The organism is Glycomyces arizonensis DSM 44726, from assembly GCF_000482705.1.
Classification (GTDB): Bacteria; Actinomycetota; Actinomycetes; order Mycobacteriales; family Micromonosporaceae; genus Glycomyces; species Glycomyces arizonensis.
Window position 1 is genome coordinate 111,044 of record NZ_KI519474.1, and the last position, 56,328, is coordinate 167,371.

Here is a 56,328-nt window from a genome sequence, read left to right on the forward strand (position 1 = left end):
TGCTACGTCGAGGGCGACGTCGACTTCATCTTCGGCCGCGGCACGGCGGTGTTCGACAACTGCACCATCCGCTCGCTCGACCGCGGATCGGACTCCAACAACGGCTACGTGACCGCGGCCAGCACCGAGATCACCAACCCGTACGGGTACCTGTTCACCGGCTGCGACTTCGTCAGCGACGCGCCCGACGGCTCGGTCTACCTCGGCCGCCCCTGGCCCGCGGGCGGATCCGAGACGGCCCGCGGTCAAGTCCTGGTGCGCGAGTCGAACCTCGGAGCGCACATCCGCGACGACCCGTGGACCGACATGTCCGGCCTGGACTGGCACGACGCGCGCCTGCGCGAGTACGCCAACTCCGGCCCCGGCTCCGGCGTGAACGACGACCGGCCGCAGATGAGCTCCTCGGAGGCCTCGAACTACGAGGCGTCCGACTACCTCAGCGGCTCCGACGGCTGGAACCCGATGTAAGTCGCGCAGGGCGGGCGGCCCCGCCGCCCGCCCTGCGCCGGTCCTCGGGAGGAGGACCTGTCAGGACTCGCGGTCGTTCGCGTAGTTCTCCAGGTACTCCAACTGCTTCGGGTCCAGGCTCGGGCGGACCCGCTCGATCGCCCGCTCCACGTGCGCGGCGGTCACCACCGTGGCCTCCAGCGACTCGCGCATCGCCGTCAGCGCCGCCTCCCGCACCAGGGCCGCGCAGTCGGCCGCCGAATACAGCCACAGCTCGTCGGCGATCGCGTCGAGGTCCACATCGGGTGCGAACGGCACGTTCTTCGCGTTGGCCCGCAGGATGTCGGCGCGGCCGCTCGCGTCCGGCGGCGGCACGTACACCAGGCGCTCCAAGCGCCCCGGCCGCAGCAGCGCCGGGTCGATCATGTCCGGCCGGTTCGTCGCGCCCACCACCACGACGTCCCGCAGCGCCTCGGCACCGTCCAGTTCGGTCAGCAGCGCCGCGACCACCCGGTCGGCCGTGCCGCCGTCGGTGCCGCCGCCGCGCACCGGCGCCAAGGCGTCCAGCTCGTCGAAGAACATCAGCGTCGGGCTCGCCTGCCGTGCCCGGCGGAACAGCTCCCGCACGTTCTTCTCCGACTCGCCGACCCACTTGTTCAAAAGTTCGGAGCCCTTGACGCTCAACACGTTCGCGTGGCCCTCACCGGCGACGGCCCGCACGATGTAGGTCTTGCCGCACCCGGGAGGACCATAGAGGAGAATGCCGCGGGGCGCCTCGATGCCCAGGCGCGTGAACGCGTCCGGGTAGGTCAACGGCCACAGCACCGTCTCGGTCAGCGTCTGCTTCAGCTCCTCCATGCCGCCGACGTCGTCGAGCGTGAGCCCGCCGAGCTCCACCGAGTCACCGGCGAGGCTGGTGGGCCGCACCGATTCGAGGGCGCCGTCGAAGTCCTCGGGCTGGAGGGCGGTCGCGCCGCCGTCCTTGGCGCGCAGAGCGGCCCGGACGCCGGCCTCGCGGACCATGACGGCGAGGTCGGCGGCGACGTAGCCGGGGGTGCGCTGGGCGACCGCTTCGAGTCTGACGGCTTCGGCGACGCGCATGCCGCGCGTGAAGTAGGCGAGGAGTTCGCGGCGGGCGTCCGTGTCGGGCATGGGGACGACGACCTCGTGTTCGAGGCGGGAGCGGACGGCCGTGTCGACGTCCTCGACGCGCGCGGTCGTGCAGACGACGGCGTGCTCGCTCGCGTCGTCGAGGACGTCGCCGACGAGACGGGAGAACATGGTGCCGAGCGGGGTGCGGCGCGCGGCGGGAGCGAGGTGCTCGACGCCGGTGACGAGGAGGACCCCGGGGTCGTCGAGGTCGGCGAAGGCGGCGCGGAGCCGGTCGGCGGCGGCGTTCGCTTCGAGCGCGGCCAGGTCGGACCCGGAGACCTCGGAGACGCGGGCGCCGACGGCGTCGGCGACGGAGCGGACGACGGTGGCCTTTCCGGCGCCCGCGGGGCCGGAGACGAGGACGCCGAGGGCCATGTCGGTGCCGACGACGGTGAGGACCTCGCGGTGGTTGAAGCCGAGGTCGAGGAGTTCCTTGAGCTCTTCGGCGGGAATGCGGGCGCCCGAGAGCTCGTCGAGCGGGATCGGCGCGATGCCGGGCCGGGGCTCGGGGCGTCGCCCGTCGCGCAGGGGCGCGGGCGCATCGGTGCGGGTCTCGGCGCGCGGCCGGGACGCGGTGGCGGCGGGGTAGGAGCGGGGCATGCGCGACTCGGCGTCGCGGGCGGGCGGAAGGGGCTCGCCGGGGAGGTCGGCGAGGCCGCTGGCAGCGGACTCCCATTCGACGCGCGTGTCGGCGGTGATCATGGCGCCTCGGGCGGGGCTGGATTCGACCACGTTGAGCACCATGGTGGTCCAGCCCATGCCGAGGGTGTTGTTGAGGGTGCGGCGGGCCGCGGCGACGGTGTCGCGGCGGGCGTCGCCGAGTTCGATCGGCAGGAGCGAGACGTCGTCGCCTTCGCCGACGACCTTGGACAGGAGCGCGAGGCGGAGCGTGTCGGGGTCGACCACGGCCGCCGCGGAGGCGGGCCCGGACAGGACCACGCGGTCGGCGGCTTCGAGGTCGATCGGGGCGAGCCGGACGGGGTCGCCGTCGCGGGCGCCGACATTGCCGAGGGTGAGGTCGTCGGCGTAGAGGGCGCGGCGGGACGCGTACCGGTCGGCGGTGAGGACGATCGCGGCCGTCGAGCGCCGCCCGGTGATCGACACCGCGTCGCCCGGGCGCAGTCCCAGGGCGGTCAGCACCTCGGCGTGGAGGCGGACGATGCCGCGGCGGGCGTCGAGCGCGGCGCCCGCCCGCGCGGCGGTCAGCGTGAGAGAGCCAGAGTCGGTCACACGGACCAGCCTATTACGGGCCCGCTGCACGCATCTACGGCTCGCAGGCTGCGCTATTCGCCCGCCGGAGCCAGGTCCATGCGGTAGACCGTCTTGCCGTCCTCCTTGAGCACGGCGGTCGTCGCGCCCTCGGCGGCGAAGTCGCGCCACCGCTCGCCCAGCCACGACTCGGCGTCGCCCTGGCTGCCCAGGTCGCTGTCGGGAGTGTCGAGGGCGTTGCCGTCGGCGTCTTCGATCTGCCAGGTCCAAGTCATGGGGCAACCGTACCGTAAGCGGTCCGACACGTCGGCCGCCTTCTGGCGTTTGCCCGCAATGTGATCGGCGCCTACCAGTCGAAGCGGTCGTGGACCGGGACGGTGGCCGGGGTGCGCTGCACCGGCGGCCGGAAGTGCTCGCGCGGGCGGCGGCGGCGCAGGACCGCGCCGAGCGCGAGCAGGACCCACAGCGGCAGGAGCGCGAGCCACATCCACGCCGGGGAGACCGGGATGAGCGGGACGATCCACACGCCGCGGTCGACGGCGTCGACGATGGCGAGCCCACCGATGAGCACCGTGAACGCCCCGAAGACGCCGAGCCCGGACGAGAACCAGGAGCGCCCGGCGAGGATCCAGCCGAAGCCCCACAGGCCGATCGCGAGCGCCTCGTACTCGCTGCGGCCCGACCACGAGGCGAGCACGAGCAGCAGCGCGCCCGAGCAGGTCGCGATGGCGGAGAACGTCATGGACATCGGCGGCGGCGGTTCGGGCGAGCGCGCGGCCCCGAACCATCCGGCGCCGGTGAGGAACAGCAGGGCCGCGGCGAAGGCGACGGCGGCCTGCACCTCCAGCCGGTCGGTGAACGTCGCGCCGAACCAGTCGCACCCGGCCGGGACGGCGCCGGTGATCGGCCCGGTCTCGCAGTACCAGACCTTGAACGCCTTCACCGGCTCGGCCAGCAGCCGCCCCGAGCTCCCCTCGCCGCACGAGGGCAGCACCGCCGGGGTGGTGTGCTCGGCGGTCGGCTCGGCGAAGCAGTCGCCCTCGCCCTTGCCGTCCCACCACAGGTCGAGGCGGTTGCGCGAGCGCTGGCCGTCGTCGCGGTAGCCGAACGTGTTGCCTTCGAAGCGGTTGCGGTGCGAGGCGGTGTCGTCGGCGCCGGGCGAGCCCAGCACCATGACCGCGGCGGCGTTCTGGCCCCAGATGTTATTGCCGGTGAACGCGGTGTCGTTGCCGCCCGCGACGAGGATGCCGACGCCCATGGGGACGGCTTCGGCCGGGCACCGGCCGCCAGCGGCCCAGTCCCGTTCGGACGGATCGGCGTCGCAGCGTCCATTGCCGAGGTTCGCGTAGTGGTCGGCGTTGTTGTCGTACACGGCGTTGCCGCTCGCGGTGAGCGAGTGGCCCTCGGTCGTCGCGGTGACGACGAGCCCGGTCGTGTTGTCGTGCAGCCTGCTCGATTCGACGACGACCCGGCCGCCGCCGCTGTCCTTGAGCCCGATGAGGTTCTCGCCGGAGTCGCACTCGGTGACCTCGGCGTCGGTGTCTTCGAGGGCGATCCCGGCGTCGTCGTTGCCGCTGGCGCCGCAAGCGGTGAGGCGCACCGCCGTCGAGTCCTCGACGTGCATGCCGTGGCCGCCGTTGCGGACCGAGCGCACGCCGTCCACGGTGGCGCCCGCGGCGCCGCGGACGACCAGGCCCGCCTCGCGCCCCTGCTCGACGGTGAACCCCTTGAGGTACAGGCCCGCTGAGTCGTTCGCCTCGATGACGGCGTCGGCCGCGTAGTGGACCGACAGCTGGACGTCGTCGGGGCTGTCGCCCAGTCCCTCGATCTGGAGGCCCTCGGCGCCGTCGACGACGACGGCCTCCTCGGCGACGTAGCGCCCCGGCAGGATCAGGATCCGCGTGCCGGGCTCGGCGACGTGCTCCAGCGCCCCGGCGAGGTCCCGGTAGCCCTCGTCGAGGCATTCGCCGTACAACCGCTCGTTGACGATGCGCTCGGTGTAGACCACCTTGTCGTTGCGTTCGGCGAAGTCCTCGGCGTCGTCGGAGCACACCAGCAGGTACGGGCCGTCGTCGCGGTAGACGGGGGCCTCGGTCTCCTGCGCGGCGGCGGGCGAGCCGACCGCGACGGCACCGGCGGCCGCCAGCGCACTGAGCGCTACGGGCAGAAGGGCATTGCGACCGGAGGGCATGGTTCCAGGGTAACCCCCGACACAGTTACGGGCGTAAATGCCAGTGCGGCAGGCCGTTCTGGGAGAACGGCCTGCCGCCGCAGTAGGCGCTTCGCCTGTCTGCACTGTCAGCCAGTACAGAGAAAGGGAGAGCCACTCACTCTACCGTGAGTGGCTCCCCCGCGCAGTACTGTGCCAATTTACGGCTCGCAAGCTTCGCCGTGAGAGGAGTACTGACTTACATCATGCCCATGCCGCCCATGTCGGGGGCGCCGCCGGCGGCCGCGCCCTCCTTCTCGGGGGCGTCGGCCACGACGGCCTCGGTGGTGAGGAACAGGGCCGCGATGCTGGCCGCGTTCTGCAGCGCCGAGCGGGTCACCTTGGCCGGGTCCGGGATGCCGGCCGCCAGCATGTCGACGTACTCGCCGGTCGCGGCGTTCAGGCCCTCGCCCTTCGGCAGCGCCTTGACCTTCTCGACCACGACGCCGCCCTCAAGGCCGGCGTTCTCGGCGATGGCGCGCAGCGGGGCGCCCAGCGAGCGCTGGACGATCTCCACGCCGGTGGCCTCGTCGCCGTCGGCCTCGATCTTGTCGAAGGCGGTGGCGCCGGCCTGCACGAGCGCGGTCCCGCCGCCGGGGAGGATGCCCTCCTCGACCGCGGCCTTCGCGTTGCGCACGGCGTCCTCGATGCGGTGCTTGCGCTCCTTGAGCTCGACCTCGGTGGCCGCGCCGACCTTGATGATCGCGACGCCGCCGGCCAGGCGCGCGAGGCGCTCCTGGAGCTTCTCGCGGTCGTAGTCGGAGTCGGAGTTCTCGATCTCGGCGCGGATCTGGCCGACCCGGCCCTGGATCTGCTCCTCTTCGCCGCCGCCGTCGACGATGGTGGTCTCGTCCTTGGTGATGACGACCTTGCGGGCGGTGCCCAGCATGTCGAGGGTGGCCGACTCCAGCTTGAGGCCGATCTCCTCGGAGATGACCTGGCCGCCGGTGAGGATGGCGATGTCGCCGAGCATGGCCTTGCGGCGGTCGCCGAAGCCCGGGGCCTTGACGGCGACGGACTTGAAGATGCCGCGGACCTTGTTGACCACCAGGGTGGCCAGAGCCTCGGCGTCGACGTCCTCGGAGATGATCAGGAGCGGCTTGCCGGTCTGGGTGACCTTCTCCAGGGTCGGCAGGAGGTCCTTGACCGCCGAGATCTTCTGGTTGGCGATGAGGATGTACGGGTCCTCGAGGACGGCCTCCATGCGATCCTGGTCGGTCACGAAGTAACCGGACAGGTAGCCCTTGTCGAAGCGCATGCCCTCGGTGAGCTCGAGGTCGAGGCCGAACGTGTTCGACTCCTCGACGGTGATGACGCCTTCCTTGCCGACCTTCTCCATCGCCTCGGCGATGATGGCGCCGACGGTGGTGTCACCGGCCGAGACCGAAGCGGTGTTCGCGATCTGCTCCTCGGTGTCGACCTCGGAGGCGGCGGCCTGGAGCTCCTCGACCACGGCGGCGACGGCCTTCTCGATGCCGCGCTTGACGGCGATCGGGTTGGCACCGGCGGCCACGGCCCGCAGGCCCTCCTTGACGAGCGCCTGGGCGAGCACGGTGGCCGTGGTGGTCCCGTCGCCGGCGACGTCGTCGGTCTTCTTGGCGACCTCCTTGACCAGCTCGGCGCCGATCTTCTCGTAGGGGTCCTCCAGCTCGATCTCCTTGGCGACGGAGACGCCGTCGTTGGTGATCGTGGGGGCGCCCCACTTCTTGTCCAGCACAACGTTGCGGCCCTTGGGACCGAGGGTCACCTTGACGGCCTCGGCGAGGATGTTCATACCCCGCTCGAGCCCGCGGCGAGCCTCCTCGTCGAATGCGATCATCTTCGCCATTGCAGATGGCTTCCTTTCGGATAACGTTCGTTGTCGACGGTGAGGCGGCACCCGCGACGGTGGGCCGACGCTCGCCCGCGCCGCGGACGTCGCCGTGATCGGCCCGACCACCTCATCGCGCGTTAGCACTCACGGTCTGAGAGTGCCAAGTCAGGTATAGCACTCTCGGCCCGAGAGTGCCAATGCGGGGCGCGAATCGAGTGGTGAACCCGAGTGGTGCTCGCCAGTCAGGCACTGTCTTCCTGTGCAGACTGCGCCGACAGGGACGTCGCCGAGACCGATTCGCGCCTGCCGCGCAGCCACGCGTACGAGCACAGCGCGGCCGACAGGACCCAGATCATCGGCGCCAGCAGGAGCAGCGCCATGACCGCCTCGGTGACGACGGTGAGGACCGCCGCGAGCCAGTCGGAGAAGACCGCCCGCCACAGGCCCGCGAGCACGGCGCCGACCAGTCCGATGACGACGGTGGCCGCGAAGGCGGCCAGCACGACGATGATCAGGCGGCCCAGCGCGGGCCAGAACGCCGAGTGCGTCAGCCGCACCGACCTGGCGTAGGGGCTGCGCCGGTGCTCGAAGGTCGCGGCGGGCACCATGAGGCTCAGCGCGAACGCCGCCCACAGGCCCGGCAGGACGCACAGCACCAGGCCGACCGAGACGGTGACCCACGCCAGCAGCAGCCACAGCCACAGCTTCCAGCCGCGTCCGAAGCCGAAGCCGAACGCCTCGCCGAGGCTGAGGAAGCCCCCCGCGGCCTCGGCCGCCGCCGTCCTGGTGGCGGCCAGCGCCGCGACGGCGGTGAGGTACAGCATCACCAGGCCCAGGAGGCCCCCGACGGCCGCGGCGGGCCAGCCGGGGAACACGTCGGCCGGGCCCGCGCCCCACTCGCCCGCCTCGAAGGCGTCGTCGGGCGCGGCGAGCGTCCAGTAGGCGCCGAGGATCCAGCGCGGCCCGGCCGCGCCGATGAGCAGGATGAGCCCCATCGACCGCCACGAGCGGGCGACGACGCCGACCGAGGCGTTCCACCACGACGCGAACGTGTCGGTCACCAGCGGGTCGCCGCCGAAGCGCCCCGACGGCTCGCCGGGCGCCTCGGTGCTCCAGTAGGGATCCTCGCTCATAGCCGGATCCTAAGGGAGCGGGTTGCTCATAAGGGACGAACAGTGACATCGTCACCCGGGTTTCATCGCACGCGGGCTCGGATATCCCTCCGCGACACCACAGCGACGACTACCTTCAGTGTTGGCGGCATCACACCGATGTCGGCCGCCGTGCAATGCCGGGAGCAGCGATGTCCCACCGAGAGCCCGCCGTCGGCGACCAGCGGACCTTTTTCGGGCACCCGCGCGGCCTGGCCGTGCTCTTCGGCACCGAGATGTGGGAACGGTTCAGCTTCTACGGGCTCCAGGCCATCCTCGTCCTGTTCCTCATGGCCTCGCTCGCCGACAACGGCCTCGGCCTCGCCGAGACCACCGCCGTCCCCATCACCACCCTCTACACCGGCCTGGTCTACCTGACCGCGCTGCCCGGCGGCTGGCTGGCCGACCGCGTCCTCGGCCCCCGCCGCGCCGTCCTCATCGGCGGCGTCATCATCATGTGCGGCCACATCAGCATGGCGCTGCCCCTCGAAGGGCCCGCCACGGTCTTCCTCGGGCTCTTCCTCGTCATCACCGGCTCGGGCCTGCTCAAGCCCAACATCTCGGTCATGGTCGGCAGGCTCTACGACGGCGAGGGCGAGGCCCGCCGCGACGCGGGCTTCTCCGTGTTCTACATGGGCATCAACCTCGGCGCCTTCCTCGGCATCCTCGTCACCCCCTACCTCGCCGGAGACGACCGCTGGCACCTCGGCTTCGGCGCCGCCGCCGTCGGCATGGCCATCGGCCTGCTGTGGTACATCCGCGGCTGGCCCCGCCTCAAGGGCACCGGCGTCGGGCCGAGCCGCCCGCTCGACGACGACGAGCGGCGCAGGGCCGTCAGGATCGTCGTCTGGTCCCTCGTCGCGGCCGCCGTCGCCATCACCGTCTGGGCTCTGACCGGGACGCTCACCCTCGACACCGTCCCGACCATCCTGACCGCCGTGGTGATCGCCGCCGCGGTCGGCTACTTCGTCTACATCTTCGGCGCCGCGGGCGACATCAGCGACACCGAGATGGCCGGGCTGCGCGCCTACGTGGGGTTGTTCATCGCCGCCGTCGTGTTCTTCATGCTGTTCCTCCAGATGGGCAGCGTGCTCACCACCTTCGCCGAGGAGTCGGTCGACCTGAGCCTCTTCGGCCTCGACGTGCCCGCCGGGACCGTCCAGAACTTCAACTCGGTCTACATCATCATCTTCTCGCCCATATTCGGCTACCTCTGGCTCAAGGCCGGGGACCGCTTCGACGCCTCCAAGAAGTTCGCCCTCGGCGTCGGCCTCGTCGGCGTCGCCTACCTGCTGCTCGGCTGGCTCCAGGGCCGGGCCGACGACGGCGTCCTGGTGGCTCTCGGCTGGATGGCGCTGGTGTACCTCTTGATGACCTTCGGCGAGCTGGCGCTCTCGCCGGTCGGGCTCAGCGTGACCGTGCAGCTGGCCCCATCGCACCTCAAAGGACAGATGATGGGCGTGTGGTTCCTCGCCCCGGCCGTCGGCACGCCCCTCGGCGGGCAGGTCTACGCCTTCGCCGTGCCGCGCATCGGCGAGGTCGGCTTCTTCTACGTCCTCGCCGGGACCGCCATCGTCTGCGCGCTGGTGCTCGCCGCCTTCTCGCCCCGGCTCGGGCGGCTCATAGCGGCGCAGTGACCGACCGTATCGCGCCTGCTCACGCGCCTTGGTTCTGAATCAGGACCAACCGTTAACCTGGGAGGCGTGCCTGCCTCACCATCCCCCCGAGAACGCGAGCCACGCTGGCCCGAGCAGCTCACCGCCTGGGAGCGCGCGACGAACACGCCCCTGTTCCTGCTGGCACTGCTGTTCCTCATCGCCTACGCCGTCCCGATCCTCTACGACGACATGCCCTCTTGGGGCGGCGACGTCGCCACCCTGATCAATTTCGCGGTCTGGGTCCTGTACGGCGCCGACTACGCCTGGCGGCTCGTCCTGGCGGGCAGGGGCAACCGCATCCGCTTCGTCTACACCCATCCGCTCGACCTGATCATGGTCCTCGTCCCGCTGGCGAGGCCGCTGCGGGTCGTGCGCATGATGCTCGTGCTCGTCGAGGCGTTCGGCCGCCACGCCCGGACCTCGCTGCGCACCAAGGCCAGCGTGTACATCGTCGGCATCACGGCGATGATCCTGCTCGTCTCCAGCCTGGCGGTCCTGGACGCCGAGCAGGGCCGGGACGCCGCGCAGATCACCACCTTCGGCGACGCCCTGTGGTGGTCGGTGGTGACCGCCTCGACCGTCGGCTACGGCGACCTCGTCCCGCAGACCGCCGCCGGCCACGTGATCGCCGCGATGCTCATGTTCGCGGGCATCGGCCTCGTCGGCCTCGTCAGCGGCTCGCTCGCCTCCTGGTTCGTCGACCGGGTCGGCATCCGCGGCGAGGAGGCCGGCCGCGCCGAGGCCGCCGACCTGAGCGAGCGCCTGGCCGCCTTGGAGGCGCAGGTCGCCGAGATCCACGCCGCCGTCGTCGAGCGCGATCCCGACGCGGTCGAGGTGCCCGACCAGCGAAGTTAGGCGAGCTTCTTCTGGTAGACGCGCTCGTTGCAGAACTTGCGGTAGCCGACCGCCTCGTTGATGGCGATCATGTGCGCGTTCGACTCGGCGTTCCCGGTCCACACGTACCGCATCTTCGGGCGCCAGTCGCGGATGCGTCGCTGGTTGGCGATCTTGAGGATCGTGCCGAGCCGGTGGCCGCGGAAGCGCGGGTCGACGATCGTGTCCGACTGGTAGCAGTGGTGCTCGCGGCCGCCCTCGACGACGATCTCGGTGAACCCGGCGACCTCCCCGGACTCGATGTGGCGCACCACGACCTGGAGGTCGAGTTCGCCGCGCTCGCGCCGCAGCCGCGCGAGCTCGCGGACGCGGGCGGCGTCGAAGTCGGCCTCCTGGAGGTCCCACTCGCCCAGCGGCGTACAGGGAAGGGTACAAGCCCTTTTACCAGGGCTTACAGGCCAACCGGACACCACGGGCGAGCAACCAGCGCACCGCGTGACCCAGCCGGGGAAGCCACCACATCGAGAACCACAGAGCCGGCGCAGCGTAGCGCCGGCACAGAAGGAGCACAGAGACATGAACACGATCACCAGCGAAACCCGCCAGCTTGCCAGCGGCACCGTCCTTGACGTCACCAGGGGCCAGGAAACCAAGGTCGTTGTTCGCCAGCCGTTCGGCATCGGCAAGGCCGCCGTGGCGGACGTGCACGCAGAGCTGAACGAGATCTTCGCGGACGCTGCCGACGTGAAGCAGGCGCGGTACGAGCTTGACCAGGCCGACTTCGAGAACCCGATCCACGTGACAACGTGGGTTTCCTGCTAGCAGACAAGAAACGGGAGGCGAGCCGTAACACTCGCCTCCCGGTTAATCCACCAAATCTAACCAACCTAGGAAAGAAGGAAGAAATGGACTTCAATGATAACACAGTCGAAATCCCGGTGACCTGGAACGAGCTTGCCGTCGCGCTCTCAGCGCTCCGTAACGCCGGAGACGATGAGCTTGCGAACGAGCTTGCCCGCCGATTCGGCAAGGCGGAATACGACCAGTGGGAGGACAAGTAGTGAAGTCGTTCCTGTCAACCCTTGCCACGATCGCTGTCGCCGCTGTCGCGGCGGTCATCTCGTTCATCCATATCCGGGAGCTGTGCCTTATCGCTGGGCAACCGGAAGTCGTCGCGCTCATCATGCCGTTGTCAGTCGACGGGCTGCTGTTGTCAGCCTCGCTGTCACTCATCACGGGAACTGGCAACAGGTTCACAGCGTGGCTGTCCTTCATTGTCGGGGTGGCCGCTTCGATCGCTGCGAACGTCGCGGTCGCTGAGCCGAACACGGTTGCTCGGCTCGTGAGCGCGTGGCCCGCGCTAGCGCTTCTCTTGACCGTTGAGCACTTGATACGCCGCGCACCGTCTGAGTCGGTCACAGCGGCTGTCACGGCAGACACCCCTAGTCAGGTAGTGACAGAGCTGCCGTCAAAGCTTGTCGGCTACGCCGAAGCCGTGGAAGCGTCGCCGGAGGCGACTGTGAAGGAATTGGCTAAGACGTTGCAGGTGTCGGCGCGCACGGTGGCGCGCTACAAGAAAGAGTTTGACGCTCGCATGACACCGCAGACAGCTTAGCGACACACGACACGACAGGGGCGACAGTTTCGGCTGTCGCCCCGCAACCATGAGGAGACACAAAACATTGGATGCATACGAATACCCGCGCAGCGGAGGTGACGGAACATGGGCCTACCCGTTCCGGTCATTCGAGTATTGGGCCGACCTGGCAGAGAAGACACCGGACTTTCTTATTGAAGGGCTGCTTCACTCGGCTACCAATTCAATCTCGGGTAAACCGACTGTAGGGAAGACTCGACTTGCCGCCGCTCTGGCGGCTGCTGTCGCTAATGAAGATGAGGAATTTTGCGGTCGGAAGATCAACGATCACGGGCCGGTTATGATTATCTCGACTGACGCGGGGGAAACCCGTAAGTGGGGTCTGAGGCTTCGGGAGCACAACGTCAAGCCCGGAAGGGCCGGTGTCGCCAAGTTCAACCCCTCGCATTGGGACCTGTACAAGGAACAGGCGAAGGTGTCGAAACTGTTTGTGGTGGACAACCTGACGGGCATTCTCGGGGGTGGGAGCATCGGGGACGATGCGGTGGCCCGGAACCTGCTACAGCCGCTAGCGGATATCGCAGAGCTGGGAACAACCGTGCTGCTCATCGCGCACTCGGCGAAGAACTTCGAAGCGAACACAGGAAAGTACACGCCAACGGGCGTGATGGGGTCGACTGTCTACCAGGCTTGGGAGCGGCTGAATATCCACATACACGATGTGACAGAGCCGAACACTCGGCACTTGCAAATCAAGTCAAACGACGCACCCGAACAGAAGATCAGCATTGCCGCGAAGTGGGGCCGTGCTTCGGCCGAGTGGCGCTTTGTCCAGGAGCACGAGGACAAGCGGGTGAGGACCGAGGAGACAGCCGAGCGCAAGCGCAACCTGTTCGATGAGGTCGCGAACGATTCCGAGCTGTCGAAGATCGAAGCAGTGAACGCGGTCGGTAGGGAGCTGGTGAAGAAGTTCCCCGGTCGCTGGGAGGGCAAGGACCCCGCCAAGGCCGCGAAGCAGGCATTCACCCGAGCGAAGAACCTGGTTGGCGGCGAGTACACGGGTGGGCGCTGGACGGCGCCGTGACAAGTAGACAGAACACACCCGCTCGGGGCACACGTTCCGGGCGGGTGTTTCCCCAGCTTGGAACAGGTGGAACAACGGAACCCCCCCCTTATATTCATCCCCCCCTGTTCCAATCTCCGGCCTTTCTGAGGCCGGAGAATATGCAGCCCCTCAAGGGCTGCCATGATATGAATATGGGCCGCCTGAAGCGGCCCCATGACAGAGCCAGCCGCTTCGCGGCGGCTGGCAATGAATAATATATATTAGATTAATAGGAAATAGGGTCGGCCCTCCCAAGGGGTCGGCCCTCTTTTTGCTTCTTGAATATGAGAGGCCGCTTCCGTTATCACTCTCGCGGCCGACAATGAATGACAGAGGTGGAACGCCCCGAAGGGGCTGGAAGCGATGGAATGAACTTGGATATTCAAAAGCTCGTTGGCGCTCCGCAGCGCCGCCGAGCGTAGATTAGTTGTTAACTTTTCATCCTTCGTTCATCTTCCGATGTCTTCGCATCTCCAGATTCTCTCTGTCGGCCGCCGGATCGTGAGGCGGCCTTTATAGGGGTAGGAGCAGCTACGGCGCGCGGAACACGCCACGCTGCGGAAGTACCAAGATCAGTCCTTCGGCCTCCAGCTCTGCCAACGCCTTCCGCGTGGTCACGCGCGACACGCCGATGTCCTCGGCGAGCTGCCGTTCGCTCGGCATCTCGGCACCGGGCGCCCACTCGTCCGCCTGGACGCGTGCGCGGATGAGCGCTGCCGCCTGGAGGTAGAGCGGCGTAGCCGAGTAGCGATCGATCATGCCGCCGAGCGTAGGCGGCTCTGAACTGGTCTAGCTGGTTTCGGTTCTATGTCTTGTCCTACTGGTCTAGCTGGTCTACCCTGTGGTGATGACCACCAAGGCCAAGAAGCGTGCCGTACCGGCACCGCGTAGCCAGCACCTTCCACGCAGGGGAAACCCGCAAGTGTGCGAGCTGTGCGGCTCGCTATGGCCTTGCAAGGACGCACGGATCGTCTGGTGTGAGGGGTAGCTGTGACGCTGTATCGCCGTACGTCGGCTGAGGATGCGCTCAGGGCGCTAGAGGTGCACACCAAGGACAAGGACGGGTACTGCCGCTGTTGTCGCCGCGGAGGTGTGCTCGCCAGCTTCACGACGTGCGAGCCGTACCGCTGGGCTCTCCGTGTTCTGAGGAATGAATTAGCCTCAGAAGCGCCTGAGCGCTTCTAGTCTGCCAAGCCCTTGTCTGGATGCCTTCAAGGGCTTTTCGTGTCTCTACGGCCCGTACAGCGGGCCGGATGATGTTCTCTGTGTTCATCGTTCGGCCGTCTGCCGTCTGCTTGGGAGCACTTCGAGGTTCCCTCGAAGTGCCTACGTCCTGACGAAGTGGCTTAGGTACACCTTACTTACCGCACTCTCCAGAATGGAAGAGAGCGGTTACCAGTCTGGAATAGACAGTGCTTCAAAAGCCTCAAATACCCTAGTTTTATAACGCTCAGACACTCAATATGATAACAGCATGGTAACAATACCCACTGTTTCATGATTTTAGTGACGCACGCCACTCTCTATTCCACTACAGACATTCGTGGTCTGAGCTGGACTAGCTCATTTTGAACGTTCAATTTACAACTTTGCCGTGTCTAGATTTACTGGTCACGGCTATTGCTGTCTGTCCACAAGTTTTTATCCCGAACTAACTAATGAAGGGGTATTTAACCGGGAGAACTTCTCGGGAACTTCTTTCGTCGGTGGAGTCTGGCTTCATCCGACGCGCTTTGGGCGGCGGTCCGAGGCAAGTTGTATTACAAGATAACAGCGCCTTCACGGCGCAACATACAGATACACAAATTCCCGCAGCGTAGCCGCTGCGGTAGGCGCGTATGCGCTTTTTATTTACCCGGCTAGAAAGTGCTATTACCCAGATATGGAGGTTTAACAATGGTCACTCTGTCAATCCCGGATGTCTCCGACGACATCGAAAACACTCAGAAGTCAATCAAGTTTTACCGTGAGAGGCGCGGGTGGTCCCGCGCTGAGCTTGGGAGCCGTGTAGGCGTTACTGCTGTCATGATTTCGAAACTTGAAACCGGCGGCTCCCACGGTTCCGTTGCGCTGCTGTATCGCATATCTAAAGTTCTTGGCATGGGTGTTGACGCGCTTATGCGCGGCATCCCCGAAGAGGACACCCCTTGGGTTTTGATGTGACAGCCACGCTCAATCTCAACGCTTACGGTGCTAGCGAGCTGCTAGCCGAATTGCAGGCTCACCGAGACCACCTACACGAGGCCGCGCAAGTCGTCACGACTGATTCAGCTAAAGAACTGGAGAGCCGACAGGCTTTCTTGGAAAAGATAATCGCCGAGATCACTCGGCAGACAAGGAAATAAAACACATGGTTATGACTGCGCATTTCAACGTCCCCGAAGCTGTTCGGCTCGGAGCCAAGCTCCCTAAGGCTGTACTGGAAGCTTACGAGGCGTTTACTGAGGCTCAGGCGTACACGACTGAGCCCGACCTACCTGCGATTAGTCTCGACAGCTCGGACGCTGAGATCCTGGCTTATATCGCCGCCGACAAGCGGCTAGCCATGTGGGAACGCGTCGGCCAAAAGAAGGACAAGGCGGTCAAGGCCAAGGCCGGCGCGGCTCTCACCAAGGCCATTAACGATCACTACCAAGACTGTATCGACGCGCTGTGCGGCGCGGCAAACAAGATGATTAAGGCCAAAAATTTCGATCCATCGGCTATCGCAGACTTCGATCAGGTCTGCGCGATGCTCGACAGTATGGTTAGCAACATCGTGATGGAACTCAAAATCCCGCTTACGAGGATGCCCGTCATTACGTATGACCCGTATAAGGATGTTGCCCGCGTTGTTGACGGCGGACTGCGGCAGCTGTTCCCGATTGACATCCTCCGTGAGCCGTCGTTCTGGTTTGTAGGTGACAGCCCTTCTGAGAAGCTTCTCAAAGGCAATCGACCCGACTACATCCACTGCGTGGCTATGAAAGCTGAAATCCAGCTCCCCAACGTCGCTGAGCATGTCAAGGAATTCGCCTTTAATACGGTCAAGGCGGCTCACGCCGAGATTGACCGGTTCTCCGATATCTCAGACGGAGGAAAAGGCATCCTCGACGCTATCGATTGGCAGATGGAAAGGGGATACGCCTCTTGGGCAGACGGGCGAATCGTGTAATGGACGACGATTTTTACGACGTACAGCAGACCAGCCGACCGATTAATTACATGGAGAAGGTAGAAGGTGTTCGAGTGAGTGGACCGAATAATATCGAGCTCGACGACGACGGCGACGAGCTCGTGAAGCGTTGGAACGCGCAGGCGGCGGAGATCAGAGCCGAGCGGGAGGAACACGAGCGCCAGCGTCGAGCGAAGCTCGACGCGATGGACCCCGCCGAACTCGCCGATAAGCTGAGGCGAGGCTTTTAACCGGTATGGCACTCAGATATGACAAGCCTGGGATGGTTGTCTACCTTCGAAGCGAGCTCGGCGTGATCGAAACCGCGATCATAGAGAAGGTGAAGCTCCCCGCCCGGTCGGGCGGAACCGCTTATGTTCGCCTGCTCGGCGTTGACGGACTACACGATAAGCAGGATGTCCACCCGACTTGGCACGCCGCGAACAACGCAACCCCTGAGTCCAGATTCAACCACCACCCGGTTATCCGACGCTGCGATGCTCGGTTTGTCGGTGATTGGAACCGTTAAACGACTTGTAGGCAGGGGCGTCACTCGCCCCTGCCGTTTGTAGGAGAACCAAGTATGACTGTAGATTCCGACCCATATTACAAGGTGGAACACACTATTTACTGCAAGACGCCTAACGGCGTCGCCGAATTGACACGGCCTATCCAATATTGGCACTTCAAAGCTACAGGCGTCGACCTGGTGATGAAGACCCGTGGCTACCATGCGTTCGTGAGGCGTGCGACTTCCGCGCACGCCACTATCGAGGACAGGGCCACCCTGATCAAGCTTAGGACGGCTATCAAGCATCCCCACTATGAAACCGCCGAATATCCGGGTGTGCTGATACCGGCCGGGTGCCTAGGTAGCACGTGGGACTGTGCGATGTATGACCGGCGTGTATTCAATGGTGGGGAAGACTGGGAAACCATCGAGCGCGCAGACGCGCTCCATACGGACGACATTGCATTCCACGCTCATAACCCGCAAGGGATTGCGAACGAATTATGAGCAAAAGAAAGACTTTTATCGTAAGTTCAATTCGTCTCAGAACAAACTCAAGAATGATCTTATAGTCCTTCGTGATTCTGTCGAGAAAAAGAATAAGAAATAGTAGTTCGCGAGCGAGGTTGACTTGCTCGCGTTCTCTTATGTCTGTTTTGGGTAGGGGAGGGACCCCCCAGGGGGTATCCAGGAGACGCGCCGGGCGCATTGCAGCTGCCAGCGGATGAGTTTGAACCAGGGAAAAAAATTAGTTAAAAGTTAGGACTAGACCATGATTATGCCTATGAAGTCCCAGCGTAGACAGGCATACCGCCCGCCGAAGGCGGCGGAAGTAGAGATTACGCCTACCGGCGCCAAGCCACCCGATCCCGATCCGGAGTGGCGCCAAGAGGTGTTGGACTATTGGAACGCTTATACGCGGTCCGCTGCCGCGCCTGCGTTCACTGACGCCGAATGGGCGGAAGTGTTCATGAGGTTTATCGGCCTGGACAAGATTCTCAAGGCTTCGAAGTTCTCCGCTAATGGTTGGCGGGAAACACTCGACGGTATCGCGGGAGTCGAAAAAGCCGTGATCGCCCGGCATAAAGCCGGTTACACGGGCAAGGTGAACGAGCATGCCGAGCCGGAACGGCTCTCTATGGACGAATGGCGGGCATATCTTGAGGGATAAAATCGGCAATCCAATTCCGAAGGAAACAGCTAAATTCCTGCTGGATTGCAATGTCAACCCATCGGATGTTGAAGACATTGAACAGCTCGACGCTACGATCGTTATCTGTCAGTGGGCCGCGGACGATGACCCGCGTTGGACACTACAAGAATTGGTCTACGCCGAAGTTTACGGCGATTCTACATTTCAGAATAAGGAATAATTAAATGCCTAGAAATTCAGTTATGCACCGCGGTGATCTCGTCTATCGTATCGAGCAGCTGGAAAGACTGCTTATCGACCGCACTAGCGGTCGAAGCCTTGAGAACTCGTCTATTGGTGCGGGTGGTCTCGATATTCTCGATGAAGGCAACATTAACATCGAGGGTGGAGACCTTAATCTTAATAAGGGTGGCTCACTCACCATTAACGGCGGCGAACTGCGATCGGTATCGCCGAATGGCGAAACCATCTTCTACACTGGCCCGCGTGATATCGGTGATGATTCGTATCGAATCTGGGAGCTCGGATATGATAACGGCGTCCGTGCTGTTTCCACGGCGGGGACATTCGGCAGCGAGACAATTCGAATCCAGGATTATAACGGGAATGTCGTGTTCTCGACTGCCAGCGCGGCAGGCGGGATTGAGAACGTCGGCTTGGCAAAGCCACATATCCCTCTAGTTTTCTACCCTACTTTCGAAGCCGAGAACGGCGGCTCTGGGCCTGGTTCGTGCTTCCCCACGACAACTAATTCAGCGTTCACGCCTTTGCTTACTTGTACGGCGACTATCTGGGCCGGTCGTATCAGGATTAGCGTGCATACCGGCACGGCGGGTGGCGGGAATTGTGAGTGGCGCCTGCTCGTCGACGGCTCGCCTGCGACCGACACGATCAGCGGCACGGGCACGGAGTTCCTCGACGTACCCGGTTGGGGCAATGACATCCGGCCGGGTTTCTCGGTTGACCTTGTCGTCGAAGCTCGTTGCGCCGATGGCGCCGAGCGGGCGTATTGCAACATCGATCACGCATGGGCCTTCTCTGGGTAAGGGTCTGGCCCTGCGAGGCCGTTAGAGGCCAAATCAAAGGGTTTTAGCTGGTCAGAGACAAGGAAGAACCCCCGTGGCAGCGACCACGGGGGTTCGGGTATCATTCCGAATGCTACGACAGAATGATAGGTGCCAGACTACCACCAAACGTCTGGAGAACCGCCGGAGCCCTAGGCGGGATAGAAGTAGGGGACCGGGTTAACGGCCCGTGTATCGCCCGTCAAAGGGGCTTCTCTCGTAATGGACGCATGAGGTCATGTCACGTGTTCCGCACGCCGTGAGGCTTGCGGGTCCAAGGAAGGCCCAACGTGATACGCGCGCAGAGCGCTAGCGACCGGACAGCGCCCTACACAGCTTCACCCGCTACGGGTGACCGTAGGTGCCGGAGCCTAGAACCTCATGCACACAGCCGCCCTTGCAGCGCCTTAACCAGTCTGCCTAGTGTGTGCGACCAACCGACCGACGCGACAGCGACGGATAGTCACACCGCCTAGCCCTGAACCACCAGGCTAGGCGGCTCCCTGCCCTCCCTCGGCTCCGCTCTGGATAGCCGCCCACTGCTCATCGGCGGTCATGCCCTGCCCATCGTCGTCGGGCTGGAACAGGTGCGCCGTGTACATGTTGGTTCTCGGTGTCCGCTTGATATACATCACGATACCCGCCTTGACCAGCATCTCTCGGCGTCCTTCCGGCCCCGACGAACGCCATCGCTCCCCGAAGGTCACCCCTAGCTGAGTCTCAACCCAACCGCCCGGTTCTGTCGGCTCAGATTCCAGAGACGCGATGCGGGCCGCCAACTGGTCCAACCGTGCGGTCTGGCGCTGAATCAACATGTCAGACGTGGCAGACTCCAGAGACTTTGACACGGCATCGAAAGCTGTACGCAGCTCGTCAAGCTCGCGCGAATGGTCCGATCGCTGTACATAGGTTCGCTCAATCACGGGGTCATCCTCATACTGGCCCAAGAACAACGACTCCAAGTAATCCCATGCGACATCCACAGCGATCATGCCTTTATTCGGGCACTCGCCACGGTGCCCTTTCTTGCATAGCACGTACTGATAGATTCGGCCGTTTACCTTCCTGGTTGAGCCGTTCAGGTTCCGCCCGCAGTCGTAGCACTTTACGACCTCATGAAGTGGGTTAGCTGTCGCTTCACTGCTCGGCATACGCCGATACGGTGCGTCTAGCAAGCGTTGCACCTCTCGGAGCGTCGCTACATCCGGCGAGCCGTCCGCAGTCGCCAAGACAGGATCGCAGAGCTTTATCGGCTCGCCCGTGACGGTATCCCGCGCCGTCCGCATCTTCCCGTCAACATCACGCAACACCTGATACCCGAGCAGCGAATCAGTTGCGAACATAGCGGATATCGTCGTGTCATTCCAGCGGGTGCCCTTCGGTGCCTTCCCGTAGAATTTCCGAGTCCAATCCTTCGGCGACAACACGCCACGCTCGTTCAAGTCCTGAGCGATCGGGAGACGCTTCTCTCCCGAACGCAACCGAGTAACAATCTCGTAGACGATAGGCGTTGTCTCTTCTGACTTTACCCATGTTCGATTGCCATTGGCGTCAACACCTGGTTTTGTGCCGAACGGCATCGAGCCGTTCAATGGTCGTTTCGATTCCCTCAAATAGTCCATCGTGTCGTTGACTCGAATAGCGAGGTTGGTTGACTCGATCTCGGCGAAGGCGACAACCACAGTCATAAGAAGCTCGGAAATAATCTTGTCGATCCCGTCCGCGTCGGGGTCGTATTGGATTGCTTCTGTAGCGGAAAAGACCTTTTTCTTATGCTTCTGTGCCCATGTGAGTACGTCTCGGAAGTCTTGCCCGTTCCGTACAAATCTGTCGACGCGCCAGAACACCAAGGCGTCGTACTGCGCGAGCTTGTCTGGTTCGGTCATCCAGGGTCCGAGCTTGGGGCGTTCGAAGGGGGAGTACTTCGACGCCGAGATGTCGAGGTCTTCCGGGTAGGCGATGATGTCGATTCGCTCGGCGTCTGCCTTGGTGTCGATGTGCCGCCGCTGGCGTGGGGGAGATGTCGTGTCGTCGTCAAGACGGCTAATCCGTATCGGTCCGATGCCTCGCACTTGCGTCTCCTCTCGGGTGTGCTACGCTTCAGCTAGAGATTGTACCTTCTCGAATACGCCCAGCGGCATGTCGGTGTACATGCGGGCGTGCATGTACGCCATGCCGTCGAGCAGCTCGGCGGGCGGCTCGCCCTCGAACACGACGGTCTCGAAGCCGTCGGCCCGCTGCCACGCCTCGTTCCACAGCCGCTCGATCGCGGCGTCGTCGACCTTGTCGAGGTCGCAGATCCGGACCACGTTGTCGAGCGTGTTCTTGTACCCGGTGGCCTCGGCGAAGCCGACCGCGCTGTCCCCGACGGCCGTGCTGCCGGGGATCGGGACGGGCGCCCACGTCGAGACGGTGGTGCGGCCGAGCTCGGCCGCGCGCCGCTCCAGGTGCGCCAGCAGCGCCGAGCCGATGCCCTGGCGGCGGTGGTCGGGGTGCACCTCGAGCTCGATCTCGGCCAGGTGCGTGTTGTCGCGCACCGGCAGCTCGATGGAGTACCAGCCGAGGGCCCGGCCGTCCCGGACGGCCGCCCAGCGCTCGGTGTCCGTGTCGGACCGGTGCTGGACGAGGCCCATCATGCGGTGGGTGGGCTGCCAGCCCATGCTGTCGCGCCAGTCGTGCCGCTCGACGGCCTCGCCGATGGCGAGCCAGGACTGCACCAGTTCGTGGTCGGCGGGGTCGATCGGGACGATGTCGAAAGTGGCGCTGTCGAATGCGGCGCTGTTGGATGAAGCGCTGTCGAAATCCTTCATGCGGGGAGTCTCCCGTGCGTCGGTGCAGCGGGCAAGCGGATTTGCCTCAAGCCAGGGCCTTCTGGAACAGCGTGCCGAAGGCGCCCCGGCGGTAGCCGAGCGATTCGTTGATGGCGATCATGTGGCGGTTGTCCTCGGCGTTGCCGGTCCAGATGCGGCGCATCTTGGGGCGCCAGTCGCGGACGCGGCGCTGGTTGGCGATCTTGAGGAGGGTGCCGAGCCGGTGGCCGCGGAAGCGCGGGTCGACGATCGTGTCGCCCTGGTTCGCCTCGTGCTCGCGGCCCGCGTCGATGTGGATCTCGGTGTAGCCGGCGACCGTGCCCGACTCGGTGTGGACCGCCGCGGCATGAAGGTGCAGGACGCCCTGTTCGCGGCGGAGGCGCTCCTCGTCGCGGACGCGGGCGGTGTCGAAGACGATCTTGCGGACGTCCCAGTCGCCGGTGGGGGAGTCGGTGAGGATGCGGCTGTGGAGGTAGCCGATGCCGTCGACGAGCGCCTCGTCGATCGCGCCTTCGAAGAGGACGATCTCGAAGCCCTCGGCGTGCTCCAGCGATTCGGTCCACAGCCGGTCGAGTTCGGCGTCGTCGACGTCGTCGAGGTCCACGAAGCGCAGGCCCATGGTCATGGCCTTCGCGTAGCCGTGCCGTTCGAGGAAGGCGGAGCCGAAGTCGAGGAACTCCGGCCCTTCGGGGACGGGGCTGCGGACGGAGACGGTGAGGTTGGTGCGGCCGAGCTCGGCGGCGCGGGACTCGACGTGGCCGAGCAGGGCCGAGCCGACGCCCCGGCGGCGGAAGTCGGGGTGGACGCGGACGTCGAACTGGAGGTTGTGCGTGTTGTCCAGCACCGGCAGATGCACGGGGGAGAAACCGATCACGCGGCCGTCCTCGACGGCGGCCCATTCCTCGCGGGTCTTGTTGCGGTGGTGCTGGATGAAGTTGAGCATGAGCGAGGTCGGGGTGGGCGGCGGCAGGGGAATGCGGTCGTGCGCGAACACGGAGAGGGCGGTGTCGATCTTGGACTGGATCAGATCGTGGTCGGTGTGGCCGAGCCGGACGATCGCGAAGTCACTCATCCGCCGAGTGTGGCCGACCCCACCGACAAGTTCAAGAGGATTACTCCCGCAACCGTTGCCGCGGAACCGTTCGGCGCCCAGGAACGCCCGAAGGCCCCGCCCGCCCCCGTACGCCTTCGCGCGGAACCGCTCGGCGCAGAGGAAGGAGCTTGAGGACGGAGGCCGAATGCGCTCGCCGCGCTGCGGTGGCACCGCATCCGCTTTCGAGAGGGTCGGGCGGCATCGTTCCACCGAATGTGCCTGTCGGCGCCGAAGAACGATCGTGAGGGCCGAGCACCCGTTGCGGCCGAAGACCCCTGACCGCGAAGCTGGGTCCGCACGCGGCGTTCGGCCCTGAGCGTCGCGGCGGACCGCCGCACCGATGTGGGGGCCATGCCGCCGGGGTGGTCATCGACCGCGCTGCGATGTCGGCGGTACCGTCGGAAGATCCGATTTCGCTGCGAAGCCGCTGCCGTCGGAGGACACTGGGGTGAAGAGCACCGGGTCCTGAAGATCCCAGAGGAAGAGATTGGTCGGGAGACCGCAGACCCTGACACCGGCTGGCGCTGCTCGACACGTTCTAGCCCCAGGACTCGCAGTCAACCGGGTGAGTGGCGACAGGACGGCTGCGGCCTCCCGCAAGAAGAATTCTTACTCATTCAGTGAATACGGTCAAGACCCGATCTTCGCTTCTTTTTGTCGGGTACCCGACAGTTGCCTTCACATCGGTCACAGAGAGTGATAATTTTGGCGGTTCGGCAAGCGTTTTACATAACCCCTGGTCACGCTTGCAGCAGCCCCGCCTCACGAGCCGATTTCAGCGACGGCTTCACCGTGTGTGTCGGCCCCACCAGCGACGATACGGCGTCCAAAGTCTTCAGCCCATCGCCGGTGTTGTAGATGACCGTCTCCGCCTCGGGGTCCAGGCGACCGGACTCCAGAAGCTTACGGAGCGTAGCGACGACCACGCCGCCGGCCGTTTCAGCGAATACGCCGGTGGTCGACGCGAGCAACCTGATGCCGTCCCGGATCTCGTCGTCGTCGACCTTCGCCATGCCGCCGCCGGTCGACCGGCACGCCTCGATCGCGTACGGACCGGCCGCCGGGTCGCCGATGTTCAGGCTCTTGGCGATCCCGGTGGGCTTGACCGGCGTGATGACGTCGGTGCCCGCGCTGAAGGCGTCGGCGATCGGGCTGCACCCGGCCGACTGGGCGCCGAAGACGCGGACCTTGCCGGAGTCGGTCAGGCCGATCTCGGCCGACTCCTCGAACGCCTTGTGGATCTTGGTGAGCAGCTCGCCCGATGCCATCGGGACGACGACCTGCTCGGGCAGCCGCCAGCCGAGCTGCTCGGCGACCTCGTAGCCGAGCGTCTTGGAGCCCTCGGCGTAGTAGGGGCGGAGGTTGACGTTCACGAACGCGGTGGACTCGAACTCGTCGGTCTCGGTCAGCTCCGAGCACAGGCGGTTCACGTCGTCGTAGGAGCCCTCGACGGCCACGAGCTGGTTGCCGTAGACGGCGGTCATGACGATCTTGCCGGGTTCGAGGTCGTGGGGGACGAACACGGTGGAGGGGATGCCGGCGCGGGCGGCGTGGGCGGCGACGGAGTTGGCGAGGTTGCCCGTCGAGGCGCACGCGAAGCGGTCGAAGCCGAGCTTGACGGCCGCGGAGACGGCGGTGGAGACCACGCGGTCCTTGAAGGAGTGGGTGGGGTTGGCGCTGTCGTCCTTGACCCAGAGCTTGCGCATCCCGAGGGCCTCCGCGAGGTGCTTCGCGTCGATGAGGGGGGTGAGACCGGGGTCGAGGCTGACGCGGTCGGCCGGGTCGACGCCGACGGGGAGGAGCGGGGCGTAGCGCCAGATGCTCTGGGGTCCGGCCTCGATCTGCTCGCGGGTGACCTTGGCGAGCGCGTCCTGGTCGTAGTCGACCTCGAGCGGGCCGAAGCACTGCCAACAGGCGTGCTGCGCGATCAGGTCATAGGTGGTGCCGCAGTTGCGACAGATGAGTCCTTTGGCCGGGCTGTCGGCGAACAGGCTGGACTGCGCATTGGCTGAAGACATACGAGAAGGCTCCTCCCTCATCTTTCCCGCTGAGCGGGCCGGAATTGGCACCTGCCGGCGTTGCCGCCGGTGGTTGCCGCAGCGTCATCGGGCCGGACCCCTCAGCTGCTCTGGATGAAGTACGAGCCGAATGCTACGGCCGCCCGCAGCGGAGCGGCAACCGCAGTTCCACGAAGTGGAACCAACGGCACGGTCACGAAGTGGAATCAACGGCACGGTCACGAAGTGGAACTAGAGGCACGGTCACGAAGTGGAACCAAAGACACGGTCACGAAGTGGAATCAACGGCATGGTCACGAGAGGTGGAACCAAGCGGTACGGCCACGCAGTACCGATCGAGTCATGGTCGCGGCCCTACCGGCCAACTCGCTTCCCGGCCCGCCTGACTGCGCGCGTGAGAATCGCCGACCGCCTCTGGGTGCCTGACCGCAACCCGCCGCTGTGTGCAACACGACGGTTGTTCGCGACCAGCATTGAGCGGAGTTATAGGTTATAGAAACCTCATGGGCATGTTATAAGATATATCCTATAATTTATAACGATAATATAGGCTATAACCTTCGTTCAGGCGGCCTGCTTCGTCGCCAGCCACACGGCCCTCGCGTCGGCCGTTCCCGCCACGTCGTGGACGCGCACGCCCCACGCTCCCGCCTCGAACGCCAGCATCGAGGTCGCCAGCGTCGCCGCCTCCCGCTGGCCCACCGGGCGCGGCTTGCCGCCCTCGTCGGCCAGCAGCTTCCCCAGATACGACTTCCGCGACGACGCGAACAGCACGGGGTAGCCCAGCGCCACGAACTCGCCCAGGTGCGCCGACAGCCGCCAGTTGTGCTCGGCGGTCTTGGCGAAGCCCAGCCCCGGGTCCAGAATCAGCCTGCTCGCGTCCACACCCGACTCCAAGGCCGCCTCGACGCGGTCCTCCAGCTCGGCCTTCACGTCCGCCACGATGTTGTCGTAATGCGCCAGCCGCTGCATGTCCGCCGAGTGCCCGCGCCAGTGCATGAGCACCCACCGCACCCCCGAGTCGGCCACCACGCGGGCCATGTCCGGGTCGGCCAGGCCCCCGGAGACGTCGTTGACCACGCTCGCCCCCGCCTCGATCGCGGCGGCGGCCACCGCCGCCCGCGTCGTGTCGATCGACACCGCCAATCCCCGCTCGGCGAGCGCCGCCACCACGTCCACCACCCTGGCGATCTCGGTCGCCGCGTCCACGCGCTCGGCGCCCGGTCGGGTCGACTCGCCGCCGACGTCGATCAGGTCGGCCCCCTCGGCGGCCATCTGCTCGCCGTGGCCCACCGCGTCCTCGAAGTCGAGGTAGCGCCCGCCGTCGGAGAAGGAATCCGGCGTGACGTTGAGGACCCCCATGATCCGCGGCCGGGCCGCGTGCGTGTCGTGTGGTGTGGTCACGATCTTGACGGTACCCGCGCTTCCCGCGCCGCCGAATGGGATTAAGCGAGGTCCGTGAGGTCCAGCACGTGCCACGCCCGCACCTCGCCCGACCCGGTCGACCACCACAGGCGCCGTGCGTCCGCGCCGGTCTCGCCCGCGGCCGAGGCCACCAGGTACGTCTCGGACTCGGCCAGGTCGAACAGCGTCACCCGTTGGGCATCGCCGACCTCGCCGGTCGACTCCTCAAGCGGCTCAAAGCGGTCGAGGAGCCCGACATCGGCCGCCACCGCCGAGGTGAAGCCCTCGGCGACGGTCACTCGGTCGGTCCCGTCTGGACGGACGAGGTCGACGCGGGAGCCGTCGGCGCCGGTCACGACGAGGCGGCACCACGTCGCCGAGCACAGCGCCAGCTCGTCGGAACCGGCCTCCACGAGCACCTCCGAGCCGTCCTCGGCGCTCACCAGCCGCGCCCCGCCGAGCGAGTCCGAACCCGCGCTGACCAGCCACGGCCACGCGGCGGCCTGCCAGGCGCCGGGGTGGTCCACGACCTCCACCTCGCCGCCGTCGACGCCCACGGAGCGGTGCTCGGTGGTGCGCTCGGCCGTGCGGGCCGTTGCGAGCCAGTGGAGTTCACCCGAGGCGAACTGGAGGTCGTAGGCGCTCCCGGCGAGCACGACGTCCCCGGTGTCGCCGGTGAGCGGCCGCGTCTCCTCAGGCGAGCCATCGGCGCCGCGGTCGGCGATCCACAGCTCGGAGACGACTCTGCCCACATCGTCCGGTGTGGACTCAATCCAGGCGAGGTGCTCCTCGCTCGCCGCGGCGGCGACCACGCCCGGGACGTCGCCGGGGTCGGCCAGCACCCTCATGGACGGATCGTCCCCGCCCTCGACGTACAGCAGCCGCCCGGCCTCGTCAGTGCCCAGGGCCGTCGTGTCGTCCAGGAAGGACATCGGCTGCCACGCCCGCCCGTCGACCGTGCCCGGCCAGTCGACCGGCTCGGCGTCCCACGCCTCCCACACGGTCGGCGCGGCGTCGGCGGCCGGAGCGGTGACGGAGTCGCCGCGCTCGGGGGCGGGCCAGATCAACCAGGCGGCGGCGAGCGCGATCGCGCCGGCCAGCGTCCATCGCTGGGAGGCGGGCATTATTCGCGGTCGCGTCCCCGCAGCAGATAGAACAGCCCGGCGGCGACGCCCGCGGCGGCGGCCGAGGGCAGCGCCAGCTTCGCGGCGCGCCTGCCGCGCCGGTAGTCCAGCACCGGCCAGCCGTGGTGGCGGGCCTGCCGGGCCAATCGCGCGTCGGGGTTGACCGCGATGGCCTTGCCGACCTTGCGCAGCATCGGCAGGTCGTTGGCCGAGTCGGAGTAGGCGGTGCACTGGTCCAGGTCGAGCCCGCGCTCGGCGGCGAGTGCGGCAATCCCCTCGGCCTTGGCCGGGCCGTGCATGAGGTCGCCGACGAGGCGGCCGGTGTAGCAGCCGTCGGCCACCTCGGCGATGGTGGCGAGCGCGCCGGTGAGCCCGAGCCGCGTGGCGATCACCCCGGCCAGCTCGATGGGGCTGGCGGTCACCAGCCACACCTCCTGGTCGGCCTCGAGGTGCCGTTCGGCCAGGCGCTGGACGGGCGCGAGAATCCGCGGGGAGATGTCGCGGTCGACGACCTCCTCGCACAGCTGCCGCATCTCGGCCACGGGATAGCCCGCGACCAGTTCGAGCGCCGAGGCCCTGACCGACTGGATGTGGCCGTGGTGCTCGGTGCCGCGCAGCTTGAACCGGGCCTGCTTCCAGGCGAAACCGGCGATGTCGCGTCCGGAGAGGACGCCGTGGCGGGCCAGGCCGCGCGCCAGCCAGTAGATGGAGGCGCCGTGCATGAGGGTGTTGTCGACGTCGAAGAACGCCGCCGTCGGCAGGCGGGCATGCTCGTCCTCGCCCGGGGCGCCGGACTGGACGACGACAGAGTGGTGTCGCGGTTGCTCGTCGCCTCCGGCCCTCACGGCCGCAGGTCGGGGCACGCTGGAGGCGCTGACGGAAGCCTCGGTTTCAGACACCCTAAAAGCCTACCGGTCGGAAACAGACGCCCTGTAACGCCAGGACGCGCGCTCGATGAATTTCCAGTGTGGGCCCAGTTACGCGCCTTGCGCGGCGTTTGTCCCGGGCCCACCTTCGCGGATCAGCCGAACAGGTCCTCGACGATGCCGGACAGCTCGTCGAGGACCTCGCCGGATTCCTCGTCGTCGTCCGCATCGCCGGTGACCGCGTCGGTCACGGGCTCGCTCACGGCGTCGGTGAGCGTCTCGGTCGCCTCGCCGGCGGCGTCGTCGTCGGCCGAGGGAGCCTCGTCCGACGGTTCGTTGCCCGGCTCCGGCGTCGAGTCGTCGCCTTCGCTCTCGGACCCGTCGACGGCGGTGTCGGTGGGGCCCTGGCTCGACGCGTCGGTGTCCTCGGTGTCGCGGCGGTCGTCGGCGCATCCGCCGGGGATCGGCCCGAGCTCGTCGGACGGTCCGCCGGGCTCGGTGCACTCGAGCGCCTCGCGCAGCTCCACCGACCGCACCGCGGCGTCCTCGACCAGGGCGATCAGGTCGTCGCCGGCCGCTCCGGCCTCGTCGTCCAGGCCCGCGGCGAGCGCTTCGAGCGTCCAGCGGTGCTCGTTGGTGAACAGGTCGATGTAGTCCAGCGGCCCGGCGTCGCCGTGCTCGACGGCCAGCTCGCCCAGCAGCGCCGCACCCGAGCGCAGCTCGTCGGCGGCCTCGCGGAGCGCGTTCGCGGCCGCGTCCTCGTCGCTCAGCGCCCCGGCCTCCTCGATGCGGGTGCTCGCGAACTCGAGGTGCAGCTGCGCCCGACCGAGATCGGTCCCGGCGAGCGCGAGCTGCGCCCGCTCGGTGGAGCGCTTGACGTTGTACAGCGTCTCGCCCGGCAGCGCGTCGCCCGAGGCGGCGGAGACACCGGAGACGGCGACGGTGCCGGTGAGCAGCGCGGCGACGATGGCGATGCGCCTGCCGCCGCGCGGACGGCGCGGAAACAGCTCGTCGTGGACCGGCTCTTTCACCGGTTCGGGGACGGCCGCGCTGGCGCGGTGGCGCGCGGTGGCGCCGATGCCCTCGTCGGCGGCGACGGCCATGAGTCGGCGCCGCGTGGCGTCCTGCCACTCCGTCGAAGGCCGGGTGACGGCGGACATCTGGCCGCCGAGCTCGTGCAGGCGCTCGGTGACGCCGACGAGTTCGGCGAGCGTTTCCGTCGCCGCACCCGATGCGCGAGCGGCATCGCTCGCATGAGGGAGGGCGGGATCGTCGAAGTCAAGCTGTTGCGCGAATTCCTCCGCGCGCCGACGCTCCAATGGGTTGTAGATCATCGGGCACACCCCCTCTCATTGCGTGGATCCTGGTCCTGTACTTAGAACAACGCACGAATAGCCCCTGAGGTTACGGCCGCCGCGGCGGCACCTGCGAGCCGCGATGCGGCCCGGTCCCGGCGGTGTCGACGGGCGCGGTGCCCGGCTTCGGTCCTGGCGGTGTCCGCCGGTCACGGCGGGGTGCCGATCGTGACGGGGCATGCGGGCCGCGGGCCGTTGCCGGACGGCGGAGGTGCCGCGCGGCCGCGGCCGCATGCCTTCTTGGCGGACGAGTGGTGTCGGGTTTCCGACAGTCGAGGTGTCGTCGGTCGGGGTCGGGGGACGGCTCAGCCGCGGAAGCCCTCCGGCAGCAGCCGCGCGAGGGTGCGCACGGCCCGGTACTGGAGCGCCTTGACCGCGCCTTCGTTCTTGCCCATGGTGCGGGCGGTCTCGGCGACGGTGAAGCCCTGGAGGAACCGCAGGACGATGCACTCCTGCTGGTCGGGGTTGAGCTTCTTGACCGCCGTGAGGAGCGTGGCGTTGGTGAGCTTCTCCAGCGCCGCGGTCTCCGGCGAGGTGGACGGGTCGGTTTCGGGGGAGTCGGCGCCGAGCACGTCGGGCTTGGCGATCTCCAGGCGGTAGCGACCCGACTTGAAGTGGTCGACCACCAGGTTCCGCGCGATCGTCACGAGCCAGGCCCCGAAGGCCCGGCCCTGCCAGCTGAAGCTGGAGATCCGCCGCAGCGCGCGCAGGAACGTCTCGGAGGCGAGGTCCTCGGCGAGCTGGGCGTTGTTGACGCGGAAGTAGATGTATCGGTAGACGGTCTCGTTGTAGCGGTCGTAGATCTCGCCGAACGCCGACGAGTCGCCCGCCTGGGCTCTGGCGACCAGCGCGGCCACCTCCTCGCCGTCGGCGTGTTCCTCCGGTTCGCGGCGCTGCCCGCCGTCGTGCAGGCGCGTCGCCGAGGCGGCCTCCGGCGCGGTCGGTTCGACGCGCACGGATTGCTGCTCGGCGGTGCCGGTGTCCAGGCTCAGGACCGCCCAGAGGGCCTGCCTGAGCCGCTCCAGCGCCGGTGCCGCGGTGAGCGGCAGGGCGCCGGAGATCGAGTCGCCGTGAAGGAAGGGGACGGTGTCTGCTGTGAGCATTGCGAATCGACGGCTCGTGAGCGCCGCCATGGCTGCTGCAATACCGGGCACTATTGGCCTCCTCGTGTGAGGGGTCGGGCCGAGTCATGCGATCGGGTCCCGCAGGGACTGACCCGCCTGAGTCTAGGAATCGCAATGACGCTCCAGCGGGATTTGGAGTCGGCGTGTCGCAATGAGTGACGGCCGGACGCACGCCGATGTCGATGCTCGAAGCCGCAAGCGGCGTACCCTTCCTTGCGGGGGCGGAATCCCACCATTACCTCCCCAGATGTTCAGCGGTCCGGTGTCCCGGGCCTGTTCTGACCCAATAGTGATGGAGAAATGACAGAGGGTGTCGCACAAGTTGTGCGATCTCTGCATCGGCTCGCGGACGACGGAGGGAGCAGGGTGAACAGGTTGACCCTTTTGACCACAAAGGAGTGTCATCTGTGCGGTCGGGCGAGGGCCGACCTCGACGCGGTGGCGCGCGCGACCGGCGAGGCGTGGAGCGAGGTCGACGTGGCCGACGACGCCGAGCTGGCCCGCGAGTATGGCGACCGGCTGCCGGTCGTGCTGCTCGACGGCAAGGAGCACGGCTACTGGGACGTCGACGTCGAGCGGCTCAAGCGCGACCTCGGGGCCTGACGCACCGCCGGGCGCGACGCGCCGAAGAACATCGGTTAGCGGGCATCCGTCCTGTTTCGGGGCAAAATGGTACCGACGGCTACTCGCCGGGCGACACCGACGATTCGGTACAGCTGAGCGATGCTCAGTGTTACGGGGGTGTACCGGAGCGGGCGCCCGGCGGTAGCCTCAATCGCGCCGCCAGGCCGGGAAGACCCGGCCTGGGCCGCTCCACCCGACGCCGCCCGCGCGAACGCCCGCCGCTCCGGGAGCGGCCCGTCGCGCAATGTGAGCGCTATCCTGTTTCCGCGCGGCCCTGTGATCAGCGCAGTCGGTGAGGACTGCCTATGCGAACGCCCTCCCGGTCGAGGTCCTAAGCTGAGTAACTCACAAGTGCCGTGCGCCGCACCGGCGAAGAGAGATCGGCCACAGCCAGGGCGACGGCGAGGGCCACACCACACGGCGGCGAGGACAACGGCACAGGCGGCGAGAGACCTGGAGTTTCATTGACGACCACCGGCGAAGGCACCGACCGGCAAGCCCCGGCGCACCCCCACCCCACCACGGCCGCCGACCTCCCGGCCGCCACCGTCAGACGCCTGCCCGAGTACCTCCGCGCCCTCACCGCCCTCACCGACGCCGGCGTCGAGACCGTCTCCTCCGAGACCCTCGCCTCCGCCACCGGCGTCAACTCCGCCATGCTCCGCAAGGACCTCTCCCAGCTCGGCGCGAGCGGCATGCGCGGCGTCGGCTACAACACCGCCGCGCTCGCCTCCTACATCGCCGCCGTGCTCGGACTCACGAAGGACTCCCGCGTCGCCATCATCGGCCTCGGCCACCTGGGGCAGGCCCTCGCCCGCTACCCCGGCTTCTCCGAACGCGGTTTCGACATCGTCGGCCTCTTCGACGCCGACCCGGGCATCATAGGAAAGGACCTCGACGGCCTGACCGTGCGCGACGTCGCCCGCCTGGCCGGCGCGATCCGTGACGAAGGCATCAACATAGGGGTGATCGCCACACCGGAAACGGCCGCGCAACATGTGGCCGATCTCCTCGTACATGCTGGAGTCACCAGCATTCTCAACTTCGCGCCATGCGTGCTCGCCGTGCCCGAGGGTGTGGCGGTCCGCAAAGTCGACCTGGCCGTCGAGTTGCAGATCCTGTCATTCCACGAACACCACAAGACACTCCGGCGTCAACAGACGGGAACGGTGAAGTGAACCTCCTGGTAGTCGGCATCTCGCATCGCAGTGCCGCAGTCGAGACCCTCGAACGGCTCGCGGTGGACGACGAGGCGGGCACGCGAATGGCGCAGCGGCTCCTGCGCGGCGGCGAGGTCCGCGAGGCCGTGGTCCTCTCCACCTGCAACCGCGTCGAGGTCTACGCCGCCGCCGCCAGCTTCCACGGCGCACTGTCCGCCATCGTCGACGAACTCCACGACCTCTGGGGCTACGCCGAGTCCGAAGCCGCCCTCGACTTCGCCTCCTGCGGCTACGTCCGCCACGGCACCGACGCCGTCGCCCACGTCTTCCGCGTCGCCGCGGGCCTGGACTCCATGGTGGCCGGCGAGCCCCAGATCCTCGGGCAGCTGCGCGACGCCTACGAGGCCGCCCGCGAGGCCGACCTCGTCGGCCGCCACCTGCACGAGCTGTTCCAGCAGGCCCTGCGGGTCGGCAAGCGCGTCCACGCCGAGACCGAGGTCGACGCCGCCGCCCCGTCGGTCGTCACCGCCGCGCTCGAACTCGCCGAGGCCGCGCTCGGCAAGCCCATGAGCGAGGCCGACGCCGCCGTCGTCGGCGCCGGGGCCATGGGCGGCCTCGCCACCGCCACGCTCGCGCGCGCGGGCACCGCGACGCTCGCCGTCGCCAACCGCGACCGGGGCAAGGCCCGCCGCCTCGCCGCCGAGCACGGCGCCGCCGTCGCCGACTACCACGACCTCGCCTCCCTCGCCTCCGGCGTCGACCTCCTCGTGTGCGCCACCGCCTCGCCCGAGCCCGTGGTCGCCGCCGCCACGCTCGAAGGCCGCCGCTCGCGGCTGGTGGTCTGCGACCTCGCGCTGCCCCGCGACGTCGCCGAGGACGTCGCCGAACTCGACGGCGTCACCGTCGTCGGCATCGCCGAGATCCAGCGCGCCGACGCCGCCGTGGCCGGGAGTGCGGCCATCGCCGACGTCGAGCGGCTCATCGCCGAGGAGATCGAGGCCTACAACGAGGGCCTGCGCGCCGACGCCGTCACCCCCACCGTCGCGGCCCTGCGCGCCGCCGCCGCCGACATCGTCGACGCCGAGCTCGCCCGCGTCGCCCGCCGCGGCGACTTCACCGACGACCAGCGCGCCGAGGTGGCCCGCACCGTCCACCGCGTCGTGCAGCGGCTGCTGCACGAGCCGACCGTGCGCGTCCGCGAACTCGCCGGGCAGCCCGGCGCCCCCGACTACGCCAAGGCGCTGCGCGACCTGTTCGCGCTCACGCCGACCACGCTCGCCGAACCCCGCGACACCGCCCTCGCCGAAGCGCTGAAAGTCAAGCCGGAAGGTAGTGCCAAGTGATCCGTGTCGGTACCAGGGCGTCGAAGCTGGCGCTCGCCCAGACGAAGATGGTCGCCGACGAGCTCGCCCGCGTCTCGGGCGAGGACGTCGAGCTCGTGGAGATCAAGACCACAGGCGACGGCACGACGGTGCCGGTCGCCCAGCTCGGCGTCGGCGTCTTCGTCAACCAGCTGCGCGAGGCGCTGGAGCGCGAGGAGATCGACGTCGCCGTCCACTCCTACAAGGACCTGCCCACCGCCCAGCCCGAGCACCTCGTCATCAGCGTGCCGCCGCGCGCCGACGCGCGCGACGTCCTCATCGCCTCGGGCGGCCGCACCCTCGCCGACCTGGGGCCCGGCAGCCGCATCGGCACCGGCTCGCCCCGGCGCATCAGCCAGCTGATGGCCCTGGACCGCGGCTTCGAGTGCGTCCCGATCCGCGGCAACATCGACACGCGCATGGGCCGCGTCGGCGACGACCTCGACGCGGTCGTCCTCGCCGCCGCCGGGCTCGCCCGGGTAGGCCGTGCGGGTGAAGTGAGCGAATACCTCGATCCGCTCGTGATGCTTCCCGCACCGGCACAAGGGGCATTGGCGGTCGAATGCCGCAAAGCGGACAAGACATCTGCGCGTATTTCGAGTATGCTCAACGACCGGTACTCACAAGCCGCGGTCGCCGCCGAGCGCGGCCTCCTGGAACGCCTCGAAGCCGGATGCAGCGCACCCGTCGCCGCACTCGCCGAAGTCGCAGAAGGCAGCTCGCCCGGCAAGCTCGACTTGTACCTGCGGGGGGCCGTCGGCGCCGTCGACGGCAGCGTGGTCGAGCGACTGTCGACCACCGCGACGCTCGCCGACGCGACAGGGGACGAGTTGACGGCCGAGGCCGCCGCGGTGGGGAAGGCGCTCGCCGAAGACTTGCTGACCAGTGGTGCCGAGCGACTATTGAAGTCAGACCTGTAGCTCAGACGATTGTTGATGGAGAGAACATGACCAGTGCCCGTAAGCTGGTGGGCCGCGTGCGATTCGTCGGGACCGGCCCAGGCGATCCGGGACTGCTGACCAAGCGCGCCCTCGACGCCATCGCCGAAGCCGACCGCGTCTACTACGACCGCTCTCTGCCGCAGTCGCTGATCGAGGCCGCCAAGGAGATCGCGGGCGACGACGGCAAGATCAAGCTGATCGAGAACGCCCCGAGCGACCAGGGCAAGCTCATGGCCGCCGCCGCGCGCGAAGGCGAGAACATCGCCCGCCTCGTCGTCGGCGACGCCTACCCGAACCGCCTCGCCAAGGCCGAGATCAAGGCCGCCTCCGCCGAGCAGGCCCGCTTCGAGGTCATCCCCGGCATGAGCCACGCCCAGGCCGTCGCCGTCTACGCCGGGATGCCCCCCGGACCGGTCCGCACCGTCATCGACATCGACGACATCGCCTCCCTGGAGCCCCAGGCCCTCGCCGACGCCGCCGGGCGCGGCAGCCTGACCGTCACCGCCGACGTCTCCGACCTCTCGTCCTTGCGCGACATCCTGCTCGCGGGCGGGGTCTCCGGCGAGACCGCCGTAGCCGTCACCGGCGACGCCACCGGCGAGACCGAGTACACCACCACGTCCTCTGTGGACACCTTCGTGGAGGCCGCCCTCGGCTACGCCGGGCAGGTCGTCCTCACCATCGGCCCCGGCGTCGAGGACCGGCACGAGCTCGCCTGGTGGGAGTCGCGCCCGCTGTACGGCTGGAAGGTCCTCATCCCGCGCACCAAGGAGCAGGCCGGGATCATGTCCGAGCGCCTGCGCTCCTACGGCGCCATCCCGTGCGAGGTGCCGACCATCGCCGTCGAGCCGCCGCGCACCCCCGCCCAGATGGAACGCTCCATCAAGGGCCTGGTCGACGGCCGGTACGCGTGGATCGTGTTCACCTCCCAGAACTCCGTCAAGGCGATCTGGGAGAAGTTCAAGGAGCACGGCCTCGACGCGCGCGCCTTCGGCGGCATCAAGATCGCCTGCATCGGCGAGGCCACCGCCGACAAGGTCCGCGAGTTCGGCATCGAGCCCGAGCTGCTCCCCGGCGGCCAGCAGACCTCCGAAGGACTCCTCGAAGTCTTCCCGCCGCACGACCCGGTCCTGGACATGGTCGGCCGCGTTCTCTTGCCGCGCGCCGACATCGCCACCGAGACGCTCGTGTCCGGGCTGAGCGAGCGCGGCTGGGAGGTCGACGACGTCACCGCCTACCGGACGGTGCGCGCCTCGCCGCCCGCCGCCGAGATCCGCGACGCGATCAAGTCCGGTGGCTTCGACGCCGTCCTGTTCACCTCGTCCTCGACGGTGCGGAACCTCGTGGGCATCGCCGGGAAGCCGCACCAGCGGACCGTCGTGGCCTGCATCGGGCCGCACACCGCCGACACCGCGATCGAGTTCGGGCTGCGCGTCGACGCCAAGCCCGAGAACGCCTCGGTCCCCGATCTCATCGAATCACTCGCCGAATACGCCGTGGAGCTGCGCAAGCGCCTCGCCGAAGGTCCGATCAAGACCCGGCGCGGCCAGAAGGTGCAGGGGCCCACGGCGCTGAGGTTCCGCTAGCCGTAAGGAGATGGCCGCAGTGCCGCGCAACGAATCCGCCTTTCCGACGATCCGTCCCCGGCGGCTGCGCCGCACTGCGGCCATTCGCCGTCTGGTGGCCGAGACGAGGGTGCATCCCGCCGACCTGGTGCTGCCGTTCTTCGTCAAGGAGGGCCTGAGCGAGCCGAGGCCGATCGCCTCGATGCCGGGGGTGTGGCAGCACACGGTGGCGTCCGCGCGCAAGCTCGCCGTCGAGGCCCACCGGGCCGGCATCGGCGGGCTCATGCCGTTCGGCGTCCCCGAGACGCGGGACGCGACCGGCTCGGGCGCGACCGACCCGGACGGGATCCTCAACGTGGTGACGAGGGCGATCCGTGAGGAGATCGGCGACGACCTGGTGCTCATCCCGGACCTGTGCCTGGACGAGTTCACCGACCACGGGCACTGCGGCGTCCTCAACGATGACGGCACGGTCGACAACGACGCGACGCTGGAGCGCTACGCCGAGATGGGCGAGCGCCTGGCCGAAGCCGGAGCGGACCTGCTGGGCGCCTCGGGGATGATGGACGGCCAGATCGGTTACGTGCGCAGTGCGCTCGACCAGAGCGGCCACACTGAGACGGGACTGCTGGCTTACGCGGCGAAGTACGCGAGCGCGTTCTACGGCCCGTTCCGCGAGGCGGTCGAATCGCAGCTGAAGGGCGACCGGCGGACCTACCAGCAGGACGCGCCGAACGCGACCGAGGCATTGCGGGAGATCGAGCTCGATGTGGCCGAGGGGGCGGACATCGTGATGGTGAAGCCCGCGTTGCCGTACCTGGACATCGTGCGGGCGGCGGCGGACTACTCGCCGGTCCCCGTTGCGGCGTACCACATCTCAGGCGAGTACGCGCAGCTCGTGGCGGCGGCCGAACGAGGCTGGATCGACAAGGACGCGGCGGTCTTGGAGAGCCTGACGAGCATCAAGCGGGCCGGTGCCGGAATCATCGCCACCTACGCGGCGATCGACGCTGCAAGACTCCTGGCCTAACCAGTCCTCATTCTCGGATGGCAGCGGCTCGGTGATGCGGTGCTGGAGCAACTGCGGAAAGACACCCGACGCTGCGACGAAGTCCTTGTCGTTGTGCAGCACTGTCAACTTGTAGTGGATGGCGACAGCGGCGACGAGGTAGTCGGCGACGCTGAACATGTTGTGCATCGATCGCTCAGCGAGATCGTCGCCCATGGCGCGAACGAGGTCCCAGGCCGGTTTAGGCACCGGTACCCATTCGTACGCGTCGAGCAGCTGCGTCTGGAGCCGCTTGTACGCCTGTTTGTCGGCGACCTTCATGACTTCGCGGAGGACCGGTTCGCAGATGGCGACCTGCTCGTCGGCGATCAGTTCTTCGACCCAGGGGTCGGCCTGCTCTCGGATGACGCGGATGACGGTGCTGCTGTCGGCCAGGTACCTCACTAGTCGTCTTTCTCCGATTCCGAGAAGTCGAGCAGGCCGTCACGAGCCATCTGCTGCATCGCCCGGATCGCGCGAATGCGCTTTTCGCGATCGCCTTCGACCGCCAACGCCAAGGCCTTGTTCACGGCTTCTTTCTTGGTGGTCGAGTGTGTTGCCGACATGGCCCTGTCCAGCAGGTTGTCGTCTATGTCGATCAAGGTCTTGCCCATGATGCCCCCTTGGATATACGGCTAATCTCAGTATATCCGAAGGGGCGGTTCGACGGAGGTGCGAGCGCTCAGCGCGTCGCGGGGTCGTCGATCGTTGTTTCGTGTCGGCGGCGAGGAAGCCGCGCCCGGGACGCCCTGAGCCGTGTCGAGGATTCGGGGGGCCGATCGATCATGGTGGGGATCGACCGGCCCCTTTGCCTCCCGTGTGGGGCACCCTTGCCGCCGTCGACTGCCGGCGAGGCGGATGACCACGGCGTCGTCGGTCAGCCTGGCATCTGCACCGAGCGGACGCCGGTCATGGGTTCGGGAGGCGCGGGGGTGGCCACCAAGTCGGCCGTGGGGAGACCCACGGGCATGGCGTATGCGACAAGGCGGGACATACGGGTGCGTCTCGAACGCGTCATGCGCCGAGGGTAAGGAGCGGATGCCGGGACCGGTCCCGCTCAAGGGCGGTATCGACGGGAGGGCGGCGGTCGTCGACGCCCCTTCGCGTTGGCAGCCCGGTGTTAGGCTGGCGCAATACATGACACCCCTGGATGCATGAGGAAGCGCTATGGCTTACCCTCCCCAGCAGCCAAGCTCCGACCCCGATCGGCAACCCCCGCCCGATCTTCCGCCAGGCCCTCCACAGGGGCCGCCCTATCAGCCGGGCGGCTACCCTCCGCAGGTGCCTTACGGGCAGCAGCCCGGATACGGCGGCTATCCTCTCCCGCCGCGGCGAAAGCCCAAGGCCGGCATGGTCTTCGGCATCCTGATCGGCTCCATGGTGCTGATCGTCGTCGTCGGGCTGCTGATCGGGCAGGCCGACGACGGGCCGTCGGCCTCGGACTCGCCCGAGGAAGTGGTCGGGCAGTACTTCGACGCCGTCGCCGACGTCTTGAACTCCGGTGACCGCACCGATCCCCAGGCGACCGCCGAAAGGCTCGCCCCGTACCTCTGCGCCGATCTCCGAGAGGACATGAGCGAGGCGATCGAGGAGATGGGCGATCCGGACGAGATGACCGCGATGTACTCCGATGAAGAGCTGGAAGTCATGGAAGGCATGCAGTTCGAGCTGGAGTACGTGATCACCGATTCGGCCGTGTTCGGCGACACCGCCATTGTCGACGTCGACTTCACCACCGTGGTGACCACGGAGGAGTACGGCACGCAGTCGGAGGACTCGTCCGACAGCGTCGACCTGGTCCGCGAGTCCGGCACGTGGAAGATCTGCGACGACACCTCCGGCGAATTCCTCTGACATCCTGCTTCCCGGCTCGGGCGCCGTCGGTACGGCACTGCTCGGACGGGTCCCTGTTTCAGCGGGGCGTGCCGGGCTTACCGGCGCTCGGCATGCGGAGACCTCGTCCGCCGCACCGATGTCGGCCCGTGCCCCGGCCATCCGCTGGTTCGCCGCTGAGGGCGTGAACCGTTTGCCGGATGCCTTGACCAGGTATCGATGTTTGTCTATGCTCAAGGCTGAATTAGTTTCGGAGGGTCATCCGAAATTATCGATGATCCCGGTTGGTGACCGATAACATCTTTCGCGACCGTAAGGAAAGAGCATGACGCCACGTCGAAACGAATCCCAAGGCACCCGGAGGAAGGCACTCAGCCGCAGGTCCTTCCTCGCGATGAGCGCACTCCCGGCACTCGCGGTGGCGACGCCCGCCTCCGCGCAGTCTGCGGTCGTCGTCGATCCCTCCGCGGTGCGCCAGCAGATCCAGGGCTTCGGCGGCATGAACCACACCGTCTGGATCAACGACCTCACCGCCGCCCAGCGGGACACCGCGTTCGGCAACGGTCAGGGCCAGCTCGGCTTCTCGGTGCTGCGCATCCCCGTCCACGAGAACCAGGGCGACTGGAGCGGCGAGGTGGCCACCGCCCAGCGCGCGAGCGAGCTGGGCGCGAAGGTCATCGCCTCGCCGTGGAACCCCCCGGCCTCGATGACCGAATCCTTCTCCGGTGGCAAGCGCCTCCGGTACGACATGTACGACGACTACGCCCGGCACCTCAACGACTTCACCGACTACATGAGCGCCAACGGCGTCAACCTCTACGGCATCTCGGTCCAGAACGAGCCCGACTACGCCCACGACTGGACGGCGTGGACCGCCTCCGAGATCGTCCGGTTCCTACGCGAGAACGCCGGGTCGATCAACACCCGCGTCATCGCGCCGGAGTCCTTCCAGTACCGCAAGAACATGTCGGACCCGATCCTGAACGACTCCCAGGCGCTGGCCAATCTGGACATCCTCGGCGCCCACCTCTACGGCACGCAGCTCTCCGACTTCGACTATCCGCTCTTCGAGCAGAACGGCTCGGGCAAGGAGCTGTGGATGACCGAGGTCTACTACCCCAACTCGAGCGACTCGGCCGACCTGTGGCCCCAGGCGCTCGACGTCGGCGAGCACCTGCACCACGCGATGGTGGACGCCCAGTTCCAGGCCTACGTCTGGTGGTACATCCGCCGCTCCTACGGCCCCATGCGCGAGGACGGGCAGATCAGCAAGCGCGGCGCGAACATGGCGCACTTCGCGAAGTTCGTCCGCCCCGGCTACGTGCGCATCGACGCCACCGCGAACCCGCGGTCGAACCTCTACACCTCCGCCTACAAGGGCGACTCCAAGGTCGTCATCGTCGCGGTCAACAAGGGCTCGTCGGTGAGCCAGCCGTTCACGATGCTCGACACCACCGCCACCGAGGTGTCGTCCTGGGTGACCGACGCGAGCGGGAACCTCCGGCCGCAGGACCCGATCGCCGTGTCGAACGGCTCGTTCACCGCCACACTGCCCGCCCAGAGCATCACGACCTTCGTCACCGGCGCGGGCAGCGACGGCGGCGGTGACGACGACGGTGGCGGCGATGACGGTGGCGGCGACGATGACGGCGACGACGGCACCGGCGCCTGCCAGGGCCGCGTCGAGGTCGTCAACGACTGGGGCTCGGGCTGGCAGGGCAACGTCACGCTCACCGCCGGCAGCACGGCCGTCGACGGCTGGAACGTGAGCTGGAACTGGCCCGGCGGCCAGCAGATCAGCAGCTCCTGGAACGCGGACCTGTCGCAGTCCGGCTCCACGGTCACCGCCTCGGACACGGGCTGGAACGCCCGCATCGAGGCCGGCCAGAGCCGCCAGGTCTTCGGCTTCATCGCCTCGGGGCCTGCGGTCGACGTCGACTTCAGCTGCTAGAACGGAAGCGGCCCGGACCCGCGCGGGTCCGGGCCGCGAAACCGTCGCCTTCACTCGACCGGTTCGCGATCGGCGGCGGACACCCTCTATACAGGACCGGAGGGGACTGCCGCCGTTGCGGTGAACCGCGTCTCGCCGTCGAGCCCCACGGGTGGATACGAGATACTATGAGGCTGTTTCTTACCTTCAACCGGCGACGGGAGCCTCGATGCCCGGACAGAGCGGGATCGAACAAGAACTGGCGGACGCACGGGCGGCCTTGGCGCGCACCACTGCCGCGCCCGAGGCCGATCAGGTCCAGCCGGTCACCGCGGCCTCGGCCGAGGGCCTCATCAGCGTGACCCTCGGGACCGACGGCCGAGTCGAGCGGATCACGGTGGAGCCCAAGGCGTTCAAGGAGGGCTCCGACTTCATCGCCGAGCACGTGCGGCTCGCGGCCAACGCCGCGCTCGACCAGCGGGCCACTGTGGTCGGCACCGACGAGCCCGTCCCCGACCTGGACGCGATCGACAAGTCCATGGCCGAGATCCAGGAGGGCTCACTGGCCCGGCTCCAGGCCATGAGCGCCTCGATCACCCAGGTGATGTCGAAGCTCAACGGGGCGGGGTGACCATGGCCGACCTCGATCTCGACCTCGAGACGATGCGCAGCGCGGCCGATGAGATCGACGCCGCCAAGGACGAGGTCCAGGCCCTGCTCGACCAGTTCACCGGAGCGCTCGCGCAGTACGCGGACGCCTTCGGCGGCGACACGATCGGCAGCCTGGTGGGCTCGGCCCACCAGATGGTCGCGGACGCGCTCACCGAGTGCCTCACGACGAACATCGAGGAGATCGCCGAGTACGCCCAGGCGGTGCGCGAGATGGCGGACGACCACCAGGGCGCCGACGACGAGACCGCCCAGACCTTCGAGGCGCTCCTCGGGGCGCTCGGCGAAACCCCAGGCTAGAGAGGGCGGCGACATCCCATGGGCATGCAGATACCGTCGGAGCTGGCCGGTCTGCTGAGCGTGCTCGGCTACGAATGGCCCGAATCGGACGAGGAGTCCATCTTCAACCTGGCCGGCGAGTGGACCGGCATGGCCGAGCAGATCTCCGGCAAGGTCGAGTCGCTCAACGCGGCGGCGAAGACGCTGCTGGACAACAACGTCGGCAAGGACGTCGACGCGTTCGGCGAATCGTGGACGGAAGCCGAGTCGGCCGTGAACAACATCGCCGACGCCGCCGACCCCTCGACCTTCGTCAACATCGGCCTGACGATCTCCGCCGGGATCGTCCTCGCACTGAAGATCCAGGTGATCGTGCAGCTGGCGATCCTGGCGTTCCAGATCGCGCAGGCGATCGCCACCGCCGCGGTGACGTTCGGCGCCTCCCTGCTCCAGATCCCGATCTTCAAGACCATCACCGGAGTCATCATCGACCAGCTGATGAACATGGCGATCGAGTCGGTGCTCAATGGGTAGGGGAAAATCCAAGGGCATCACCTTCCCCGGCAGCACGGCGAAGGTCATCACCGGACCGGTCAACGGGAAGCTCCGCACCGCACCGGGCGGTGTGCAGAAGAAGAAGCGCAAGAACAAGCGGAAGCCCACCGTCGCCCAGGATCCCTATGTGCGCCCCGGGTTCAACAAGTCGACCAGGGAGAAGATCTGGCAGAACGCGGTCAACGCCAGCCCCGACGGCAAGGTGCGCGACCCGCTCACCGGCAAGGTCATGAACAAGAACGAGCCTTGGGAGGCCGGTCACCTGCCCGACTGGGAGTTCCGCAAGCACAAGGCCGCGGCCGAGCAGTACGGGACCGCCATCTACCCCCGCAGCCAATTCGTCAAGGACTACAACAACGCCGACCACGCCCAGCCGGAACTGAAGTCCTCGAACGCGAGCCACCAGGGCGAGGGCAAGGGCGACGAATGGGCGGACTTCCTGAAGAAACGGTACGGCCCTCCACCGCCGTAGCCCCCGGCCCTGAAGGTACTGTTCGACCGGGACCCGATTTGAGGATGTGACATGCCGCTTTCCGAGACCGACAAGCGCGTGGGAATGAAGGTGGCCGACGCCTTCAGTCCCGGCGAATTCGCGAGGATCTTCGAGATCTCCGACGACCGGTCCGTGGTCGATGTCGCCGAGTACCCCGGTTCGCCGGGGCCGGGCATCGTCTCGTACTCGACGCTCGGCCTCTCGGCCTCCCCGCTCATGGACGGCGCCACCGAGATGCCGTTCCGGCTGGAGATCTGCGGGGCGGCCGACAGCGGCTACGACCGCTTTCCGCACGTCCTGGCGACGGCGGCGTTCGAGGTCCTCGGCGGCGGATTCGTCTACCCGGACCGCATCCTCGGCGGCGCCGTGGCGGCGCACTACCCGGACCTGGAGATGAAGCACCTGCTGTTCATGACCCCGTTCCTGTGGGGCGAGGGGCTGCGGACGTTCGACGCGGGCGGACGGCAGGTCGCCTGGTTGCAGGCCGTGCCGATCTCGGACGGGGAGCTGGACCTCGCCCTGCGCACCAGCGTCGACCGGATGACCGACCTCCTCCAGGAGCGCGGCGCCGAGCCGACCGACCTGGGCCGCCCCTCCGTGGCCTGACCCCGCCCGAGCCATCGGCGGTTTCCCTTGCACACCTTGCTCAGGCAGGAGTCCGAATGTTCGGAGAAGACCAGATCGCGGAGCAGCTCGCCGCCACCCGGGAGGTCCTGGCGCGGGCGCCCGCTTCGGCCCGCGCCCAGACGGAGCCGATCGCGACCGAGGCGGCCGACGGCCGCATCAAGATCACGCTCGGCACCGACGGCCGGTTCGAGCGGATCAAGATGAGCCTGAGCGCCCTCAAGGACGGCCCCGAGGCCCTCGTCGAACAGCTCAAGCTGGGCCTGAACGACGCGCTCGACCAGCGGGCCGCGATGACCGACACCGGCGAGCCGGTCCCCGACATGGAGGCCGTGAACGAGAAGCTGGCCGACCTGCAGGACGCGTCGCTGCGGCAGTTCCAGGACATGCGCTCCTCGATCAGCGGACTCATGCGCGGGCTCAACGGAAGTCGGTGACCGCACCGGGCCGGATCGGGGACGCCGTCGAAACCGCGCGCAGGTCCGCGCGGTGCCCCAGGCAGGATTCGAACCTGCGACGCACGGTTTAGGAAACCGACGCTCTATCCCCTGAGCTACTGGGGCGGCAGTGCACGAGTCTAACCCATGGGGCCGCGGCGTCCGCTCAGCGGTTGAGGGACGTCACGAACTGGGCGTAGTCGCCGAAGGCGTCCTCCACCTGATCGGGGGCCAGGCCGTACCGCGACAGGAAGTACTCGTGCCTGCGGTCGCGGATCGGGCGCTCCATGATCTTGTCCAGCTTCGCCGTGTCCTGCGCGGTCCAGGTCGCGCCCAGCTTCTCGTACAGCTTCGGCACGTCCTCCCACGGGTTCGAGGCGACCGACGCGTAGTGCACGTCGATCAGCGAGCCCGGCGGCAGGTGCGGACGGGCCGCGCGGCCCTGCTCGATCGCCGAGGTCATCAGGTCGAGCCACAGCTCGCCGATCAGCTTCAGGTCCGCCTTCCTGACGTAGAGGAGGTTCGTGGTCTCGATCAGCGAGCACAGCGAGCCCATCACCGTCACCGGGTCGCGGTGCGTCCAGACCACCTTCGCGTCGGGGAACACCTTCATCAGCAGGTCGAGGTGGAACAGGTGCTCCGGCGTCTTCAGCACCCAGCGCTTGCGCTCCCTCCCGTGCTGGAGCACCTGGAGCGCCTGCTTGAGGTAGCGGTAGTCCTCCGTGAAGTCGTGCTCGTCGAGGTAGGCGCGGTAGCGCGGCATGGTGCCCAGCGCGAGCTGGTGTATGCCGTGGGGGAGGAGGTACACGCACTCCTCGGGCTTCTCGGCGCGCACCGGGTGTATCAGGTCGTACATCGGCGAGAGCTTCACCAGCGAGTTCATCTGCTTCGTCTCGACCTTGATCCGCTTCGCGCGGGTCGCCGCGTCCACTTCGAGGTCCGTCCAGTGCAGCTCCCACAGCAGCGGACCGCGGTGTCCCTCGGAGCGGGCGATGATGTGGTGCGTCAACGTCGTGGCCGTGCGCGGCAGGCCCGTCACGAAGATCGGCGCCTCGATCGGCTCGTCGGCGATCTCGGGATGCTCGGCGATGAGCTTCTGGACGCGGAACCGGTTCGCCATCCGGCCGCGTGTCTCGGCGAGCACGCCCTGCCAGCCCAGCGGCGTCAGTTTCAGCTCGTTGAAGCACTCGAACAGGAAGTGCAGGCCCTCGACGAACGACTCGCTGCCCGCGGCCGTGCCGCCGGAGCTCGCCTCGGCCTGCGCCACGTTCTTCCGCCAGGCCGCTTCGGGGCGCCTGCGTCCGCCCGAGAGGGGAGCGAGCAGCGCGTTCAGGACATGGGCGGTGTTGGATATGCGTTTCACGAGGGGGCGTCCTCATTCCCTGGGGGAGGGGCGGTGATGTGCCCACCACCCTACTCACGGACCGGCACTGAGGCGAGGCGCCCTCATGTGGACTGTCCGAGGGAGGCCACCCGACGGATCTCCGTGGCCGCCAGGCGCGCCGCCTCCGCCGCGTCGTCGTCGGGCTGGCGCTGCGAGCGCCGCTCGGCCTCCACCCGCCGCAGGTACGCCTCCACTTCGCGGGCCCTGTGCTCCTCGCTCCAGCCCAGCACCTCGCCCGCCAGCGCGGCCGCGTCCATCGCCGCCCGCGTCCCCCGGTCGGCCGTCTCGATCGACAGCCGCAGCCGCCTTGCCAGCACGTCGTCCAGGTGCAGCGCGCCCTCGGTGCGGGCGGCGAACACCACCTCGGCGCGCAGGTACTCCTCGGTGTCGGGCAGCGGTCTGGCCAGCTGCGGCTGCTCCGCGGCCAGGCGCAGCACCTGCGGCGCCAGGTTCCCGTAGCGGCGCAGCAGGTGCTCCACCACGGCGATCGGCGCCTTGTACCGGCGCGCCAGCGCCTCCCGGCGCTCCCAATAGGCGGCGAAGCCGTCCGCGCCCAGCAGCGGCAGCAGGTGCGTCCCGCTCTCGGGCACGTCCGGGCCGAGCCGCCGCGCCGCCCGGTCGACCGCGTCCTTGGCCATCACCCGGTACGTCGTCAGCTTGCCGCCCGCCACGAAGCACAGCCCCGGCTCGGGCTCGACGACCGCGTGCGTGCGGCTCAGCTTCGAGGTCTCCTCGGTCTCCCCGCGCAGCAGCGGCCGCAGCCCCGCGTAGACGCCCTCCACCATGCCCACGTCCAGGCGGGTGCGGAGGATGTCGCTCGCCTGCTGCAGCAGGTACGCCACGTCCGCGGCCGAGGCCGCCGGGTGCGCCAGGTCGAGGTCCCAGTCGGTGTCGGTGGTGCCGATGATCCAGTGCCGGTTCCACGGGATGACGAACAGGACGCTCCACTTCGTCCTCGTGATGATCCCGGCGTCCCCGTCGATCGCCGAGCGCGGCAGCACCAGGTGCACGCCCTTGGACGCCTGCACCGCCATCCCGGTGCGCTCGGGCAGCATCCGCGCCAGCTCGTCGCTCCACACCCCCGCCGCGCTGATCACCGTCGAGGCCCTGACGCGGTGCCGCTCACCGCTCTCCACGTCCATGACCTCGACGCCGGTCAGGCGCCCGCCGTCCCTGAGGAAGCCGACCGCCTCGGCCGAAGGGACCACCGCCGCGCCCAGCGACGCCGCCGTCCGCGCCAGCGTCACCACCAGCCGCGCGTCGTCGACCTGCCCGTCGTAGTAGCGGATCGCGCCGCGCACGTCCTCGGCCAGGTCCGGGAACGCCCGGCGCGCCGCCGCCCGGCCCAGGTGCCGGTGCCACGGCATGTTCCGTTCGGAGCCGAGCGCCGTCGCCAGCACGTCGTAGGCCGCCACGCCCGCCCCGTAGTACAGCCGCTCCCACACGTCCTTCAGCGGCAGCAGGAACGGCACCGGGCGCACCAGGTGCGGCGCCAGGCGCCCGGCCAGGAGCCCGCGCTCGGTCAGCGCCTCGTGCACCAGCGGCAGCTCCAGCTGCTCCAGATACCGCAGGCCGCCGTGCACCAGCTTGCTCGACCGCGACGACGTCCCCGAGGCCAGGTCCCGCGCCTCCACCAGCGCCGTCCGCAGCCCGCGGGAGGCCGCGTCCACCGCCGCTCCCGCGCCCGTCGCCCCGCCGCCGATCACGAGCACGTCGAACGGCTCGGTGCGCAGCCGCTCCAGATCGGAGCGCCGCCGCTCCGGCGAGAGCCTGCCGCGCCGCGAACGGGGCCAGGCGGTGAGCGTACGCATACGGCAACGATACGCAGAACGGTGCTCCCAGGGGATGCGTCACGCCGAGGCACTTCGGTAACTTAGAGGGCGTGCCACTCTCCCCCCTGCGGCATCTGCGACGAGTCACCGTGCTGGCCAAGCGCATCGAAGGACGGCTCACCCTCCCCGTGGTGATCGCCGTCTGCGCCTCCGTGCCCGCGGTGTTCCTCACCATCTGGTCCGAGGGCGAGCTCGTCCTCACCGGGCAGATCGTCGGCTGGGCCGCCGGGGCCGTCCTGTGGGCCGAGGCGGTCATCCTGCTGCTCGCCTCCGAGCACAAGCTCCGGTGGCTGTGGCACCACAAGTGGCTGCTGCTGGTCTGCGCCCTCACCCTCGTCAGCCTCGTCCTCGCCACCGGCGGCGCTCAGATCCTGCGCCTCGCCTACGTCGTCGGCTCCATCCGCGTCCTGCGCGCCAAGCGCATCATCACCGCCGCGCAGGTCCTGGCCCGCCGGTTCGCCCTCGGCGTGTGGTGGCGCTCGGCGCTGTTCACCGTCGCCGGGATCATCGCCGCGCTCTTCGTGGCCGTCGTCCTGGCCGACCCCACCGCCGAGTACGTCAAGCTCATCTCCTGGTTCGACCACAACCTCCGCATCATCCCGATCCTCCTGGCCGGCGCCATCCTCGGCGTCGCGACGTGGCTGGCGGCGCGCGGACGCGCCGAAGCGAAAGAGGAAGAAGGCGATTGACGTAGGGTCGGGTGTGTGAGTACCGACGTCATCACCTTGTCCGGCCTGCGGGTGCACGGCCGCCACGGCGTGTTCGACCATGAGCGGGAGGCGGGGCAGGACTTCATCGTCGACGTCGCGCTGGCCACCTCGACCGCGAAGGCCGCCGCCACCGACGACCTGCAGCACACCGTCGACTACGGCACGCTCGCGGACACGCTCGCCGACATCGTCTCCGGCGAGCCGTGCAACCTCATCGAGACCCTCGCCGAGCGCCTCGCCGCCGCCTGCCTCGAAGACGGGCGGGTCGAGCGCGCCCGCGTCACCGTCCACAAGCCGCAGGCGCCCATCGCGCAGCGCTTCACCGACGTCTCGGTGACGATCGAGCGGAGCCGCGAACGATGAGCCGCGTCGTACTCAGCCTCGGCTCCAACCTCGGCGACCGCGAGGCCAACCTCGCCGCGGCCGTCGCCGCGATCCGGCCCGAGGCGGTCTCCGAGGTCTACGAGACCCCGCCGTGGGGCGGCGACGACGACCAGCCCGCCTACTACAACGTCACGGCCGTCGCCGACGACCCCGAGCGGGACGCCGACGAGTGGCTCGCCTTCGCCGGGGACCTGGAGATCGAGGCCGGGCGCGTCCGCGACCCCGAGCGGCCCTACGGCCCGCGCACCCTCGACGTCGACCTCATCGCCGTCTGGGACGCGGAGGGCCGCCCCGTCCACCGCGCCGAGCCCCTGCTGGAGCTGCCCCATCCGCGGGCCCACCTGCGGGCCTTCGTCCTCGTGCCGTGGCTGGCGATCGACCGCGACGCCGAGCTGCCGGGCAGGGGCCGCGTGCGCGAGCTGCTGCGCGACGAGACCCTGGCCGCGGACGCGCGCGCACTGCGCCGGTTGCACCCGATATGGTCAGAGCATCATGAGTGACGACAAGCACGGTCCTCAGCCGAGCCTGCGGCCGACGGCACCGTCGACGATCGCCGTGTGCGCGCTCGCCGCCGGCGCGCTGACGATGCTCCTCGTCGCCCGCTACTACCAGCAAGTACCCGACCTCACCTGGTACAACTCCGCCGTCATTTTCGCGCTCGCCGCGCTGCTGGCCTGGCTGGCGTGGACCACGGGGAGGACGCTGCATCCGAGCGCGCGGTCCCTGCGCGCGCAGTCCGCGGGCCGGGCCGAGGACCGCCCGCGGGCCGGGACCGTCCGCGGCCCCGAACACGCACTCCAGATCGCCAGGTTCGCCGTCCTCGCGAAGGCCGCCGCGATCGGCGGCGCCATCTTCTTCGGCGCCTACCTGGGGTTCACCATCTGGCTCGCCGTGCAGAGCGACCGCCTCCAAGCCGCCACCGACGACCTGCCGGGGGCCATCCTCGGTGCCGTCTCGTGCGCGGCGCTGACCGCCGCGGCGCTCTGGCTCGAGCACTCCTGCAGGATTCCCCCCTCGCAGGAGGAGGACGAGGACCGCTCGCCCGGATAGCCGAACCCCGAGGTTCCCTCCCATCCGGAACTTTCCATACACATTGCGCGTTATGAGGTGCGCCACATGAAGTTTGACACCCCGAGTCGAAGCGACGACCGCGATGCGACCGCATCGGCGGACGTCCACTCCGAACCGTCGAACGACCGCATGGCCGTCCACGTGGTCTGGGAGATCGGCCTGCTGCTCCTGGGCGGCGGCGTCCTGTTCGCGCTCACCCGGGCCTCGGGCGGGCCGTTCGCCGACGGGTCCTGGAGCGGCTTCGCGGCCGCCCTCGCCCCGCTCGTGCTGGCCGCCACCGCCGCCGCCGTCTCGCTGCGCGTCGGCGCCATCAACCTCGCCGTCGGACCCATAGCGCTCCTCGCGGCGTGGATGTTCATGGACGCCTCCGGCTCCGGCACCCTCGTCGCCCTCGGCATGGGCCTGGGCGCGGCCGTCTTCGCCGGGATCGTCCTCGCGACGCTGTGCACCTGGCTGCGCGTGCCCGGCTGGGCCGCCGGCGGCGCCGTCGGCGGCGCGATCGGCCTCTGGGCGGGCACCGCGGGCGACCCCGCGGCGTTCATGCTCGCCGAGCTGCCGACCACCGGCGTCATCGCGGCCGTGGCCGCCGCGGCGGGACTGTCGATATTCCTCGGCCTGGTCGGCTCCTTCACCGGCGTGCGCGAGCGGCTCTCGCCGATCCGCGCCACTCCGGTGGGGGAGCGGCACGGGCGCGGCGGCCTGGTCTTCTTCGGCACGCTGCTGTCCGCGTCGCTCGCCGGAGCGGCGGGCGTCCTCGCCGCCTGGGTCGGGGCGCCCGAGCAGGGCGCGGCCGCGCTGCCCGACCCGATCCTCCTGTCCGTCCTGGCCGTCGGCACCGCCCTCCTCGGCGGCACCAGCCTGCTGGGCAGGCGCGGCGGCGTCTGCGGCACCGCGTTCGCCTCGACGCTCCTGCTCGCGTTCATCTGGCTGGCCGAGTCGCGCGGCTGGAGCTTCGACACCGGCTGGGTCGCGCTCGGCGCGATCGTCGCCGGGTTCCTCGTCACCCGCCTCGTCGAGGCGATGAACACGCCCGACGAGGACGACCTCGCCTCCACCAGTCGTGCCGGAGACGTCACCGACCTGCGCGACGACGACCCGGTGGTGCCGCCGGAGCGCGAGGAGGCCTACGAGGAGTACGACGAGGACCTCGCCGCCGTCGGCAGCGGCGGCGACCCCTGGGCGACGACCGGGAGCATGCCGCGCGTCGGCGCCGACCCGTTCGGCGCCTCCGGGGCCTTCGACGACCTGCGCGAATCCCGCGGCGACGGCTACGACGCGCCCGGCGGCGCTCGCTACGATGACGCCGACCGCCGTTACCTCCGCTGAGATCCCCGTTTCGACCGATACCGCCCCTGACCTCCACACAGAGGACCGCTCACATGACATACGTACCCCCAGAACGCGACGGCGAGGAGCTCGACCACACGCAGCCCCTCCCCGGCCAGGCCCTGCCCAGCGTCGGCAACGGCGACCTGGGCGGCCGGGCCGCGCCGTTCCAGCCCGAGACCTCGGCGACCGTGCCGTTCGCCGCCGACCGCGGCGAGGGCGAGCCGGTGCCGCTCGAGTACGCCGAGCCGAGGCCGCCGAGGGACCGCGTCGTCTTCCAGCTCGTCTGGGAGGCCGTCCTGGTGCTCTTGACCGCGAACGCGCTGTTCATGGTCTACCAGCGGCGCGACGAGGTCTTCGGCGACGCCCCGATCAGCGACGCGATGGACCGGCACATGGCCCTCCTCGCGCCGGTCCTGCTGGTGGCGGTCGCCCTCGGCCTGTCGCTGCGGTTCGGCGCGGTGAACCTCGCCGTGCCGTCGCTGGCCGCGCTCGTCTCCTCCGCGCCGGGCCTGTTCGTCGGCGCCGACCCGTGGATCGGCCTGGGCTTCACCGCCGCGGCCGCCGCCGCCGCGACCGTCGCCTACGCGCTGCTCGTGCTGGTGCTGCGCGTGCCGGGCTGGCTCGCGGGCTTCGCCGTCTCGGCCGGGGCGCTCGCGGTCGCCCCGGTGGTCCAGGACGGGATCTTCGGCTACGCCGCGTCCGAGGCCGCCGCCTGGGACTCGCCCGGCGGCACCTGGCTGCTGGGCGGGGCCGCCGTGATCGCCGTGGCCGGGGGCCTCATCGGCCTCGTGCCCGCCGTGCGCGAGCGCATGACCGCGGTCAAGGACGCGGTCGAGGGCCCGGGCGGGCGCGACGCGGCCAGCGTGGCCGCGCTCGTCGGCGCCACCTTCGTCTCCTCGTTCCTGGCGGCCGCGGCCGGATTCCTCCTGGTCGTCTTCCGCGACACCGCGCAGGGCGAGGGCATGAACGCCTTCGCGGCGCTCCCGTTCGGCTTCTTCCTGAACCTGGACCTGTTCGCGCTCATCGTGGTGTTCCTCGCCGGGACCAGCCCGAGGGGCAGGCGCGGCGGCGTCTTCGGCACCTTGATAGCGGCGGTCCTGGTCTGGGCGGTCTACCTGCTGTGGGGCAGCTACCAGGGCGAGGCCGTCGGCGACGACCTCCAGCAGTGGTCGGGCCTGCTCGGCTTCGGCCTGCTCGTGTTCGGCCTGGCGATGGCCGCGGCCCTCGACCGGCTCGGCCGCCCCAAGGACCGGCCCGACGAGGCCCCCGTTCAGGAGGTCCAGCCGTTCGACCCGCCGCAGGACGCGGCCCTGTTCGAGCCGGAGCCGACTACACCACGATGACGCGGATGCCCGCCTCCTCGAAGGCCCTGAGCTGTTCGAGGGGCGCGTTCCCGTCGGTGACGAGCGTGTGGACGCGGTCGGTGGAGCAGATCCGGGCGAAGGCGTGCCCGCCGATCTTCGAGCCGTCCGCGATCACCACGACCTTCCGCGCCCGCGCCGCCATCAGCGCGTTGATCGCCGCCTCGCCCTCGTGGTGGCTGGTGGCGCCCAGCTTGATGTCGATGGCGTCGACGCCGAGGAAGGCGATGTCGAGCGTGATCTCGCGCAGGATCGGCGCGGCCAGCGGCCCGATGAGCTCGTAGGACTGCGGGCGCACCACGCCGCCGACGACCACGACCTTCAGGTGCGGGCGCACGATCAGCTCGTTGGCGATGTTCAGCGCGTTCGTCACGATCGTCAGGCCGGTCGAGCCGGGCGTCGCCACCAGGTCGGTGCGCATCGCCAGCGCTCTGGCCACCTCGGTGATCGTCGTGCCGCCGTTGAGCGCGATGACCTGGCCGGGGCTGACCAGGCCCGCCCCGGCGGTGCCGATGCGGTGCTTCTCCTCGACGTGGCGGGCGGTCTTGTAGCGCAGCGGCAGGTCGTAGGAGATGCCGCCCGCGACGGCCCCGCCCCTGGTGCGGGTGATCATCTGCTGCTGTGAGAGCTGGTCGAAGTCGCGGCGGATGGTCGCCTGCGAGACGCCGAGCCGGCTCGCCGCATCCTCCACAGTGATGCGTCCGGTCTCGGCGAGGATCTCCAGCAAGGTGTTCCACCTCGCGTAGCGGTCCACGGTGCTCCTCGGGTCGGTATCGCGGCGGGCCGCCGCGGCTTGCAAGATAATGTTCGAAACGCGGTCTCCGGTGCGCGCAACGTGCCCATTGGAGGCGCGAGCGCTCAGGATCATTGTGCCGTACGAGCGTGAGCTGACACACGCCGGATCGAATACGAGGGAGAGCCAGTGGAAGGCGTCATGCTGCCGAAGGTGGGCCGGGTCGTCACGCCCGACGGGATCGTGAACGGGACCGTGGCCGTCGAGGACGACCGCATCGCGGCCGTCGAGGAGCGCGACGGCGAGCCCACCGGGTGGGTCCTGCCCGGCTTCGTGGACGTCCACTGCCACGGCGGCGGCGGCCACTCGCTGGCGAGCGGCGACCCCGCATCGGCCCGGGGCGCGGCCGCCTTCCACGCCTCGCGCGGGACGACGACGCTCGTCGCCTCGATGGTGTCCTCGACGCACGAGTTCCTGCTCGACGCGACGCGCGCGATGCGCCCGCTCGTGGCCGACGGGACGCTCGCCGGGATCCACTACGAGGGTCCCTACATCTCGGCGGCCAAGTGCGGCGCGCACGTCACCGCCGTACTGCGCGACCCGGACACCGCCGAGCTCGGCGAGCTCATCGACGCCGGGGACGGGGCGGTCAAGATGGTGACGATCGCGCCCGAGCTGCCCGGCGCCCTGGAGGCGATCGAGTTCCTCGACGCGCGCGGGGTCGTGCCCTCCATCGGCCACACCGACGCCGGTTACGAGGAGACGGCCGCGGGCATCGACGCGGGCGCGCAGTCGGCGACGCACCTGTTCAACGCCATGCGCGCCTTCAACCATCGCGACCCGGGCCCGATCCCGGCGCTCATCGCCGACGAGCGGATCTTCTCCGAGATCATCGCCGACCCGGTCCACCTGCACCCGGGGACGATGCGGTTCGCCTTCGACGTCTCGCTGCCGGGCTGGACGATCCTGGTCTCCGACGCCATGGACGCCGCCGGGCTCGACGACGGCACGTACCGGCTCGGCAGGCACGAGGTGTCGGTGACCGGCGGCGTCGCGACCGTCGCGGGCACCGACGTCATCGCCGGATCGACCATCACGCTGCTCGACGCCGTGCGCAACGCGGTCACGCTGGCCGGGCAGTCGGTGCCGGCCGCCTCGCAGATGGCCTCGGCCACGCCCGCCGAGCTGCTCGGCCTGAGCGAGGTCGGCGCGATCGAGCCGGGCAGGTTCGCCGACGCGGTGGTGCTCGACGACGACCTCCGGCTCGTCTCGGTCATGCGCCGCGGTGCCTGGCTGGAGATCTAGACCGGCCCCATCCAGAACGGCGCCATGTTGTAGTCGACGTACTCGCCCGAGCCCCCGCCGATCACCGCGTAGATCAGGCAGAAGGTGAAGAACGAGACGATGCCGAGCACCAGCCCGGTGATCGCCTGGCCCTTGTTCGTGGCCTGGCCCTTGTTGACGCGGCTCCAGCCGATGGCGCCGAAGACGATCGCCAGGATCCCCAGCGGCCAGGTGAAGACGTTGAGGACGGGGACGAGCGAGAGCGCGACCGCGATGATGCCGCACACGAGCCCGGCGAGGCCGAGGCCGTTGCGCGGCTCGCCGACCTGGGGCCGCCCCTGGTCGCCGTAGCCCGGCGGCGGTGGGGCGGGCGGCATCGAGCCGCCGCCGTAGGAGTCGGAGCCGTAGCCGCCCTCGCCGCCGGGCCGGTCGCCGGGACGGTCGGGGTCGGGCCGCTCGTTGTACGACGGGTCGGTGGTCATTGGAGCCCTCCTTAGCAGGGTCAAGGCCGCGCCGCGGCGCTCAATCCCCGCAAGGTAACCCAATCCGGGCGCTGATATGCCGATTCGGCCGATCAGCCGGAAACCGGCCGTGCCGCTCGGTGAGGCGGCGGCGCCGATCCGTTGACGGAGGGGCGGCCGCGGAAGGCGCGTGTGAACGCATCTCGGATTTTTTGCCCGTAGCCCTTTACTACCCGTCAGTATGCGAGTAGAAAAGAGTTACGGACCCCGAGGGGATGAGGGGCAAGTCCTCGCAGACCTGAAGGGTTCGCGCACAGCCGCCGAGTACCCACGTGCGACAAGAGCCGTCGGGAGGCACTGCGGGCCCAGCGCCTAGGGGTTAGGGCACCGCTAGTCAAGACTTCACGCTTGGTAGCTCGGTCCGGATGTGGCAGTGAGTAACACGAGCGGCCCAGTCGAGGTAGTACACCGACTGGGCCGTATCTCTGCGCCCCGGACCCCCGCCCACGCCGGACTTTGAATCATCTGTGCGCGAACTTTCTGGGAAGTTCGGGCGATGGCTGCAAGAATGGGCCTCGATGACCACGATCGAACCGGGCTGGTACCAAGACCCCGCCGAGCCGGCCACGCAACGCTATTGGGACGGCTCCGCCTGGGTCGGCAAGCCGGTCCCGGCCGACATCGAGCCCCCGGACCGGCCCGAACCGGTCGAGCCTCCCCCTCCGACCGCCGAACCGGCCACATCGGACGCCACCGAGTACCCGGCCCCCGCCGGCGGCTTCGGACCCGAAGGGCCGCCCAAGATCGTCCAGCGCACCCCCGGCGCCGTCCAGCCGCCCGACTCCGTCCCCATCCGCTCCCTCGGCATCACCGTCGGCTGGATCTCCAACCGCGACGTGTCCCGCATCCTCGCCGGACGCGTCCTCGCCCACCCCGGCGCCCGCTTCGTCGCCCGGCTGATCGACATCATCTGCGTCTTCGCCCTCAACGTCGTCGTCAACGGCTACTTCGTCTACCAGTACTGGAAGCACGACCTGCGGCCCGCCTTCGAAGAGGCGATGCGCGGCACGCCCGCCTCCGAGATCGACTACCAGGCCGACGCCGGCCTCTTGTGGACCATCGGCTTCATCGCCCTCGGCCTGTGGTTCGCCTACGAGGTCCCCTCCACCCTGAACACCGGCCAGACCCTCGGCAAGCGCGTCATGGGCATCAAGGTCGCCTCCCTGGCGCCCATGGACCTCGGCTGGGGGCGCCTGCTGCTGCGCTGGTCCTACGCCGCGCTCCCGCTCATCTGCTTCCCCTTCGGCGCGGTCCTGTGGATCCTCGACGGGATATGGTGCATCCGGGACCGGCCGTTCCGCCAGTGCCTGCACGACAAATCCCCCGGCACCGCCGTCGTCGAAGTGCCC

The 56,328-nt window shown here is 68.3% G+C and carries 56 protein-coding genes, 1 tRNA gene, 1 pseudogene and 1 riboswitch (2 of these 59 only partly in view); of the genes and pseudogenes, 35 read left to right on the forward strand and 23 right to left on the reverse strand.

Annotation, left to right across the window (positions count from 1 at the left end):
* Nucleotides 1-468, forward strand: partial view of a pectinesterase family protein gene (locus H613_RS31845; RefSeq protein ID WP_211234917.1) — the end only. Its footprint begins 1,062 nt before the window's first position; the window shows 468 of its 1,530 coding nt (coding positions 1,063-1,530); its start codon lies off the left edge, out of view; it ends in the stop codon at nt 466-468.
* Between the two features lie 60 nt (nt 469-528).
* On the opposite strand, the gene H613_RS0121180 is transcribed toward H613_RS31845, so the two are convergent.
* From H613_RS0121180 to H613_RS0121200, 5 genes are all read right to left on the reverse strand, one after another.
* The gene (locus H613_RS0121180; RefSeq protein WP_035738878.1) at nt 529-2,829 is read right to left on the reverse strand and encodes an AAA family ATPase; all 2,301 of its coding nucleotides are present in this window, start codon (nt 2,827-2,829) and stop codon (nt 529-531) included.
* Between the two features lie 53 nt (nt 2,830-2,882).
* A complete protein-coding gene (locus tag H613_RS0121185; protein ID WP_026925351.1) occupies nt 2,883-3,083 on the reverse strand; it encodes a hypothetical protein in 201 nt (66 codons plus the stop codon).
* 71 nt (nt 3,084-3,154) lie between these two features.
* Entirely contained in the window at nt 3,155-4,999 is a 1,845-nt protein-coding gene (locus tag H613_RS0121190; RefSeq protein WP_026925352.1) for a right-handed parallel beta-helix repeat-containing protein, read from the reverse strand.
* A gap of 217 nt (nt 5,000-5,216) precedes the next feature.
* A complete protein-coding gene (groL, locus tag H613_RS0121195; protein ID WP_026925353.1) occupies nt 5,217-6,845 on the reverse strand; it encodes a chaperonin GroEL in 1,629 nt (542 codons plus the stop codon).
* 227 nt (nt 6,846-7,072) lie between these two features.
* Nucleotides 7,073-7,963 carry a hypothetical protein gene (locus H613_RS0121200; protein ID WP_026925354.1) on the reverse strand — a complete coding sequence of 297 codons (891 nt, stop codon included), beginning with the start codon at nt 7,961-7,963 and terminating at the stop codon, nt 7,073-7,075.
* Between the two features lie 170 nt (nt 7,964-8,133).
* On the opposite strand from H613_RS0121200, the gene H613_RS0121205 reads away from it, so the two are divergent.
* Complete coding sequence (locus H613_RS0121205; RefSeq protein ID WP_051393652.1) at nt 8,134-9,618, forward strand: peptide MFS transporter; 1,485 nt, start codon at nt 8,134-8,136, stop codon at nt 9,616-9,618.
* A gap of 66 nt (nt 9,619-9,684) precedes the next feature.
* Entirely contained in the window at nt 9,685-10,494 is an 810-nt protein-coding gene (locus H613_RS28175; protein ID WP_035738879.1) for a potassium channel family protein, read from the forward strand.
* Here H613_RS28175 and H613_RS28180 read toward each other — a convergent pair.
* Nucleotides 10,491-10,946 (reverse strand): GNAT family N-acetyltransferase, encoded by a 456-nt coding sequence (locus H613_RS28180; protein ID WP_156926177.1) that lies wholly within the window; start codon nt 10,944-10,946, stop codon nt 10,491-10,493. The genes H613_RS28175 and H613_RS28180 overlap by 4 nt on opposite strands.
* A gap of 103 nt (nt 10,947-11,049) precedes the next feature.
* Between H613_RS28180 and H613_RS0121220 the strand changes: the two genes are divergently transcribed.
* From H613_RS0121220 to H613_RS0121235, 4 genes are all read left to right on the forward strand, one after another.
* Nucleotides 11,050-11,295 carry a hypothetical protein gene (locus H613_RS0121220; protein WP_026925357.1) on the forward strand — a complete coding sequence of 82 codons (246 nt, stop codon included), beginning with the start codon at nt 11,050-11,052 and terminating at the stop codon, nt 11,293-11,295.
* Nucleotides 11,296-11,378: 83 nt separating this feature from the next.
* Nucleotides 11,379-11,534 (forward strand): hypothetical protein, encoded by a 156-nt coding sequence (locus H613_RS31145; protein WP_156926178.1) that lies wholly within the window; start codon nt 11,379-11,381, stop codon nt 11,532-11,534.
* Nucleotides 11,534-12,088, forward strand: a complete 555-nt coding sequence (locus H613_RS28185) for a DUF2637 domain-containing protein (protein ID WP_051393653.1) — start codon at nt 11,534-11,536, stop codon at nt 12,086-12,088. Before H613_RS31145 ends, H613_RS28185 begins: the two co-directional genes overlap by 1 nt.
* Nucleotides 12,089-12,155: 67 nt before the next feature.
* Nucleotides 12,156-13,154 (forward strand): AAA family ATPase, encoded by a 999-nt coding sequence (locus tag H613_RS0121235; RefSeq protein WP_169732035.1) that lies wholly within the window; start codon nt 12,156-12,158, stop codon nt 13,152-13,154.
* A 552-nt stretch (nt 13,155-13,706) separates the two neighbouring features.
* Here the strand turns inward: H613_RS0121235 and H613_RS0121240 are convergent.
* Nucleotides 13,707-13,934 carry a winged helix-turn-helix domain-containing protein gene (locus H613_RS0121240; RefSeq protein WP_026925359.1) on the reverse strand — a complete coding sequence of 76 codons (228 nt, stop codon included), beginning with the start codon at nt 13,932-13,934 and terminating at the stop codon, nt 13,707-13,709.
* 1,137 nt (nt 13,935-15,071) lie between these two features.
* Between H613_RS0121240 and H613_RS30415 the strand changes: the two genes are divergently transcribed.
* The 6 genes from H613_RS30415 to H613_RS31160 all read left to right on the forward strand — a co-directional run bounded on the left by H613_RS30415 (nt 15,072) and on the right by H613_RS31160 (nt 19,039).
* Nucleotides 15,072-15,338 carry a helix-turn-helix domain-containing protein gene (locus H613_RS30415; RefSeq protein WP_084546830.1) on the forward strand — a complete coding sequence of 89 codons (267 nt, stop codon included), beginning with the start codon at nt 15,072-15,074 and terminating at the stop codon, nt 15,336-15,338.
* A 187-nt stretch (nt 15,339-15,525) separates the two neighbouring features.
* Entirely contained in the window at nt 15,526-16,329 is an 804-nt protein-coding gene (locus H613_RS0121245) for a hypothetical protein (protein WP_026925360.1), read from the forward strand.
* Complete coding sequence (locus H613_RS0121250; RefSeq protein ID WP_026925361.1) at nt 16,329-16,580, forward strand: hypothetical protein; 252 nt, start codon at nt 16,329-16,331, stop codon at nt 16,578-16,580. The genes H613_RS0121245 and H613_RS0121250 overlap by 1 nt, the downstream gene beginning before the upstream one ends.
* A gap of 332 nt (nt 16,581-16,912) precedes the next feature.
* Nucleotides 16,913-17,347, forward strand: a complete 435-nt coding sequence (locus H613_RS31150) for a hypothetical protein (RefSeq protein WP_156926179.1) — start codon at nt 16,913-16,915, stop codon at nt 17,345-17,347.
* 277 nt (nt 17,348-17,624) lie between these two features.
* Nucleotides 17,625-18,011 carry a phage terminase small subunit gene (locus tag H613_RS31155; RefSeq protein WP_156926180.1) on the forward strand — a complete coding sequence of 129 codons (387 nt, stop codon included), beginning with the start codon at nt 17,625-17,627 and terminating at the stop codon, nt 18,009-18,011.
* Between the two features lie 206 nt (nt 18,012-18,217).
* Nucleotides 18,218-19,039, forward strand: a complete 822-nt coding sequence (locus H613_RS31160; protein ID WP_156926181.1) for a hypothetical protein — start codon at nt 18,218-18,220, stop codon at nt 19,037-19,039.
* A gap of 509 nt (nt 19,040-19,548) precedes the next feature.
* Here H613_RS31160 and H613_RS30420 read toward each other — a convergent pair.
* The 9 genes from H613_RS30420 to H613_RS28195 form a co-directional block, all read right to left on the reverse strand.
* Nucleotides 19,549-21,129, reverse strand: a complete 1,581-nt coding sequence (locus tag H613_RS30420) for a recombinase family protein (protein WP_084546831.1) — start codon at nt 21,127-21,129, stop codon at nt 19,549-19,551.
* Between the two features lie 21 nt (nt 21,130-21,150).
* The gene (locus tag H613_RS0121260) at nt 21,151-21,867 is read right to left on the reverse strand and encodes a GNAT family N-acetyltransferase (protein WP_026925363.1); all 717 of its coding nucleotides are present in this window, start codon (nt 21,865-21,867) and stop codon (nt 21,151-21,153) included.
* A gap of 46 nt (nt 21,868-21,913) precedes the next feature.
* Nucleotides 21,914-22,939, reverse strand: a complete 1,026-nt coding sequence (locus H613_RS0121265; RefSeq protein WP_026925364.1) for a GNAT family N-acetyltransferase — start codon at nt 22,937-22,939, stop codon at nt 21,914-21,916.
* A gap of 761 nt (nt 22,940-23,700) precedes the next feature.
* Nucleotides 23,701-24,978, reverse strand: a complete 1,278-nt coding sequence (gene thrC / locus H613_RS0121270; RefSeq protein WP_026925365.1) for a threonine synthase — start codon at nt 24,976-24,978, stop codon at nt 23,701-23,703.
* Nucleotides 24,979-24,992: 14 nt separating this feature from the next.
* A riboswitch (SAM riboswitch) is annotated at nt 24,993-25,099 on the reverse strand.
* Between the two features lie 443 nt (nt 25,100-25,542).
* Entirely contained in the window at nt 25,543-26,340 is a 798-nt protein-coding gene (gene folP / locus H613_RS0121275; RefSeq protein ID WP_051393654.1) for a dihydropteroate synthase, read from the reverse strand.
* 83 nt (nt 26,341-26,423) lie between these two features.
* Nucleotides 26,424-27,506: a hypothetical protein gene (locus tag H613_RS0121280; RefSeq protein ID WP_026925367.1), complete on the reverse strand. Its 1,083-nt coding sequence runs from the start codon at nt 27,504-27,506 to the stop codon at nt 26,424-26,426.
* The gene (locus tag H613_RS28190) at nt 27,506-28,228 is read right to left on the reverse strand and encodes an HAD family hydrolase (RefSeq protein WP_051393688.1); all 723 of its coding nucleotides are present in this window, start codon (nt 28,226-28,228) and stop codon (nt 27,506-27,508) included. The genes H613_RS0121280 and H613_RS28190 overlap by 1 nt, the downstream gene beginning before the upstream one ends.
* 299 nt (nt 28,229-28,527) lie before the next feature.
* The gene (locus H613_RS0121290) at nt 28,528-29,706 is read right to left on the reverse strand and encodes a DUF5667 domain-containing protein (RefSeq protein ID WP_026925368.1); all 1,179 of its coding nucleotides are present in this window, start codon (nt 29,704-29,706) and stop codon (nt 28,528-28,530) included.
* Nucleotides 29,707-30,032: 326 nt separating this feature from the next.
* Nucleotides 30,033-30,830, reverse strand: coding sequence for an ECF subfamily RNA polymerase sigma factor, BldN family (locus H613_RS28195; protein WP_084546832.1), 798 nt, complete (start codon nt 30,828-30,830; stop codon nt 30,033-30,035).
* Nucleotides 30,831-31,184: 354 nt separating this feature from the next.
* Between H613_RS28195 and H613_RS0121300 the strand changes: the two genes are divergently transcribed.
* The 6 genes from H613_RS0121300 (at nt 31,185) to hemB (ending at nt 37,532) form a co-directional block, all read left to right on the forward strand.
* Complete coding sequence (locus H613_RS0121300) at nt 31,185-31,454, forward strand: glutaredoxin family protein (protein ID WP_439330254.1); 270 nt, start codon at nt 31,185-31,187, stop codon at nt 31,452-31,454.
* A gap of 578 nt (nt 31,455-32,032) precedes the next feature.
* Nucleotides 32,033-32,653 carry a redox-sensing transcriptional repressor Rex gene (locus H613_RS28200; protein ID WP_439330255.1) on the forward strand — a complete coding sequence of 207 codons (621 nt, stop codon included), beginning with the start codon at nt 32,033-32,035 and terminating at the stop codon, nt 32,651-32,653.
* Nucleotides 32,650-33,978, forward strand: a complete 1,329-nt coding sequence (locus tag H613_RS0121310; RefSeq protein ID WP_026925370.1) for a glutamyl-tRNA reductase — start codon at nt 32,650-32,652, stop codon at nt 33,976-33,978. Before H613_RS28200 ends, H613_RS0121310 begins: the two co-directional genes overlap by 4 nt.
* The gene (gene hemC, locus H613_RS0121315; RefSeq protein WP_026925371.1) at nt 33,975-34,916 is read left to right on the forward strand and encodes a hydroxymethylbilane synthase; all 942 of its coding nucleotides are present in this window, start codon (nt 33,975-33,977) and stop codon (nt 34,914-34,916) included. The genes H613_RS0121310 and hemC overlap by 4 nt, the downstream gene beginning before the upstream one ends.
* 26 nt (nt 34,917-34,942) lie before the next feature.
* Nucleotides 34,943-36,523, forward strand: a complete 1,581-nt coding sequence (locus H613_RS0121320; RefSeq protein ID WP_026925372.1) for a bifunctional uroporphyrinogen-III C-methyltransferase/uroporphyrinogen-III synthase — start codon at nt 34,943-34,945, stop codon at nt 36,521-36,523.
* A gap of 19 nt (nt 36,524-36,542) precedes the next feature.
* Nucleotides 36,543-37,532, forward strand: a complete 990-nt coding sequence (gene hemB, locus H613_RS0121325; protein WP_245598628.1) for a porphobilinogen synthase — start codon at nt 36,543-36,545, stop codon at nt 37,530-37,532.
* A gap of 81 nt (nt 37,533-37,613) precedes the next feature.
* On the opposite strand, the pseudogene H613_RS32265 reads toward hemB, so the two are convergent.
* Together H613_RS32265 and H613_RS0121335 are read right to left on the reverse strand one after the other, a co-directional pair.
* A pseudogene (locus tag H613_RS32265) lies at nt 37,614-37,955 on the reverse strand (PIN domain-containing protein); the annotation flags it as partial.
* On the reverse strand, nt 37,955-38,164 hold the full coding sequence (locus H613_RS0121335) for a type II toxin-antitoxin system VapB family antitoxin (protein ID WP_026925375.1): 210 nt from the start codon (nt 38,162-38,164) through the stop codon (nt 37,955-37,957). The gene H613_RS0121335 and the pseudogene H613_RS32265, both read right to left, overlap by 1 nt.
* 667 nt (nt 38,165-38,831) lie before the next feature.
* On the opposite strand from H613_RS0121335, the gene H613_RS0121345 reads away from it, so the two are divergent.
* From H613_RS0121345 to H613_RS0121380, 8 genes are all read left to right on the forward strand, one after another.
* Nucleotides 38,832-39,404, forward strand: a complete 573-nt coding sequence (locus H613_RS0121345) for an Rv0361 family membrane protein (RefSeq protein ID WP_156926182.1) — start codon at nt 38,832-38,834, stop codon at nt 39,402-39,404.
* 304 nt (nt 39,405-39,708) lie between these two features.
* The gene (gene xynC, locus H613_RS28205; RefSeq protein ID WP_084546836.1) at nt 39,709-41,334 is read left to right on the forward strand and encodes a glucuronoarabinoxylan endo-1,4-beta-xylanase XynC; all 1,626 of its coding nucleotides are present in this window, start codon (nt 39,709-39,711) and stop codon (nt 41,332-41,334) included.
* Nucleotides 41,335-41,542: 208 nt separating this feature from the next.
* On the forward strand, nt 41,543-41,944 hold the full coding sequence (locus tag H613_RS0121355; protein WP_156926183.1) for a YbaB/EbfC family nucleoid-associated protein: 402 nt from the start codon (nt 41,543-41,545) through the stop codon (nt 41,942-41,944).
* A gap of 2 nt (nt 41,945-41,946) precedes the next feature.
* Nucleotides 41,947-42,282, forward strand: coding sequence for a WXG100 family type VII secretion target (locus H613_RS0121360; protein WP_035738883.1), 336 nt, complete (start codon nt 41,947-41,949; stop codon nt 42,280-42,282).
* 24 nt (nt 42,283-42,306) lie between these two features.
* Complete coding sequence (locus H613_RS0121365) at nt 42,307-42,795, forward strand: WXG100 family type VII secretion target (protein ID WP_211234918.1); 489 nt, start codon at nt 42,307-42,309, stop codon at nt 42,793-42,795.
* Nucleotides 42,788-43,288: a GH-E family nuclease gene (locus H613_RS30430; RefSeq protein ID WP_084546837.1), complete on the forward strand. Its 501-nt coding sequence runs from the start codon at nt 42,788-42,790 to the stop codon at nt 43,286-43,288. Before H613_RS0121365 ends, H613_RS30430 begins: the two co-directional genes overlap by 8 nt.
* A gap of 51 nt (nt 43,289-43,339) precedes the next feature.
* Nucleotides 43,340-43,915 (forward strand): suppressor of fused domain protein, encoded by a 576-nt coding sequence (locus H613_RS29570; RefSeq protein WP_051393655.1) that lies wholly within the window; start codon nt 43,340-43,342, stop codon nt 43,913-43,915.
* Between the two features lie 56 nt (nt 43,916-43,971).
* On the forward strand, nt 43,972-44,370 hold the full coding sequence (locus tag H613_RS0121380) for a hypothetical protein (protein ID WP_026925380.1): 399 nt from the start codon (nt 43,972-43,974) through the stop codon (nt 44,368-44,370).
* A 53-nt stretch (nt 44,371-44,423) separates the two neighbouring features.
* Here H613_RS0121380 and H613_RS0121385 read toward each other — a convergent pair.
* The 3 genes from H613_RS0121385 to H613_RS0121395 form a co-directional block, all read right to left on the reverse strand.
* Nucleotides 44,424-44,496, reverse strand: a tRNA-Arg gene (locus H613_RS0121385).
* A gap of 40 nt (nt 44,497-44,536) precedes the next feature.
* Entirely contained in the window at nt 44,537-45,733 is a 1,197-nt protein-coding gene (locus tag H613_RS0121390) for a sulfotransferase family protein (protein WP_051393656.1), read from the reverse strand.
* An 83-nt stretch (nt 45,734-45,816) separates the two neighbouring features.
* Nucleotides 45,817-47,565, reverse strand: coding sequence for a glycerol-3-phosphate dehydrogenase/oxidase (locus tag H613_RS0121395; protein WP_026925382.1), 1,749 nt, complete (start codon nt 47,563-47,565; stop codon nt 45,817-45,819).
* Between the two features lie 71 nt (nt 47,566-47,636).
* Here H613_RS0121395 and H613_RS28220 point away from each other — a divergent pair, with 71 nt between their 5' ends.
* From H613_RS28220 to H613_RS31165, 6 genes are all read left to right on the forward strand, one after another.
* Nucleotides 47,637-48,275, forward strand: a complete 639-nt coding sequence (locus H613_RS28220; RefSeq protein ID WP_156926184.1) for a hypothetical protein — start codon at nt 47,637-47,639, stop codon at nt 48,273-48,275.
* 15 nt (nt 48,276-48,290) lie between these two features.
* A complete protein-coding gene (folB, locus tag H613_RS0121405; protein ID WP_026925383.1) occupies nt 48,291-48,659 on the forward strand; it encodes a dihydroneopterin aldolase in 369 nt (122 codons plus the stop codon).
* A complete protein-coding gene (folK, locus tag H613_RS0121410; RefSeq protein WP_026925384.1) occupies nt 48,656-49,180 on the forward strand; it encodes a 2-amino-4-hydroxy-6-hydroxymethyldihydropteridine diphosphokinase in 525 nt (174 codons plus the stop codon). The genes folB and folK overlap by 4 nt, the downstream gene beginning before the upstream one ends.
* Nucleotides 49,173-49,730, forward strand: a complete 558-nt coding sequence (locus H613_RS0121415; protein WP_026925385.1) for a DUF3180 domain-containing protein — start codon at nt 49,173-49,175, stop codon at nt 49,728-49,730. Before folK ends, H613_RS0121415 begins: the two co-directional genes overlap by 8 nt.
* A 66-nt stretch (nt 49,731-49,796) precedes the next feature.
* Nucleotides 49,797-51,077, forward strand: a complete 1,281-nt coding sequence (locus tag H613_RS0121420) for a hypothetical protein (RefSeq protein ID WP_026925386.1) — start codon at nt 49,797-49,799, stop codon at nt 51,075-51,077.
* A 53-nt stretch (nt 51,078-51,130) separates the two neighbouring features.
* The gene (locus H613_RS31165) at nt 51,131-52,423 is read left to right on the forward strand and encodes an ABC transporter permease (RefSeq protein WP_026925387.1); all 1,293 of its coding nucleotides are present in this window, start codon (nt 51,131-51,133) and stop codon (nt 52,421-52,423) included.
* Here H613_RS31165 and H613_RS0121430 read toward each other — a convergent pair.
* Entirely contained in the window at nt 52,410-53,195 is a 786-nt protein-coding gene (locus H613_RS0121430; RefSeq protein ID WP_026925388.1) for a DeoR/GlpR family DNA-binding transcription regulator, read from the reverse strand. The genes H613_RS31165 and H613_RS0121430 overlap by 14 nt on opposite strands.
* A 180-nt stretch (nt 53,196-53,375) precedes the next feature.
* Between H613_RS0121430 and nagA the strand changes: the two genes are divergently transcribed.
* Nucleotides 53,376-54,479, forward strand: a complete 1,104-nt coding sequence (gene nagA / locus H613_RS0121435; RefSeq protein WP_026925389.1) for an N-acetylglucosamine-6-phosphate deacetylase — start codon at nt 53,376-53,378, stop codon at nt 54,477-54,479.
* On the opposite strand, the gene H613_RS29575 is transcribed toward nagA, so the two are convergent.
* Nucleotides 54,476-54,940 (reverse strand): DUF4190 domain-containing protein, encoded by a 465-nt coding sequence (locus H613_RS29575; RefSeq protein WP_051393658.1) that lies wholly within the window; start codon nt 54,938-54,940, stop codon nt 54,476-54,478. The two genes, nagA and H613_RS29575, sit on opposite strands and share 4 nt — an antisense overlap.
* 557 nt (nt 54,941-55,497) lie before the next feature.
* Between H613_RS29575 and H613_RS0121445 the strand changes: the two genes are divergently transcribed.
* On the forward strand, nt 55,498-56,328 hold the 5' portion of the coding sequence (locus H613_RS0121445) for an RDD family protein (protein ID WP_035738885.1). It continues 24 nt past the right edge of the window; only the first 831 of its 855 coding nucleotides appear in the window; it begins with the start codon at nt 55,498-55,500; its stop codon lies off the right edge, out of view.

Bases quoted from the DNA above. Each gene is read 5' to 3' on its own strand.
- H613_RS0121185 (WP_026925351.1), bottom strand. From the start codon at position 3,083: ATGACTTGGACCTGGCAGATCGAAGACGCCGACGGCAACGCCCTCGAC.
- H613_RS0121190 (WP_026925352.1), bottom strand. From the start codon at position 4,999: ATGCCCTCCGGTCGCAATGCCCTTCTGCCCGTAGCGCTCAGTGCGCTG.
- groL (WP_026925353.1), bottom strand. From the start codon at position 6,845: ATGGCGAAGATGATCGCATTCGACGAGGAGGCTCGCCGCGGGCTCGAG.
- H613_RS0121200 (WP_026925354.1), bottom strand. From the start codon at position 7,963: ATGAGCGAGGATCCCTACTGGAGCACCGAGGCGCCCGGCGAGCCGTCG.
- H613_RS0121205 (WP_051393652.1), top strand. From the start codon at position 8,134: ATGTCCCACCGAGAGCCCGCCGTCGGCGACCAGCGGACCTTTTTCGGG.
- H613_RS0121220 (WP_026925357.1), top strand. From the start codon at position 11,050: ATGAACACGATCACCAGCGAAACCCGCCAGCTTGCCAGCGGCACCGTC.
- H613_RS31145 (WP_156926178.1), top strand. From the start codon at position 11,379: ATGGACTTCAATGATAACACAGTCGAAATCCCGGTGACCTGGAACGAG.
- H613_RS0121240 (WP_026925359.1), bottom strand. From the start codon at position 13,934: ATGATCGATCGCTACTCGGCTACGCCGCTCTACCTCCAGGCGGCAGCG.
- H613_RS30415 (WP_084546830.1), top strand. From the start codon at position 15,072: ATGGTCACTCTGTCAATCCCGGATGTCTCCGACGACATCGAAAACACT.
- H613_RS0121245 (WP_026925360.1), top strand. From the start codon at position 15,526: ATGGTTATGACTGCGCATTTCAACGTCCCCGAAGCTGTTCGGCTCGGA.
- H613_RS0121250 (WP_026925361.1), top strand. From the start codon at position 16,329: ATGGACGACGATTTTTACGACGTACAGCAGACCAGCCGACCGATTAAT.
- H613_RS31150 (WP_156926179.1), top strand. From the start codon at position 16,913: ATGACTGTAGATTCCGACCCATATTACAAGGTGGAACACACTATTTAC.
- H613_RS31155 (WP_156926180.1), top strand. From the start codon at position 17,625: ATGAAGTCCCAGCGTAGACAGGCATACCGCCCGCCGAAGGCGGCGGAA.
- H613_RS31160 (WP_156926181.1), top strand. From the start codon at position 18,218: ATGCCTAGAAATTCAGTTATGCACCGCGGTGATCTCGTCTATCGTATC.
- H613_RS0121260 (WP_026925363.1), bottom strand. From the start codon at position 21,867: ATGAAGGATTTCGACAGCGCTTCATCCAACAGCGCCGCATTCGACAGC.
- H613_RS0121265 (WP_026925364.1), bottom strand. From the start codon at position 22,939: ATGAGTGACTTCGCGATCGTCCGGCTCGGCCACACCGACCACGATCTG.
- thrC (WP_026925365.1), bottom strand. From the start codon at position 24,978: ATGTCTTCAGCCAATGCGCAGTCCAGCCTGTTCGCCGACAGCCCGGCC.
- folP (WP_051393654.1), bottom strand. From the start codon at position 26,340: ATGGGGGTCCTCAACGTCACGCCGGATTCCTTCTCCGACGGCGGGCGC.
- H613_RS0121280 (WP_026925367.1), bottom strand. From the start codon at position 27,506: ATGCCCGCCTCCCAGCGATGGACGCTGGCCGGCGCGATCGCGCTCGCC.
- H613_RS28190 (WP_051393688.1), bottom strand. From the start codon at position 28,228: ATGCACGGCGCCTCCATCTACTGGCTGGCGCGCGGCCTGGCCCGCCAC.
- H613_RS0121290 (WP_026925368.1), bottom strand. From the start codon at position 29,706: ATGATCTACAACCCATTGGAGCGTCGGCGCGCGGAGGAATTCGCGCAA.
- H613_RS28195 (WP_084546832.1), bottom strand. From the start codon at position 30,830: ATGCTCACAGCAGACACCGTCCCCTTCCTTCACGGCGACTCGATCTCC.
- H613_RS0121320 (WP_026925372.1), top strand. From the start codon at position 34,943: ATGACCAGTGCCCGTAAGCTGGTGGGCCGCGTGCGATTCGTCGGGACC.
- H613_RS0121335 (WP_026925375.1), bottom strand. From the start codon at position 38,164: ATGGGCAAGACCTTGATCGACATAGACGACAACCTGCTGGACAGGGCC.
- xynC (WP_084546836.1), top strand. From the start codon at position 39,709: ATGACGCCACGTCGAAACGAATCCCAAGGCACCCGGAGGAAGGCACTC.
- H613_RS0121355 (WP_156926183.1), top strand. From the start codon at position 41,543: ATGCCCGGACAGAGCGGGATCGAACAAGAACTGGCGGACGCACGGGCG.
- H613_RS0121360 (WP_035738883.1), top strand. From the start codon at position 41,947: ATGGCCGACCTCGATCTCGACCTCGAGACGATGCGCAGCGCGGCCGAT.
- H613_RS0121365 (WP_211234918.1), top strand. From the start codon at position 42,307: ATGCAGATACCGTCGGAGCTGGCCGGTCTGCTGAGCGTGCTCGGCTAC.
- H613_RS30430 (WP_084546837.1), top strand. From the start codon at position 42,788: ATGGGTAGGGGAAAATCCAAGGGCATCACCTTCCCCGGCAGCACGGCG.
- H613_RS29570 (WP_051393655.1), top strand. From the start codon at position 43,340: ATGCCGCTTTCCGAGACCGACAAGCGCGTGGGAATGAAGGTGGCCGAC.
- H613_RS0121380 (WP_026925380.1), top strand. From the start codon at position 43,972: ATGTTCGGAGAAGACCAGATCGCGGAGCAGCTCGCCGCCACCCGGGAG.
- H613_RS0121395 (WP_026925382.1), bottom strand. From the start codon at position 47,565: ATGCGTACGCTCACCGCCTGGCCCCGTTCGCGGCGCGGCAGGCTCTCG.
- folK (WP_026925384.1), top strand. From the start codon at position 48,656: ATGAGCCGCGTCGTACTCAGCCTCGGCTCCAACCTCGGCGACCGCGAG.
- H613_RS0121415 (WP_026925385.1), top strand. From the start codon at position 49,173: ATGAGTGACGACAAGCACGGTCCTCAGCCGAGCCTGCGGCCGACGGCA.
- H613_RS0121420 (WP_026925386.1), top strand. From the start codon at position 49,797: ATGAAGTTTGACACCCCGAGTCGAAGCGACGACCGCGATGCGACCGCA.
- H613_RS31165 (WP_026925387.1), top strand. From the start codon at position 51,131: ATGACATACGTACCCCCAGAACGCGACGGCGAGGAGCTCGACCACACG.
- nagA (WP_026925389.1), top strand. From the start codon at position 53,376: ATGCTGCCGAAGGTGGGCCGGGTCGTCACGCCCGACGGGATCGTGAAC.
- H613_RS29575 (WP_051393658.1), bottom strand. From the start codon at position 54,940: ATGACCACCGACCCGTCGTACAACGAGCGGCCCGACCCCGACCGTCCC.